General features: G+C 64.6%; 52 protein-coding genes and 3 tRNA genes (2 of these 55 only partly in view). 41 read left to right on the forward strand and 14 right to left on the reverse strand.

The window, feature by feature from the left end:
• Positions 1-313 carry the end of a phosphoenolpyruvate carboxykinase (GTP) gene (locus tag IWX64_RS06885; RefSeq protein WP_245345755.1) on the forward strand. It extends 1,553 nt beyond the left edge of the window, so 313 of the gene's 1,866 nt are visible here — the last part of the coding sequence; its start codon lies beyond the left edge, outside the window; it ends in the stop codon at positions 311-313.
• 98 nt (positions 314-411) lie between these two features.
• Here IWX64_RS06885 and IWX64_RS06890 read toward each other — a convergent pair whose 3' ends face one another.
• A complete protein-coding gene (locus IWX64_RS06890; protein WP_196866415.1) occupies positions 412-1,818 on the reverse strand; it encodes a phosphomannomutase/phosphoglucomutase in 1,407 nt (468 codons plus the stop codon).
• A gap of 121 nt (positions 1,819-1,939) precedes the next feature.
• Here IWX64_RS06890 and IWX64_RS06895 point away from each other — a divergent pair, with 121 nt between their 5' ends.
• Positions 1,940-4,054: a RecQ family ATP-dependent DNA helicase gene (locus IWX64_RS06895; protein ID WP_196866416.1), complete on the forward strand. Its 2,115-nt coding sequence runs from the start codon at positions 1,940-1,942 to the stop codon at positions 4,052-4,054.
• A 59-nt stretch (positions 4,055-4,113) separates the two neighbouring features.
• Here the strand turns inward: IWX64_RS06895 and IWX64_RS06900 are convergent.
• Positions 4,114-4,201: transfer RNA gene (locus IWX64_RS06900), tRNA-Ser, on the reverse strand.
• Between the two features lie 64 nt (positions 4,202-4,265).
• Entirely contained in the window at positions 4,266-6,356 is a 2,091-nt protein-coding gene (locus IWX64_RS06905) for a prolyl oligopeptidase family serine peptidase (RefSeq protein WP_196866417.1), read from the reverse strand.
• A 95-nt stretch (positions 6,357-6,451) separates the two neighbouring features.
• Here IWX64_RS06905 and IWX64_RS06910 point away from each other — a divergent pair, with 95 nt between their 5' ends.
• Positions 6,452-8,395 carry an FAD/NAD(P)-binding protein gene (locus IWX64_RS06910; protein ID WP_196866418.1) on the forward strand — a complete coding sequence of 648 codons (1,944 nt, stop codon included), beginning with the start codon at positions 6,452-6,454 and terminating at the stop codon, positions 8,393-8,395.
• Positions 8,396-8,516: 121 nt separating this feature from the next.
• Here the strand turns inward: IWX64_RS06910 and IWX64_RS16980 are convergent, their stop codons facing one another.
• Positions 8,517-13,460 carry an ExeM/NucH family extracellular endonuclease gene (locus tag IWX64_RS16980; RefSeq protein ID WP_245345754.1) on the reverse strand — a complete coding sequence of 1,648 codons (4,944 nt, stop codon included), beginning with the start codon at positions 13,458-13,460 and terminating at the stop codon, positions 8,517-8,519.
• A gap of 240 nt (positions 13,461-13,700) precedes the next feature.
• Positions 13,701-13,788: transfer RNA gene (locus tag IWX64_RS06930), tRNA-Ser, on the reverse strand.
• A gap of 62 nt (positions 13,789-13,850) precedes the next feature.
• Here IWX64_RS06930 and IWX64_RS06935 point away from each other — a divergent pair.
• A complete protein-coding gene (locus IWX64_RS06935; protein ID WP_196866419.1) occupies positions 13,851-14,834 on the forward strand; it encodes an NAD(P)H-quinone oxidoreductase in 984 nt (327 codons plus the stop codon).
• A 294-nt stretch (positions 14,835-15,128) separates the two neighbouring features.
• Here the strand turns inward: IWX64_RS06935 and IWX64_RS06940 are convergent, their stop codons facing one another.
• The gene (locus tag IWX64_RS06940; RefSeq protein ID WP_196866420.1) at positions 15,129-15,851 is read right to left on the reverse strand and encodes an ANTAR domain-containing protein; all 723 of its coding nucleotides are present in this window, start codon (positions 15,849-15,851) and stop codon (positions 15,129-15,131) included.
• Positions 15,852-16,276: 425 nt separating this feature from the next.
• Here IWX64_RS06940 and IWX64_RS06945 point away from each other — a divergent pair, with 425 nt between their 5' ends.
• The 3 genes from IWX64_RS06945 to IWX64_RS06955 all read left to right on the forward strand — a co-directional run bounded on the left by IWX64_RS06945 (position 16,277) and on the right by IWX64_RS06955 (position 18,092).
• A complete protein-coding gene (locus IWX64_RS06945) occupies positions 16,277-16,522 on the forward strand; it encodes a hypothetical protein (protein WP_196866421.1) in 246 nt (81 codons plus the stop codon).
• A gap of 184 nt (positions 16,523-16,706) precedes the next feature.
• Positions 16,707-17,159, forward strand: a complete 453-nt coding sequence (locus IWX64_RS06950) for a hypothetical protein (protein ID WP_196866422.1) — start codon at positions 16,707-16,709, stop codon at positions 17,157-17,159.
• A 93-nt stretch (positions 17,160-17,252) separates the two neighbouring features.
• The gene (locus IWX64_RS06955; protein ID WP_196866423.1) at positions 17,253-18,092 is read left to right on the forward strand and encodes an aldo/keto reductase; all 840 of its coding nucleotides are present in this window, start codon (positions 17,253-17,255) and stop codon (positions 18,090-18,092) included.
• Between the two features lie 106 nt (positions 18,093-18,198).
• Here IWX64_RS06955 and IWX64_RS06960 read toward each other — a convergent pair whose 3' ends face one another.
• The 4 genes from IWX64_RS06960 to IWX64_RS06975 are packed head-to-tail and all read right to left on the reverse strand — an operon-like array spanning position 18,199 to position 21,365.
• The gene (locus IWX64_RS06960) at positions 18,199-18,585 is read right to left on the reverse strand and encodes a flagellar assembly protein FliW (protein ID WP_196866424.1); all 387 of its coding nucleotides are present in this window, start codon (positions 18,583-18,585) and stop codon (positions 18,199-18,201) included.
• The gene (gene flgL / locus IWX64_RS06965) at positions 18,582-19,457 is read right to left on the reverse strand and encodes a flagellar hook-associated protein FlgL (RefSeq protein WP_196866425.1); all 876 of its coding nucleotides are present in this window, start codon (positions 19,455-19,457) and stop codon (positions 18,582-18,584) included. Before flgL ends, IWX64_RS06960 begins: the two co-directional genes overlap by 4 nt.
• 3 nt (positions 19,458-19,460) lie before the next feature.
• On the reverse strand, positions 19,461-20,870 hold the full coding sequence (gene flgK, locus IWX64_RS06970; RefSeq protein WP_196866426.1) for a flagellar hook-associated protein FlgK: 1,410 nt from the start codon (positions 20,868-20,870) through the stop codon (positions 19,461-19,463).
• Positions 20,871-20,879: 9 nt separating this feature from the next.
• Positions 20,880-21,365, reverse strand: a complete 486-nt coding sequence (locus IWX64_RS06975; RefSeq protein ID WP_196866427.1) for a flagellar protein FlgN — start codon at positions 21,363-21,365, stop codon at positions 20,880-20,882.
• Positions 21,366-21,544: 179 nt separating this feature from the next.
• Between IWX64_RS06975 and IWX64_RS06980 the strand changes: the two genes are divergently transcribed.
• The 31 genes from IWX64_RS06980 (at position 21,545) to csrA (ending at position 47,904) form a co-directional block, all read left to right on the forward strand.
• A complete protein-coding gene (locus IWX64_RS06980; protein ID WP_196866428.1) occupies positions 21,545-22,363 on the forward strand; it encodes a sigma-70 family RNA polymerase sigma factor in 819 nt (272 codons plus the stop codon).
• Between the two features lie 125 nt (positions 22,364-22,488).
• Positions 22,489-23,694, forward strand: a complete 1,206-nt coding sequence (locus tag IWX64_RS06985; protein ID WP_196866429.1) for a flagellin N-terminal helical domain-containing protein — start codon at positions 22,489-22,491, stop codon at positions 23,692-23,694.
• A 156-nt stretch (positions 23,695-23,850) separates the two neighbouring features.
• On the forward strand, positions 23,851-25,239 hold the full coding sequence (fliD, locus tag IWX64_RS06990) for a flagellar filament capping protein FliD (protein WP_196866430.1): 1,389 nt from the start codon (positions 23,851-23,853) through the stop codon (positions 25,237-25,239).
• Positions 25,236-25,664: a flagellar export chaperone FliS gene (fliS, locus tag IWX64_RS06995; protein ID WP_196866431.1), complete on the forward strand. Its 429-nt coding sequence runs from the start codon at positions 25,236-25,238 to the stop codon at positions 25,662-25,664. The genes fliD and fliS overlap by 4 nt, the downstream gene beginning before the upstream one ends.
• A complete protein-coding gene (locus IWX64_RS07000) occupies positions 25,657-25,965 on the forward strand; it encodes a hypothetical protein (protein ID WP_196866432.1) in 309 nt (102 codons plus the stop codon). The genes fliS and IWX64_RS07000 overlap by 8 nt, the downstream gene beginning before the upstream one ends.
• A gap of 136 nt (positions 25,966-26,101) precedes the next feature.
• On the forward strand, positions 26,102-26,443 hold the full coding sequence (locus IWX64_RS07005; protein WP_196866477.1) for a flagellar basal body rod protein FlgB: 342 nt from the start codon (positions 26,102-26,104) through the stop codon (positions 26,441-26,443).
• Entirely contained in the window at positions 26,443-26,835 is a 393-nt protein-coding gene (locus tag IWX64_RS07010) for a flagellar basal body rod protein FlgC (protein ID WP_196866433.1), read from the forward strand. Before IWX64_RS07005 ends, IWX64_RS07010 begins: the two co-directional genes overlap by 1 nt.
• The gene (fliE, locus tag IWX64_RS07015; protein WP_196866434.1) at positions 26,835-27,149 is read left to right on the forward strand and encodes a flagellar hook-basal body complex protein FliE; all 315 of its coding nucleotides are present in this window, start codon (positions 26,835-26,837) and stop codon (positions 27,147-27,149) included. Before IWX64_RS07010 ends, fliE begins: the two co-directional genes overlap by 1 nt.
• On the forward strand, positions 27,149-28,774 hold the full coding sequence (gene fliF, locus IWX64_RS07020; RefSeq protein WP_196866435.1) for a flagellar basal-body MS-ring/collar protein FliF: 1,626 nt from the start codon (positions 27,149-27,151) through the stop codon (positions 28,772-28,774). Before fliE ends, fliF begins: the two co-directional genes overlap by 1 nt.
• The gene (fliG, locus tag IWX64_RS07025; RefSeq protein ID WP_196866436.1) at positions 28,771-29,811 is read left to right on the forward strand and encodes a flagellar motor switch protein FliG; all 1,041 of its coding nucleotides are present in this window, start codon (positions 28,771-28,773) and stop codon (positions 29,809-29,811) included. The genes fliF and fliG overlap by 4 nt, the downstream gene beginning before the upstream one ends.
• Positions 29,801-30,400 carry a FliH/SctL family protein gene (locus tag IWX64_RS07030; RefSeq protein WP_196866437.1) on the forward strand — a complete coding sequence of 200 codons (600 nt, stop codon included), beginning with the start codon at positions 29,801-29,803 and terminating at the stop codon, positions 30,398-30,400. The genes fliG and IWX64_RS07030 overlap by 11 nt, the downstream gene beginning before the upstream one ends.
• Positions 30,397-31,722: a FliI/YscN family ATPase gene (locus tag IWX64_RS07035; RefSeq protein WP_442859036.1), complete on the forward strand. Its 1,326-nt coding sequence runs from the start codon at positions 30,397-30,399 to the stop codon at positions 31,720-31,722. The genes IWX64_RS07030 and IWX64_RS07035 overlap by 4 nt, the downstream gene beginning before the upstream one ends.
• A complete protein-coding gene (locus IWX64_RS07040; RefSeq protein ID WP_196866438.1) occupies positions 31,719-32,150 on the forward strand; it encodes a flagellar FliJ family protein in 432 nt (143 codons plus the stop codon). Before IWX64_RS07035 ends, IWX64_RS07040 begins: the two co-directional genes overlap by 4 nt.
• A complete protein-coding gene (locus tag IWX64_RS07045) occupies positions 32,147-32,950 on the forward strand; it encodes a C40 family peptidase (RefSeq protein ID WP_196866439.1) in 804 nt (267 codons plus the stop codon). The genes IWX64_RS07040 and IWX64_RS07045 overlap by 4 nt, the downstream gene beginning before the upstream one ends.
• On the forward strand, positions 32,947-34,350 hold the full coding sequence (locus tag IWX64_RS16985) for a flagellar hook-length control protein FliK (RefSeq protein ID WP_334683191.1): 1,404 nt from the start codon (positions 32,947-32,949) through the stop codon (positions 34,348-34,350). Before IWX64_RS07045 ends, IWX64_RS16985 begins: the two co-directional genes overlap by 4 nt.
• 58 nt (positions 34,351-34,408) lie before the next feature.
• On the forward strand, positions 34,409-34,837 hold the full coding sequence (locus tag IWX64_RS16990) for a flagellar hook assembly protein FlgD (protein ID WP_334683192.1): 429 nt from the start codon (positions 34,409-34,411) through the stop codon (positions 34,835-34,837).
• Between the two features lie 27 nt (positions 34,838-34,864).
• Positions 34,865-36,049, forward strand: a complete 1,185-nt coding sequence (locus IWX64_RS07055) for a flagellar hook protein FlgE (protein ID WP_196866441.1) — start codon at positions 34,865-34,867, stop codon at positions 36,047-36,049.
• A gap of 123 nt (positions 36,050-36,172) precedes the next feature.
• Positions 36,173-36,430 carry a flagellar FlbD family protein gene (locus tag IWX64_RS07060; RefSeq protein ID WP_196866442.1) on the forward strand — a complete coding sequence of 86 codons (258 nt, stop codon included), beginning with the start codon at positions 36,173-36,175 and terminating at the stop codon, positions 36,428-36,430.
• 3 nt (positions 36,431-36,433) lie between these two features.
• Positions 36,434-37,225 carry a motility protein A gene (locus IWX64_RS07065; protein ID WP_196866443.1) on the forward strand — a complete coding sequence of 264 codons (792 nt, stop codon included), beginning with the start codon at positions 36,434-36,436 and terminating at the stop codon, positions 37,223-37,225.
• Positions 37,222-38,013 (forward strand): OmpA/MotB family protein, encoded by a 792-nt coding sequence (locus IWX64_RS07070; protein ID WP_196866444.1) that lies wholly within the window; start codon positions 37,222-37,224, stop codon positions 38,011-38,013. Before IWX64_RS07065 ends, IWX64_RS07070 begins: the two co-directional genes overlap by 4 nt.
• 143 nt (positions 38,014-38,156) lie before the next feature.
• Positions 38,157-39,044, forward strand: coding sequence for a hypothetical protein (locus tag IWX64_RS07075; RefSeq protein WP_196866445.1), 888 nt, complete (start codon positions 38,157-38,159; stop codon positions 39,042-39,044).
• Positions 39,045-39,244: 200 nt separating this feature from the next.
• On the forward strand, positions 39,245-40,153 hold the full coding sequence (locus tag IWX64_RS07080; RefSeq protein ID WP_334683193.1) for a flagellar motor switch protein FliM: 909 nt from the start codon (positions 39,245-39,247) through the stop codon (positions 40,151-40,153).
• Positions 40,150-40,854 carry a flagellar motor switch protein FliN gene (fliN, locus tag IWX64_RS07085; protein ID WP_196866446.1) on the forward strand — a complete coding sequence of 235 codons (705 nt, stop codon included), beginning with the start codon at positions 40,150-40,152 and terminating at the stop codon, positions 40,852-40,854. Before IWX64_RS07080 ends, fliN begins: the two co-directional genes overlap by 4 nt.
• Entirely contained in the window at positions 40,855-41,481 is a 627-nt protein-coding gene (locus IWX64_RS07090) for a FliO/MopB family protein (RefSeq protein WP_196866447.1), read from the forward strand.
• Positions 41,478-42,368, forward strand: coding sequence for a flagellar type III secretion system pore protein FliP (fliP, locus tag IWX64_RS07095; RefSeq protein WP_442859037.1), 891 nt, complete (start codon positions 41,478-41,480; stop codon positions 42,366-42,368). Before IWX64_RS07090 ends, fliP begins: the two co-directional genes overlap by 4 nt.
• Entirely contained in the window at positions 42,365-42,640 is a 276-nt protein-coding gene (fliQ, locus tag IWX64_RS07100) for a flagellar biosynthesis protein FliQ (protein ID WP_196866448.1), read from the forward strand. Before fliP ends, fliQ begins: the two co-directional genes overlap by 4 nt.
• Before the next feature lies 1 nt (position 42,641).
• Positions 42,642-43,400 carry a flagellar biosynthetic protein FliR gene (locus IWX64_RS07105; protein WP_334683194.1) on the forward strand — a complete coding sequence of 253 codons (759 nt, stop codon included), beginning with the start codon at positions 42,642-42,644 and terminating at the stop codon, positions 43,398-43,400.
• On the forward strand, positions 43,400-44,506 hold the full coding sequence (locus IWX64_RS07110) for an EscU/YscU/HrcU family type III secretion system export apparatus switch protein (RefSeq protein ID WP_196866449.1): 1,107 nt from the start codon (positions 43,400-43,402) through the stop codon (positions 44,504-44,506). Before IWX64_RS07105 ends, IWX64_RS07110 begins: the two co-directional genes overlap by 1 nt.
• On the forward strand, positions 44,506-46,557 hold the full coding sequence (locus IWX64_RS07115) for a flagellar biosynthesis protein FlhA (RefSeq protein WP_196866450.1): 2,052 nt from the start codon (positions 44,506-44,508) through the stop codon (positions 46,555-46,557). The genes IWX64_RS07110 and IWX64_RS07115 overlap by 1 nt, the downstream gene beginning before the upstream one ends.
• A complete protein-coding gene (locus IWX64_RS07120) occupies positions 46,532-47,581 on the forward strand; it encodes a hypothetical protein (RefSeq protein ID WP_196866451.1) in 1,050 nt (349 codons plus the stop codon). The genes IWX64_RS07115 and IWX64_RS07120 overlap by 26 nt, the downstream gene beginning before the upstream one ends.
• A 23-nt stretch (positions 47,582-47,604) precedes the next feature.
• A complete protein-coding gene (gene csrA, locus IWX64_RS07125; protein ID WP_196866452.1) occupies positions 47,605-47,904 on the forward strand; it encodes a carbon storage regulator CsrA in 300 nt (99 codons plus the stop codon).
• A gap of 99 nt (positions 47,905-48,003) precedes the next feature.
• Here csrA and IWX64_RS07130 read toward each other — a convergent pair whose 3' ends face one another.
• Positions 48,004-49,584 carry an alpha/beta hydrolase domain-containing protein gene (locus IWX64_RS07130; RefSeq protein ID WP_196866453.1) on the reverse strand — a complete coding sequence of 527 codons (1,581 nt, stop codon included), beginning with the start codon at positions 49,582-49,584 and terminating at the stop codon, positions 48,004-48,006.
• A 363-nt stretch (positions 49,585-49,947) separates the two neighbouring features.
• Here IWX64_RS07130 and IWX64_RS07135 point away from each other — a divergent pair, with 363 nt between their 5' ends.
• The 3 genes from IWX64_RS07135 to IWX64_RS07145 all read left to right on the forward strand — a co-directional run bounded on the left by IWX64_RS07135 (position 49,948) and on the right by IWX64_RS07145 (position 52,164).
• Positions 49,948-50,115 carry a hypothetical protein gene (locus IWX64_RS07135; protein ID WP_196866454.1) on the forward strand — a complete coding sequence of 56 codons (168 nt, stop codon included), beginning with the start codon at positions 49,948-49,950 and terminating at the stop codon, positions 50,113-50,115.
• Between the two features lie 266 nt (positions 50,116-50,381).
• Complete coding sequence (locus tag IWX64_RS07140) at positions 50,382-51,218, forward strand: TIR domain-containing protein (RefSeq protein ID WP_196866455.1); 837 nt, start codon at positions 50,382-50,384, stop codon at positions 51,216-51,218.
• 22 nt (positions 51,219-51,240) lie between these two features.
• Positions 51,241-52,164 (forward strand): tyrosine-type recombinase/integrase, encoded by a 924-nt coding sequence (locus tag IWX64_RS07145; protein WP_196866456.1) that lies wholly within the window; start codon positions 51,241-51,243, stop codon positions 52,162-52,164.
• A gap of 51 nt (positions 52,165-52,215) precedes the next feature.
• Here IWX64_RS07145 and IWX64_RS07150 read toward each other — a convergent pair whose 3' ends face one another.
• The 3 genes from IWX64_RS07150 to IWX64_RS07160 all read right to left on the reverse strand — a co-directional run.
• Positions 52,216-55,200 carry a TrlF family AAA-like ATPase gene (locus IWX64_RS07150; RefSeq protein WP_442859039.1) on the reverse strand — a complete coding sequence of 995 codons (2,985 nt, stop codon included), beginning with the start codon at positions 55,198-55,200 and terminating at the stop codon, positions 52,216-52,218.
• A 629-nt stretch (positions 55,201-55,829) separates the two neighbouring features.
• Positions 55,830-55,905 (reverse strand) — tRNA-Thr (locus IWX64_RS07155).
• A 141-nt stretch (positions 55,906-56,046) separates the two neighbouring features.
• A protein-coding gene (locus IWX64_RS07160; protein ID WP_196866458.1) for an alpha/beta hydrolase crosses the window boundary here: on the reverse strand, positions 56,047-57,550 show its 3' portion. The gene runs 53 nt beyond the window's last position; 1,504 of the gene's 1,557 nt are visible here — the last part of the coding sequence; its start codon lies off the right edge, out of view — the gene reads right to left on this strand; the stop codon is at positions 56,047-56,049.

Consider the following 57,550-nt stretch of genomic DNA (forward strand, 5'->3'; position numbering starts at 1 on the left):
GACCGCTGACGGTGGATTCGCCTGGCCGGGCTTCGGCGAAAACTCCCGGGTGATGAAGTGGGTCATCGAACGCCTGGAAGGAACCGCCGACGCCGTCGAAACTCCCATCGGTTTCGTGCCTACCGGAGATTCGCTGGACCTCGCCGGTCTGGACATGACCCCGGAGGAGGTCGACGCCGCCGTGCGTGTTGACCCCGAGGAGTGGGCGACCGAACTGGCCGGTATCGAGGAGTGGTACTCCCGGTTCGGGGACTCCCTCCCCGCCGAGCTCCAGGATCAGCTGACCGGGCTCAAGGAGCGATTCGCTCACTGATTGGCTCGATCCCTCTGACTGACGGAAGGCACCCGGTGAAGAAATCTACCGGGTGCCTTCCGTTGTCCACGGGCTGCGGGGAGATGCCGCGGCGTCCCTTACTGGCGAACCTGCTCCAGCACCTGCTCGGTCAGCGTTTCCAGGACCTGTGGATCGACGGCTTCAGCGTTCAGCCGCAGGTAGGGCTCAGTGTTGGAGGCACGGAGATTGAACCACCATGATCCGTCATCCGCTGTAAACGTCAACCCGTCGAGTTCGTCCACCGTGACGCCGTCGTTCTCGAATTCCTCGCGCACCCGGGCAACAGCCGAGGGGACGTCGTCCAGCCGCGAATTGATCTCACCCGAGGCGAAGTAGGGCTCGTACTCGCGGCCCAGTTCGGACAGCGGCCCGGACTGCTCACCCAGTGCGGCCAGCACGTGCATGGCCGCCAGCATCCCGGTGTCGGCGTTCCAGAAATCCCTGAAGTAGTAGTGAGCGGAGTGCTCGCCGCCAAACACGGCACCCTCCTCGGCCATCACGGCCTTGATGAAGGAGTGCCCCACCCGGGTGCGGACGGGGCGTCCACCCAGGCGTTTTACCAGTTCGGGCACCGCGCGGGAGGTGATGAGGTTGTGGATGATGACGGGGGTATCTTCTCCGTCGGCCTGCGCGCGCACTATTTCCCGGCGGGCCACCATCGCGGTGACAGCGCTGGGTGAGACCGGGTTGCCCTGTTCGTCGATGACGAAGCAGCGGTCGGCGTCGCCGTCGAAGGCAATCCCAATATCCGCCTGGTTGCTGACCACTGCCGCCTGCAGGTCCCTGAGGTTCTCCGGTTCCAGCGGGTTGGCCGGGTGGTTCGGGAACGACCCGTCGAGCTCGAAGTACAGGGGGATGATCTCGAGGGGAAGTTGGGGCAGCAGCGTGTCGCCCAGAACGGCCGGTGTGGTGAGACCGCCCATCCCGTTGCCTGCATCCACCACCACCTTCAGCGGGCGCGACCCGGAGAGGTCAACCAGCGAGCGCAGGTACTCGGCGTAACCGCGGAGCGCGTCTCGGACGCCCATGGTGCCGGTGCGTTCCGCCGCTGGAATGGACCCGCTGTTCAGGTACTGCTCGGCGAGGGCCTGGATCTCTACCAGGCCGGTCTCCGAGGACACTGGAACGGCTCCGGCCCGGCACATCTTCATGCCGTTGTACTCGGCAGGATTGTGGCTCGCGGTGAAGGTTACGCCGGCTGCGTTGAGGGTGCCGCTGGCGTAGTACAGCTCATCGGTCGAGATCAGGTCCAACAGCACGACGTCGGCACCCCGGCCAGTGGCACCGCGCGCGAACGCCTGGCTGAACTCGGGCGACGACGGGCGCATGTCACCGCCCACCAGAACGGTCTGCCCCCCGAGGTCGAGCACGTCCACGAAGGCAGCGCCCACCGCTTCGACAATCTCGGTGGTGATGCTCTCGCCCACGATGCCGCGGACATCGTAGGCCTTGAAGGATGCTGAAAGATCGAAGGATTTGTTCACTGGGAGAGTCTAACTGTTGGCCTCCGCCAGACAAGGCGTGTGGAGGCGAAGACGGGTGCGGTATCCACAGCCGGTGACCCGCCCACCGAGGGTGTCAGTGGGGGCTGCAATACTAGGGCTCATGGTTGACACCACAACACTCCATGACCAAGCAGCCGAAATTCTACGGACCCTGGTAGGTCGGGACGACGCCGAGTTCCATGACGGCCAGTTCGAGGCGATCGAGGCTCTGGTGAACGGCGGGCGACGGGCGCTCGTGGTGCAGCGCACTGGCTGGGGCAAGTCAGCGGTGTATTTCGTCGCGAGTCTGCTGCTGCGATCGCGCGGCGCGGGGCCCACGCTTATCGTGTCGCCCCTGCTGGCGCTGATGCGCGACCAGGTCGCGGCGGCGGCGCGGGCCGGTGTCCGGGCCGAAGCGATCAATTCTGCGAACCAGACGGACTGGCAGGAGATCACCGCCAAGCTCGACGACAACACGGTCGACGTCCTGCTGGTATCACCGGAGCGCCTGAACAACCCGGCGTTCCGCGAACGACACCTTCCAGAGCTGATCCGGCGCACGGGCCTGCTGGTGATCGATGAGGCACACTGCATTTCCGATTGGGGACACGACTTCCGCCCGGATTACCGCCGGCTCCGGGACCTGATCACCCAGCTGCCGGCAGGAGTGCCGGTGCTGGCGACCACGGCAACCGCCAACTCGCGCGTGGTCAGCGATGTCGAGGAGCAGCTGGGCACCGATGGCACCGAGGTGTTCACGCTGCGCGGCACCCTGAAACGTGACTCCCTGCGGCTCGGCGTGCTGCGGTTGCCGAGCCCCCGGTCGCGGTTGGCCTGGTTGTTGACCCATATCGAGGAGCTGCCGGGAAGCGGGATCATTTACGCGCTGACGGTTGCGGCGGCCGAAGATACGGCGCACCTGTTGCGGGCAAACGGGCATCAGGTGCTCGCCTATACCGGCCGCACAGACCCGGCGGATCGCGAGTCGGCCGAGGCCGCCCTGAAAAGCAACGAGGTCAAGGCGCTGGTAGCCACCAGCGCACTGGGCATGGGCTTCGACAAACCGGATCTGGGTTTCGTGGTCCACCTCGGTGCGCCATCGTCCCCTGTCGCCTACTACCAGCAGGTGGGGCGCGCCGGACGTGGCACCCCCAACGCTGACGTTTTGCTCCTGCCGGGCACCGAGGACCGCGAGATCTGGGAGTACTTTGCCACCTCCTCGATGCCGTCCGAGGAAAAGGCAACCCGGGTGCTCGACGCGCTCGGCTCCGGAACGGTTTTGTCCACGCCGGCCCTCGAAGCGCAGGTCAACCTCAAACGCACCCCGCTGGAGCTGCTGCTCAAGGTGCTGGACGTGGATGGCGCCGTCCGGAAGGTGCAGGGCGGCTGGGAAAGCACCGGCACCCCGTGGCTGTATGACAGCGAACGGTATGGGCGGATCGCCCAGGCGCGGGTCGCCGAGCAGAAATCAATGCTGGACTACGAGAACACGACGGGCTGCCGGATGGAGTTCCTGGCCGCGGCCCTCGACGATCCGACGGCGGCGCCCTGCGGACGGTGCGACAACTGCGCCGGCCCCTGGTACTCGGATGAGGTGGCGCACGACGCGTCCGATAGCGCCCAGAAGGCGCTCAGCAAGGTTGGCGTCGAGGTGGACCCGCGTGGCCAGTGGCCCAGCGGGATGGACAAGCTGGGGGTGCAGGTCAAGGGCCGCATCCCCGCAAACCAGGCCAACGGGTCGGGAAGGGCGCTGGCACGGTTCACCGACCTTGGATGGGGGAGCCGCCTCCGCGAGATGCTCGCTGATACGACCCCCGATCAGCCCCTCGGCCCGCTGGCCGTTGAAGCCTGTGTCTCGGTGCTGGCCCAGTGGGGATGGGAAACCCGTCCGGTCGCCGTGGTCAGTGTGCCATCGCGGCGGCGCCCCCTGCTGGTGCAATCTCTGGCGGAAGGGCTGGCCGGAGTGGGCCGGATCCCGTACCTCGGCGCCCTGCAGACACCGCACGGTTGGCCCACCGGAGCTCCCGGCGGCAACAGCGCGTTCCGGCTGGCAGCGGTCTGGGATCGGTTCGCCGTCCCGGAGGAGGGCCGGGAATGGTTCGCGGCCAACCCTGGGCCGGTGCTGCTGGTGGACGATCTTGCCGACAGCCGCTGGACCATCACCGTGGCCGGCAAAGCGTTGCGGGACGCCGGTACACAGGAAGTTCTCCCGTTTGTTCTGGCGTTGAAGGCTTAGTCCTTCCCCGGACACACAAAAGCACCCCCAACCGAGGTTGGGGGTGCTTTCACTTTTCGCGGAGACGGGGGGATTTGAACCCCCGGTAGGCTTTAGGCCCACACTTCATTAGCAGTGAAGCCCATTCGGCCGCTCTGGCACGTCTCCAGCGGCTATTACTAGCCACCCAAGGCTACCTGTAAGAACCGGGCAAGAGCAAAACCACTGATGGCTACAGCCCGCCGGTCAGTGCCTTCCACAGAAACTCCTGCGACATGACGTGCATGCGGGCCGCCTGCCGGTTGTCTGACGCGCCCGCGTGGCCACCCTCCAAGGCCTCGTGGAACCACACATTGCCGATCTCCATCGCCTTCATCCGGGCGGCCATCTTTCGCGCCTGGACCGGCCCCACCCGGTCATCGCTGGTAGCGGTCCAGATCAGCGTGCGCGGGTAGCTGACCCCTGTCCGCAACTGGTGGTACGGGGAGAAGGTCTTCACGTACTCCCATTCCTCAGGCTTGTCTGGGTCACCGTACTCGGCAATCCAGGAGTAGCCGGCAGAGAGCTTCGTGTAGCGGCGCATGTCCAGCAGCGGCACCCCGCAGGAGATGGCGCCGAAGAGGTGCGGGTAGTGGGTGAGCATGTTACCCACCAGCAGTCCGCCGTTGCTGCGCCCAGTGCACCCGAGCAGCTCGGGGCGCGTCACCCCGCGGGACACCAGGTCTTCGGCGATAGCCGCGAAGTCCTCGTAGGCGCGGTGGCGGTTGGCATGCAACGCCGCCTGATGCCAGGCCGGGCCGTACTCACCGCCGCCGCGGATATTCGCCAGCACATACACGCCATTCCGGCCGCCGTCGGTAGTCCGCTCCAACCAGCCGCGGCCGATGACACCGGAGTAGGAGGGGAGCATCGCGTTCTCAAATCCTCCATAGCCGGACAGGAGGGTGGGATTCGTGCCGTCGAGCACCAGGTCCTTCGCCCCGACCTGGAAATACGGCACGCGGGTGCCGTCCTTGGACACTGCAAAGTGCTGCTCAACCGTGAACCGGTCGTCATCGAAGAACGACGGCGTGGCCTTCACCGGGGCATGCGTTCCGCCGATGGCGCCACGCAGCAGGGTCGACGGGGTGAGGAAACCGCTGATCACCAGCCAGTAGTCGTTTCCTGCGTCGTCCTCGTCATCCACGGCGAAGGCCTCCACCGAATGCAGCGGCGGGCACGCATCAAGGATTTCCGACCGCCAGTTGTCCGAGGGCTTCAGGACCCGAATCTCCGAGGACACATCGTTGAGGAGGTTGACCATGAGGTAGTCCCGTGTCCAGCTCCAGGACTGCAGTGAGGTCGTCGCATCGGGCTGGAACAGGGTGATCAGTGAGCGGTCGCCAGCCAGGAACGAGTCCAGTTCCACCCCGAGCAGGGACCCTGCGGCAAACACCGTGCCGTCTACGTCCCAGTCCGTCCGCGGCCGGAGAATCAGCCATTGCCGGTGAAACGAGACGTTCACGTCGTCGGGCACATCCAGCTGGACCCACCCGTCGGCGCCGCGCAGGTGGGTCCGGCTGGTGTAAAAGTCGATGGTGTCCACGGCGATGTCCCGCTCGTAACCGGGTGTCTGGTCCCGCACCACCAGGGCCATCATGTGGGTTTCAGGGATCTCGAAATCCAGTGCCGCGGTGGCCAGCGGCTGACCCCGGCGCACCGTGCGGACCGTCCGGGGGTAGGAACTGGTGGTGATGGACCCGGGACCGAAGTCGGTGGCGACGTGCAGTGCATCAGGTCCGGCCCAGCTGATCCGGCTCTTCGCGGCCGGGACGTCGAAACCGCCCGCCACGAAAGTCCGGGAGACGACGTCGAACTCGCGGTAGCGGCGCGCATCTCCACCGTCGGGGGAGAGCGCCACCAGGCAGCGCTGGTAGGGCGCTCCATCGACCGGGCGGAGGAACGAAGCCCCGCCCCATACCCATTCGGTGCCCTCGTCGGCGCTGAGTGCATCGAGTTCCAGGAGCACTTCCCACTCGGTGTGGGCTGCCGTGAAGCTATCCCAGGTGGTGCGGCGCCACAGTCCCTTGGGATGTTCGCGGTCCCGCCAGAAGTTGTAGTAGTGACCGCCCCGCTTGGAGACCAGCGGGATGCGCTCCGTCGAGTCGAGGACTTCCAGGACTTTGCGCTCCATGTCCTGGAAATCGTCGGTGACCAGCTGCTGCTCGGTGACAGCGTTCTCGGCTCGGACCCATTCAAGGGGTGAATCGCCGTAGATGTCTTCGAGCCAGATGAACTCGTCGTCGGAGGTCGGACCGGTTTGCTGGTCTGTGGTGGAGGTCATATTTCTATCCTATGCACGCCTCGCGCGGCCCCCGAACCGGGGGCGGCCCGGACGGGCGCCCTGCCCACCGCCGTCGGAGCGGATACCCTTGTCTGATGCAGACGGGTCGTAACCAACAGGTAGCTGTGGTGGGCGCCGGCCCCCGCGGCACCTCAGTGACGGAACGGCTGATCTCCCAGTGGAGCGCCCTTCCGGACGGTCAGCGGCAACGCCTCGACATCCACCTGATCGACCCGGAACTCCCCGGGCCCGGCCATGTGTGGCGCCCCGACCAGTCGAGACTGTTCCTGATGAACACCCCGTCGCTGTTCCCGTCGGTGGTGCCCGTGGGGCGTGCAGCTGACGGGCTCGTGCCTTCGGTGGTGGACCGATCGTTCAATGACTGGCGTACCGAGATGACCACCGCTCCGGCGCCGTCCCTCTCCTCGGGTGACCGTGAGGAACTGGCACGCCTAGGGGGCTCCGACTTTCCCAGCCGCGCGCTGTACGGCAGGTACCTGGAGTGGATCTACCAGCGGTTGGTGGCCCACTGCGGGGACGGCATCACCGTCACCCACCACGCCACCGACGCACTGAAACTGACGCGGGAGGCCACCGGGTTCCGGGTCGACCTGGCCGACGGTGCGGCCCTCGCCGCCGACGCCGTCGTGCTGTCTCTCGGCCACCTCCCAGCGCAACTCAACCCCGAACAGGACGCCCTGCGCGACGGCGCCGCCCGGCACAGCCTCAACTATTGGCCCCCCGCAGTCCCGGCCGATATCGACTGGAACAGGATTCCGGCGCGGAAACCTGTCCTGGTCAGGGGGCTGGGGCTGAACTTTTTCGACGTGATGATTCAGCTTTCCGAGGGGCGCGGCGGACACTTCGCTCCGGATGAGGCCGGCCAGCTGCAGTACCATCCCACCGGGCGGGAACCGCTTCTCATTGCGGCGTCCCGCCGGGGCGTTCCCTACCGGGCGAAGGCCCAGCTGGACAGTTACCTTCCCCGCAGTGTGTCGCTGCGGCATTGCACGGTGGCTGCCCTGCGGTCCTTCGCGGGCCAGGGTATCCGGCCGGGGTTCGACCATGACATTTGGCCATTGCTTCACCGGGACGTTTTGGGCACCTACTACGCCACCCTGGCCCGGGGCGCGGGTGACCGGCCGGCCGACCCTGACGCCTTCCTGGCGCGGCTCCACGCGGCCCTGGACGTCACCGGCCCGGGGTGGACCTCGGCACTCGAGATGCTTCTCGCCGAGGAGATGCCAGGAGCGCACCGGCTCGACGTCGAAGGGCTTGCACGCCCGTTTGCGGGCCGCCGGTTCGCTGATGCGCAGGAGTACCAGGACGCGGTGCTCGCCTTCCTCGACGCCGACGTCGACGAGTCGATCCGGGGTGAGGACAGTCCCCTGAAGATGGCAATCGGTGCGATGAATGCCGGCCGGACCGTCATCAAGACGGTTGTGGCCGACGGCGGATTGACCGACCAGGCCTGGATGTCCGAGCTCCGCGGCTGGTTTGAGCCCCTCGTGGAAGGCCTGGCCAGTGGTCCGCCGGCTGTGCGGATCGCACAGCTGGCCGCGCTGGCGCGTGCCGGCGTCGTCCGGTTCGTCGGCCCGAATCCCCAGTTCACCATCGACGGCGGGACGGGGCGGTTCGTGGCGTCCTCCCCGTGGGTCGACGGCGAGGAGGCTTCGACCAGTCATCTGGTGGATGCCATGATGCCGCCGAACCGTGCGGAGGACAGCCTGTCCCCGCTGCTGCGGCAGCTGCTGGAGGACGGGTTGGTCCGGGCCAGGGTGATGATGTCAGAGGACGGTGCGCCCGTCACCTCTCCCGGACTGGACGTGACCCTACCGCCCTACCGGGCGATCGATGGGGCCGGCAGGGCGCAGCCGAACCTGTACGTGATCGGGCTGCAGCTCGCCTCGGTCCAGTGGGGGACGGCCATCGCCGCCGAGGCGCATGCACCCGCCGACGCCGGGGGACGGACCCTGCGCGATGCCGACGGTATTGCAGCGGCGATCCTCGCCAACGGGAGGCAGCCAACAGGGAGCTAGCCATCAGGCTGTCAGCATCGGGTGGTGAGCTGACGGCTGGTTAAGCGCCAAGCGGCGGGCCCCCGAGGGGACCCGCCGCCTGACTGGCAGTTTGGTTGGTTCTGACTATCTACCGCAGGGGTTACCTGCCGCAGGATCCAAACGTGTCATCGAACCGGTTGACGAATGCTGCCATTGCGTCACGGGCTACCGGGGTAACCGGACGGTAGGTGCCGTCGCCCCAGCCCTCGGAGATCCCGGTGTCTTTCATCCAGGAAATTTCCTCTTCGAACATCTTGCCCTCGGGAACGTCCGAGAACGGAGCGCCACTGGGGTCGACGTATTCGATTGCTTCCTCGTTCAGGCAGATCTGCCCGGCGAAGCGCTTCAGGAACGCAGCCATCGCGTCCCTGTTGACCGGGGTGACCGGACGGAAGGTCCGGGTACCATCGGCTTCGGGCCAGCCGGTGGACAGGCCCGTGGAGTGCATCCACATGATCGCGTCGAAGTGCTCAACCCGATCGGCTTCATCAGCCGGGAAGGCGATGTCGCTGAACGGTGACTCCGCAGGCAGACGGTATTCCGGTTCGCCAGCAAGGCGGTACAGGAACGCGGCCATCGCGTCGCGGTTGATGTTCGACAGCGGGCGGTACGTGCGGGTGCCGTCTGCTTCGAGCCAACCGGTGGCGAGACCGTTTTCGGCCATCCACTCGATGTGGTCCTGGTGCTCGTTGCCTTCGATGTCCGTGAACTCGACGACCTCGACGCCGATGGGCAGGCGCACCATGGTGCCGGAGTCTGGCGCAGTCAGGCGGAAAGTCGCACCGAAAGCGTCGGCCGGAACGGTGAACGCAATCCGCGCGGCACCGTCGGTGACGGAGTAGGTGTCAATTTCCACTGGATCTCCGTCGCCGACCGAGTAGGACAGGACGATGCTGGTGTTGGTGGGGCTTCCCAGCGAGGTCAGGTCCAGCTTGGAGACGTCGAAGGCGACTTCCTGGCCGGGTGCCACGATCTCCGGAGCATCCTGGACTGCCACAGCGCGGCGGTCGAAGGTTGGAGAAAGTGGTGAGTTGGCCTCGATGTAGTCGAACCAGGCATCGCGGTCCACCAGACCTGAGTCCAGGGTGTCGCTGCCTTCGGTGAAGACAGGGAAGTCGTCTCCTCCCTGAGCCAGGAAGCTGAAGGTTCCGATCCGGTAGTCCCGGGCCGGATCCAGCGGCTCCCCATCGATGCTTACCGATGTGATGCGTGAACCCTGGGCGGCCGCGGGGTCGTAGGTGTAGGTGACGTTATCCGACAGTCCCAGGTGCGCGAACGCGGTGCGGGAACCACCCTCGCGGGGCCACTGCTGTTCGAGCAGTTGGGTGAACTGTTCCCCGGTCAGCGTGGTGGTCCACAGGTTGTTCAGGAATGGCAGCACCGCGTTGGCTTCAGCCACCGTGATGTCACCGTTCTCGTCGTAGTACAGCTCGGCGCGGAGGCCACCCGCGTTGGCTACGCCGATCTCGGCGCCGCCACGTTCGGCAGGTGCCAGCGAGGACAGCAGCGAATCGGCGACCAGGTTGCCGAGGGTGGACTCCGAGGTGCGGTCATCGCGTGAGTCACCGACGAACGCTGTGGTGATGTCGTCGGTGACCTTGCCGAGAACCACGCTACCGAGTTCCTTAGCGGTCTCCAGTGCCTGGTTGACGATGGTCTGGACCTCGGCGACCCGTGGGTACGTGGAGGCCAGAGCCGCGTCGTCGGCAGTGGTGCGGGGCACGTTGCGTGCCTCGTAGTCGACGACGTCACCTGTCGCGATATCGACGGTCAGTTCAACCTGACCAATGAATTCGCCGTAGGACCCGGTCTGTACGATCGGACGGGTTTCTCCGGCTTCACCCGGCACTGGCGCATCCGATGCGTAGAACGAGTGGGTGTGACCGTTGAAGATCGCGTCGACGAGGGGAGTGGTCTCGTTGACGATCGCCTCGAATTCGCTGCCCGGGATGATTTCCGGGAGCACTGTCGAATCTTCGCTGGAGCCATCAGCACCAGCGTGGAACTCGGCGATGATGACGTCGGCGAGGCCGCCGTCCTCAATCTCCTGTGCTACCCGGTTCACTGCTTCCACGGGGTCCCCAAAGTCGAGGTCCGAGATGCCGCCCGGGCTGACCAGAGTGGGAGTCTCGACGGTGACCGCTCCGATGATTGCAACATCGATGCCATCAACGGTGAAGATGTCGTACTCGTCCATCGCTGGATCTTCGGTGCCCTTGGTGTAGACGTTGGCGCCAAGGTAGGAGAAATCAGCGAGGGGTTCCACGCGGTCCGTGAGGTCGGCGAAGCCGCCGTCGAACTCGTGGTTTCCGACGGCTGAGGTGCTCAGTTCCAGTGCATTCAGTACGTCGATCGTGGGCACGTCGCCCTGCGATGAGGACGCGTAGAGTGACGCTCCGATGTTGTCGCCAGCAGAGATGAACAGGGTGTTCTCCTCGCCTGCGGCTTCACGCAGCTGCTCCACTGTTCCAGCGAACTTCACCGTGTTGGCGTTGATTCGTCCGTGGAAGTCATTGATGTTCAGCAGGTTGATCTCAGCCGTGGTGCTCGGCTCGGTCACCTCGGCGTCGAGATCCAGACCAACAATCACGGGGTCGTGGTCGCTGGCACGGTACTGGTCCGGGGTGTAGTAGTTCACCGGGGTGTAGTTGAACCGGCTGTACTCAAGCGCCAGCGATTCCACTGCGTTGATGTTCCAGATGTCCACGCCGGTCACGGTTGCATCCGCCTCGGGTGAGGCGAGGATGTGGTCGAGCGACCCGGACTGTCCGCCGAAGACGTACGAGTACTTTCCGGTCTCCAGTCCCTGGTTGATGTATCCGGCCTCGTAGAACACCTGCATGGGGTCTTCTGCGGAGTAGGAGTTGAAGTCGCCCGTGAGGAAGACGTTCTCGGTGCCGGCCTCATCCTGCATGGTGTCGGCGAACGCCACCAGAGCGGTTGCCTGCTCCACACGGTCAGCGTTGGAAGCGCCCTGGCCGTCACCCTGGTCAGCGTTTTCGCCTGAACCGGAACCCTTGGACTTGAAGTGGTTCACGATGGTGAGGAACTTGGTCGACTCGTCGCCGTCCGCGGCCTGGAAGACCTGGGCCAGCGGCTTGCGGGCGTTCGAGAACGCAATGTCGTCGTCAAGGATGACCGACTCGCCGACGGTTTCCACGGCTGCGGTCTTGTAGATGAATGCGTTGCGGATCACGTCTTCGTTGGCCGGAAGGTCAGCGGGGGACCGAACGTAGTCCCAGACGCCGGGCTCAGCCTCGTTCAGTGCGGCGGTCAGGGTAGCGAGGGCTTCGTCGCGGTCCTTGCCGAAGGCTGCTGAGTTCTCGATTTCTTCCAGCGACACCATGTCGGCGTCGAGGTTCGTCAGGGCATCAACGATCTTCGCTTCCTGACGCTCAAGGCTCTCAATGTTGGCCGCGCCGCGTGCGTCACAACCGCCACGGACAGTGATGGGGTTGCCTGCGCGGTCGTTGAAGTAGGTGCAGCCCTGGAGCTCAGCTCCGGTGGTACTGAAGTAATTCAACACGTTGAACGAGGCGATCTTGATGTCGCCGCCCACATCAACGGGGGTGGCTGGACGCTCTCCCGCGAACGTTACAGGCTGGACCGTTTCGGCGTTCTCAGCGGTCAACTGGGTCACCGGCTGGAACCGCCACACGCCGAAGTCGAAGTCGACAATGACGTCGGAGGTGAATGTCGCCGTGCCGTTGACCCGGACCGGATTATCGAGCGACAGGTAGGGCAGGGCCAGGTCCCTGTTCTGCACATAGTCCACTGTGGCGCCGTCGTCGAGCGTAACTCCGAGGGCGCTGTTGGTGGCCTGCACCGCGAGGTTCTCGGGGGTACCCGGAGGTGCAACCTCGGTGGGCTGGACCAGGGCGTCAGGCCCGGAAGCCAGATCGATTTCGCCGTAGCGGTTCAGGTCATAGTTGTCGGAGACGGTGAACTCGCCGTCGGGCCTGATCAGCATGCTTTCCAGCAGCTCACGCTCTTCGGCGGTTTCAGGCCACGCGGTGACGAGGGACTTGACCTCTTCGGCCGGCTCGGTGAGGACGCTCGCGGCTCCCGCGATTACCTCAATCTGGGTGACCCCGAAGTTCTCCGAAACCTCACCGGTAACCTCTACGTGGTCACCTATCTCCATCTCATTGACGGTTCCCGGGGAATAGATGAAGATGCCATCTGAGGCGGTGCGCCCGGCCGAGGCGGTCACGCCGGTGCCCTCGGTCTGGATCACGTAGCCGTCGATGCCCCCCGTGGGGTAGGCAGCGGTGACGACGCCCCGCGTAGTGAGGGTGTCACCCACAAACGGTGACGTGTCAGTGGTGCCCTGGATCTCGGCAATCGGGACTACCTCACCCGCGGTGGGGGGTTCCGGCTCGGGCTCCGGTTCAAACGTGCCGGTCTCGCCGTCGGCGTTCGTCGGAGTCACAGCTTCATTCAGGGTGAAATCGGCCGAGTTGTCGTTGGTGTCAACGAAGTCAGTCCGGTTCAGGGACCGCGGATCGGAGTTGGTGTCCGGCTTGGGTGCGACAGCCGTTTCGAAGGTGTTGGAGGACCCATACCCCAACAGGTCTTCGACAGCCGGGTTGTCGGTTACCGAGCCAACTGCCAACGGGTCGACTGCCGTCGAACCGTTGGACAGGATCAGGGTTCCGCCGCCCCCGGCGAAACTTGCTCCGATGGTGGCATCCGTTGCAGGAAGTGCGACTCCATTGTCAGCATTGCTGGAGCCACCAATCAGGTAGTAGCCATTTGCCGGGATGATTCCGCTGAGCGATGACACCCCCGTTGGTGCGCCGGTGCTCCCCGATGCGCGGTACTGCAGCGACCAGCCGCTGATGTCGACCGGTTCGTTGGTGGTGTTGCGCAGTTCGACAAACTTGTTCAGATACGGGGCGTTGGCGCTGCCGCCATTGACGTACGCCTCATTGATGACGACGCCGTTTGGTGCCGCATAGGCGGGTAGTGCTGCGATCGGCGAGGCAAGAAGCCCGACCGTGATCACGGCACCAAGCCCGCCCTTCCATGACGAATGTTTCATCCGGTGGTTCTCCTTGGCTTTTGGCTGCTGACAGCCGCGAGTGAGTCCGCAAAAAGACAGCATCTTCGAACGGTTATTGGCCCGAGATCTGGACAATTGTGATCCAGATAACCAAATGGGTCAGGTTCGAGCCAATCAGACAATAGTGAACGAGAGATTACGGAAAGTGAAGGGCCAAGGCGATTGTGGTTAACAAAAAGTTGGCCCCGGCAACTACCGGGACCAACTTTTTGTTACGGGCGGAAGGTAAGAGATTCGAACTCTTGGTACGGGGTTACCGCACACTGGTTTTCAAGACCAGCTCCATCGGCCGCTCGGACAACCTTCCCAAGTGAGTAGTGTTTCACGTAGTTTCCAGTTCAGCCAAAAACCATTCCCCCGGAGGACCCTTTGAGAGCAGTAGTCATCACTGAACCAGGTGGGCCGGAGGTGCTCTCCGTGTCCCAGGTGGCGGCACCCCCTACGGAGCAGGGCGAGGTGCTGATCGACGTCGTCGCCGCCGGATTGAACCGGGCCGATGTCCAGCAGCGTCAGGGCCACTATCCTCCGCCGGCGGGTGCGCCGGAGTATCCGGGTCTGGAGGTCTCCGGGAGGGTTGCTGATCCCGGTGCGTCGGGATTTGCCGTCGGGGACGAAGTGGTGGCGTTGCTGGCCGGCGGAGGCTATGCGGAGCAGGTAGCGGTACCGGCAGGCCAGGTGCTGCCTGTTCCCGCGGGCGTGGACCTGGTGGCGGCTGCGGCACTGCCGGAGGTGGTAGCCACTGTCTATTCGAACCTGTTCCTCACGGCACAGCTGCAGCCGGGGGAGCGGGTGCTCATCCATGGGGGCTCCGGCGGGATCGGGACCATGGCTATCCAGTTGGCGCTCGCGTTTGGAGCCATCCCCATCGTCACCGGAGGGTCAGCGGGGAAGCTTGAGGTCGCCCGCAGCCTTGGCGCCGCGACCTGCATCAATTACCGGGAGCAGGACTTTGTGGCCGAGGTGGCCGCCGTCACCGGAGGCAAGGGGGTCGATGTGATTCTCGACGTCGTCGGCGCCAAATACCTGGCGCGGAACGTCGAGTCCCTCGCGACTGGTGGGCGCCTGGTGGTGATTGGGCTGCAGGGCGGAGCGAAGGCCGAACTGAATCTTGGCGCCCTGATGACCAAGCGCGCCTTGGTGGCGGGCACCACCCTCCGGGGCCGTCCCGTGGCCGAGAAAGCATCCATCATGGCTGCAGTGCGGGATCACGTTTGGCCTCTGATCGCATCCGGGTCGGTTGCAGGGATGGTGGACCGGACCTTCCCGCTGGACGACGTCGTGGCGGCGCACCAGTACTTCGATTCCGGCGAGCACACGGGGAAGATCCTGCTCACCATCGATCCTGCCCATTGACCAGCGGCCGCCAGTGGGATAGTCCAGACAATCCCACTGACGGCGCTGATCTGGTGGGAAATCATCCTTCATTTGCGGTGTGTCCGACATACCTTTCGGCGCAGAAAAGTTGCCGCCTGGCAGGATGCCAACCCCGAGGGGCGCTGCTGCTAGACGGCCTCTTGACCACAACTGCCCGCCCACTGGTGAGTCTGCTGAGCATGAACGTTGATGCTCAGCAAACCGCACCGGTGGGTGGGCGGTTGTGCCTGGACTTCAGCCGTCCCTGACCAGCAGGATCCCTGAGCGGGTCGGTTACCTGTCGAAGTGCGTGGTGGTGGGAGCCTGGTTTGCCGACGCCACGACGGCGCTGGCGACGTCGCGCAGTTTAATGTTGCGGGCGCTGGAGGCGGTCTTCAGGATTTCGACGGCCTCGTTCTGGGAGCACCGGTTCTGGGCCATGATGATGCCAGCTGCCAGGTCGATGACGGTGCGTGACTGCATCGCCGCTTCCAGATGCTTGCTGGCATCGCTGAGCTGGGCCATCCGCACCGCCAGGCGCAAGGACTTGGAGGCCTCCAGGGCGAACGTCTCGGCGGCCGCGACGGCGTCGTCGTCAAACGCGTTCGCTTCGGTGGAGTAGAAGTCGAGTCCGGCGCGGGACTCACCAACCAGCGGCACGGGAATTCCCAATGCAGAGCGGAGGCCGTGTTCGGCCACAGCGTCCCGGTAATGAGGGAAGCGGGTGTCATGAGGGATGTCCGGAACATGAACAACCACGTTTTCCCGCGCTGCCCGCAGGCAGGGTCCATCATCGAAGGCGTACTGGATTTCGTCGGTCCGCTGGGCCAGCTCGCTGCTGCTGGCAACGGTTCCCATCGTGCGGGGCCGGAGCAGGGTCAGCCCACACAGGACCTCGCCGGAGGCTTTCGATGTGAGGGTGGCGGCGGCCAGCTGCGTCAGCCCCGTGAGGAAGGTGCTCACGTCGTCGGTGTCCATCACCATGTCCAGCAGGACGTTGTGAACGTCCGGTTCCATGGGGGGACTTTCGACATGATGCTCTCCGTTCCGGGCGCCGTCCAGAGACTCCCTACCTGACGAACTCAACTGTAATCGTTGAGAGCGAAGTGTTGGTCATAGCTGCCCCCGAAGGCTGTGGATACGATGGCTGAAGGTAGGTCCGGATGGGATATGGTCATAGTCAGGTTGAGCAGACAGCCACGGGAACTTCTCCTCAGTAAGCAGGATTTTAATGGCGACAGTGCTGCACGGATTGCCCCTCTGGGCCCCGGTCAAGACATCCCTTTCTCTCCGCACGGCGGATATCCTTCACGCGCACATCCCGCTGGCTATTTCGCGCCTGTAGACGCCCTACCCTGCGTCCGGCCAACTGGTGTCCCACCCGCTTGGCCCTGCTGTTGAGTCAGCACCTCCCAGCACTAAGTCATTTGGAAGGACCCCTCATGAACGACATCACCCGCCTCGCTCCCGATGAGCCGTTTCCGGAAGACCTGACCCAGCTCCAGAACGTTGAAGTTGAGGTCCTTAACAGCAGGATTCATCGGGAACTTGATGCCGAGTACGTGCGCTATGGTCTTCCGGATCCGGAAACGGAGGGACGCCTTGAGGAGCTCACCGAGGAACTCGACCGCCGCGAGCACGAGAACTACCGGGCCGATCTGGCTCCGACGGAGCGTGCCGGCGAGTAGTCGCAGCCGGACGGCAGGGGGCCCGGGGGATAGGCTGGAGGATTCCCCGGGCCCGCGGGCCTGCCCCTCATGAGACGATAATCCCATGAGTGAACAGCAGGGATTCGACCATCTGGACACCATGCCGACGCCTTCCGTCGCACCGGCATGTCCACCTGCCCAGCGTTCGCACGCCTAAGCGGCCATGGGATTTTTCACTGCTGCCCGTCAAGGACGCAAGGACGACGCGGAACTGGGTACCGGCGTCTGGCGTCGCGCGCACGACCGTTTTCGGCGAGGCCTGGACCGTTACCACCAGATCCTGGAGGGGGTGGCCGACGACGACGTCTACAACCAGCTCGCCCGGCTCGCCAACGACCTGGGACCGCTGCTCGAGCGGGTACGGGTGGTCTGCGTCACCGCTCAGGCGTCCTCCCCAAGCGAGGGGCTGGATATTCCCGGAGCCCTCACGCCCGTGCACCGCGCATTGTCGCGGGCCGGCAACGCCCTGGCCACCACTGCGGAGGCGGCAGCCATGGCACGGCTCGACGGCGAACGGTGGGGGCTCGCGTCAGCCGGCGTGGAGAACGTCAGACGCCGGGCCGAGCTGGTGGAAGAAGACATCGCCGATGCTGAGCGCCAGTTGGCCAGCAGCTAGCCCCGTGGATCAGAAGTAGGCTGACGAAATATTTGGGCGCGGGCGGCGGTTCACTTAACCACACAGTATTTATTCGCATCGCGAAAGGCATACATGACTACCTCACCGAACCTTTCCTTCCACAACGGCGTCACCATCCCCCAGCTGGGTTACGGGGTGTGGCAGGTTGACGACAACACCGCCGAAGACGTCGTGGGGCGGGCCTTCAAGGCTGGCTATCGCCACATCGACACGGCTGCCGCCTACCAGAACGAGGCAGGTGTAGGCCGGGCGATCGCCAATTCTGGCCTCGACCGAAGCGAACTCTTCATCACCACGAAGCTGTGGAACGCCGACCAGGGCTACGAAAGCACCCTGAAGGCCTTCGACACCTCGATGGAGAAGCTCGGCCTGGAAAAGCTGGATCTGTACCTGATCCACTGGCTGCAGCCCAAGCAGGGCAAGTACCTTGATACCTGGAAAGCTCTCATCGAGCTGCAGAAGCAGGGCCGCGTAACCTCGATCGGTGTCTCGAACTTCACCGTTGAGGCACTGCAGGAGATCATCGACGCAACAGGCGTGGTCCCGGTCATCAACCAGGTGGAAACCCACCCGTTCTTCAACCAGGCCGAGCTGCGGGCGTTCCACGAGGACAAGGGCATCCTGCACGAGTCCTGGTCGCCCCTGGGGTCAGGTAAGGGGCTCCTCGAGGACCCCACCCTGGTGGAGATCGCTGCCAAGCATGACGCCACACCGGCGCAGGTTGTTCTGGCCTGGCACCTTGCGCTTGGCAACGTCGTAATCCCGAAGTCGGTCACCGAATCACGGATCGTCGAGAACTGGGACGCACTGGACGTCACGCTCGACGCGGGCGACCTCGACGCCATCACCGCACTCGACAAGGGTGCTGACGGCCGGATTGGCGCGGACCCGGCAACTGCCGACTTCGCCTAATCACAGCAACGGCGGTACTCAGAACAACCGGGTGGGAAAGTCTCCACCCGGTTGTTCTGCTTAAGTCATCGGATCAGCCGCGACCACCGGGGGCGGGCGGTGCCTGCTACTGCCCGGCGTAGTCGGCCAACTCGGCCCGGACCGGCCAGCCGCCTCGCTCAAGAATCACCTGGGTGCACCGCCCGGTGTCCGGGTTGACCACGATCGGAGCCATCAGGTTCACGGTGGTGCCGCCGTCGCCGGGGTTCGCGACCACCAGGAATGTCGCTTCCCGCTCTTCTTGCAGGTTGAGGGCATCAGTGTGCGAGGCGGGGATCGCCGGACGGTAGTCCGGCAGATACACGGCCGTATCGAGCACGTACAACCTCAGCGACGCGTTATGGTTCGCCTGCAACGCGTACAGCCCGTCCGCTCCGTCGATCTTGTCCAGCGAGAAATCCACCAGCGGGTCCAACCCGGGCGGCGGTGAAGTGAAGGTCAGTGCTGCACTCACCTCAGGAAATCCATCAGGGTGGGCTGCAGGACCCGGGCTGTGACAGCAAGCGCCGACTGGTAGGTGACCTCCTGCAGCTTCATCTCCAGGATGACTGCTGCCAGGTCAACATCCTCCACCCGGGCGCGTTGCGCCCCAAGGGACACTGACTTTTCCACATTGACCTCCTGGGAGCGCAGGATCTGGGCGTGGCGGGTACCCGCTTCGGCCTGATGGGAGCGGATCGCCGTGAGTCGGGTGTCCAGTGCCCCCAGATGACGGGATACCTCGGCTCCCGACCGCAGATCAGCTTCAATCGTATCGAGCAGCTTGAACACCGAGGCGCCACCGGTGCCGAAGATTGCTGCACCATCCGCATCCACGCGCACCGTCACGCTGGCGTCGATCCGGCGCTCTACCGCACTTCCACCCGTGTGGTTCAGATTGTCGGTGAAGGCCACCCCGGCATCGGAGTTACCCGCGAAAATTGTCCGCCCCTGATGCTTGGTGTTGGCCTGTGCCAGCAGTTGATCCCTCAGAGCGGAGACCTCAATGGCGAGTGCCTCCCGGCCTGAGGCCGACAGCGATCCGTTGGACCCCTGCACGGTGAGGTCGCGGACCTTGTTCAGGCTGGCACTTGCGGCTGTCAGGGAGGCATCGACGGCGGTGAGCCAGCCGTCACCGTCGGCAATGTTCCTGCCGTACTGGTCGACGGCGCGAAGCTCCGCGCGTACCCGGAGGGACTCGGCTGCCGCGGCAGGGTTGTCCGAGGCGCGGGTAAAGGACTTCTGCCCCGAGGCCTTGTCCTGTAGCTCGGCCATCCGGGCGAGGTTGGTCTGCAGGTTGCGCTGGGCAGTCTGCATCATGGTCTGGTTGGTGACACGGTTGATCATTGGTTACCTTCCCACTACGCCGGTGCGGTTGATCAGGGTATCGAGCATTTCGTCAATCGCCGTGATGACCCGTGCCGCACCCTGGTAGGCATGCTGGTAGGCGAGGAGGCTCAGGTTTTCCTCATCCATATCCACGGATGCGTTGGCCTGTTGGCGGCCAATGGACGACGACGACGCCAGATCGGCGAGCACCGACGTCTGCAGCGCCGCTTTGGTCTCCACGCCGAGCTGCGTCACGAACCCGGCCCAGACGGCGTCGGGAGCTTCGGCACCAGCACCCAGCTGGGAGATCGCGTCGGCGTTCGCGCCGTTGAGCCCCCCGGCGCCCGGCGTCCCTGCGGCAACGCCGGAGGAGTCCACTGGAACCACTGTGAGGTTCAGCGCCGCTGGATCTCCGGTCACCCTGAAGAAGTCCAGACCCGTGGTACCGTCCACGGTGGCACCCTGGGAATGGACCGCGTTCACCTTGGCTGCCAGGTCTGCGGCAAAGTCGTTGTAGAAGGTGGCCGCCTCGGCGAGAGCGCCGCCGCTGCCGGCGGGAGCCAGGGCGGTAAGGGCGCCGGCAATCTCTCCACCGTCGAGGCCCGCGGGGGAGCCGGGCCGGTGGCTGAATTCCACCCGCACCGTGTCGGGGCTCGCCAGGTCCAGCCGGGCTGGACCGGACACCGCCAGGGTCCTCACGGTGTCCCCGGAGACCAACGGGTTGCCGCTGATCAGGACATCGACGGTGCCGTCACCTTGCTGGCGCATGCTGGCCCCGGTGAGCGCCGAAATGCCGGCGACGAGGGTGTTGCGCTGGTCGATGAGCTCGTTGGCGGAGCCACCCGATGCGAGGACCTTCCGCACCTGGTTGTTCAGCTCAGCGACCTGGGTAGCAGCTGTATTCACTTCGGCGACCAGGGTGGTGGCGTCCTGCCGCAGCTGTGACCACTGCCGCTCGACAGCCTGATAACCCTGGCCCAGTCGGGACGCCAGTGCGGACGCTTCGTGCAGCAGAACAGCTGTCGGGGCTCCGGCTCCGGCGTCGTTGGACAGACCCTGCCAGGCGGACCAGAAGCCCTGCAACCGGGCAGAGAGACCGTTGTCCCCTGGCTCCAGCAGTGATCCCTCAAGGGTGGAGAGCGTTGCAGCCTGCACCGACGAGAATCCGGATCCGGCGACAGCGACGCGCACCTGCGCATCAAGATGGGCGTCACCGAGCCGCGCGATGCCGTTCACCACCACTCCCTGGCCGGCACGGACACCGGTCGAGAACAGCCCAGCGGCCGGCGCTCCGACCGAACTGGTCGCAATGCGCTGGCGGGTGTACCCGTCGGTGTTGGCGTTGGAAATGTTCTGGCCGACCACGTCGAGGCCGCGGCGTGCGGCGGTCAGGCCGGTGAAGGCGGTGTTCAGGCCGCTAAAGGTGCTCATCGGGCTGCCTCACAGGTCCTTGTCGAAGAGGTGGGCGTTATCGGACGGCGTATTGGAGCTGCCACGTGAGTCGTAGAGTCCGGCGTCCGGGTTGAGTCTGGACAGCGTCTCCTGGGTGGATCGTGCTGCGGCTCGCAGGAACTGCTGGTTGGCGTCGCGCAAGGTACGAATTTCGACGGTCAGCTCGGTCATTGCCGTGAGGTGGGAGGTAAAGATGTCGCCCCAGGGCCCGTCGGGTGCCTGGGCGGCGAGTTCGCGGAGAGTCGCCTCCGGCTTGGTTCCCCACTCACCGGCAAGCGAAGCCACCTCGACGGTTCGGGCCAGGCCCGCTGCGCGGAGACGTTCCAGTACCGACTCGACTTCGCGGGTAGCGTGCTGCAGCCACCGGGTCTTACCAGTTGTCAGAAGTAATTGTTCTTCTTCCAACTTAAAGACCAACAACTCCAGCAATTCGCGTTCTTGCCAGAGCAGTGCGGACAATTCGTGAGCTCCCACACTGCCGCCTTTCCATCCGAATCACGCGTCCAGCGTGGTCGCTGTTAACTATCGGCATTGCCAAACGCAATGTTAGTGGTATCTTTCATCTGTAACCGTCAGCGCGCGGGTAACAGGTTTCATTGCCCCAGTCAAAGCGCGCTGGCGACTCTCGCACGTCAAGAGTTGGGGAACTCGCCATGAATCGGTCTGACCGAAATAAGATTGTCGTCGACAATTTACCACTTGTAGGCTATCTCGTTTCGGAGTTGTGTGCTAAAGCAACTCACCTATCCAGGGACGATTTGGCATCGGTCGGAGCTATTGCCCTGATCACCTCAGCGGAATCCTTTGATCCGTCACTGGGTGTGCCTTTTGGCGCCTACGCGCGACGCCGGATCACCGGTGCCTTCGCCGACGAGCTGCGCTCGATCGACTGGGCGCCGCGGTCGGCACGCCGTCGGATGAAAGAGACCCTCGCGGTGCAGGAGACGCTGACCGCGTCCCTCGCGCGGACTCCCACCGTGGACGAAATTGCGTCCGTCCTCGGAGTGGAACGCAGCGTCGCCGACGCCGCGCTGAGCGACGCCTCACGCACCGTATCTGCCCTGGACGACACGATGGTTGACCTGCTGGTCGCCAACAGTTCCTCACCGGAGGCTACCCTGCTGGCGTCCGAGCGCCTGGTCTACCTGCGGGCAGCGGTGGCTTCCCTGCCGGAACGGATGCGCTGGGTGATTGAGCAGATCTACTTCGAGGATCGCTCAGTGAAGGAAATTGCCGAGGAACTGGGCTCCACCCATTCGGCAGTCTCTCAGCAGCGCTCCGAGGCGGTGCGGCTCTTGCAGGACGGATTGGGTACCCACTACTCAGACGAGCCCGCCGTACGCCACATACCCCGATCGCGGATCTCACCCAACCGTCGGACCGCTTATCTGGCAACGCTCGCGGACCATACGGCCGGCGGGATTACCCGTGCGCCGCACCTGACAGCAGTAGCGAATTCCGCCGCTTCCTAGGAACTCAGGAAATCTTCAACTTTTCTCAAAGTTTTCGCTAACGACCCGATCACTTCTTCCGATAGCTAAGGTTGCCAGCCCATGGATGGGCCGGCGCTTTATACCCACTCACGGAGGAATACATCATGGGTTTTCAGATCAACACCAACGTCTCGGCAATGAATGCTTACCGCAACCTGTCGATGACTCAGAATGACATGTCCAAGTCGCTGGAGAAGCTGTCCAGCGGCCTGCGCATCAACCGGGCAGCGGACGACGCCGCCGGGTTGGCTCTCGCTGAAGGCCTGAAGTCGCAGGTGGGCGGCCTGACCGTTGCTTCCCGCAACGCTCAGGACGGCATCGGCGTGGTTCAGACCGCTGAAGGTGCGCTGACCGAGGTCCACTCGATCCTGCAGCGGATGCGTGACCTGGCTGTTCAGGCCGGCAACGACTCGAACAACGTAGAGTCTCGTAAGGCAATCAAAACCGAGGTCGACGGTCTGACCGCCGAGCTTGGCCGTATCGCTGAGAACACCAACTTCAACGGCAACAAGCTTCTCAACGGAGACATTACGTCGATGAGCTTCCAGGTTGGAGCGGAGGGTGATGCGAACAGTCAGATTGCTGTGAGCCTGTCTGGGGCGAACGTGAAATCAGTGTCAAGCATGCTTTCCGGTGGCGATCTCTCGACCACCGGCACCACCTTTGGTATCGCTTCCCCAGCTGGCCTCGGAGATGGGGCTACTGCCATCACGGCTGAGTTCACAACAGTCAAGGATGGGGTGTCGACAACCGTCACGACTGGTGATCTTCGCGCAAAGGACCCAGACGGCGCTGTAGTTGCGGCACCTTTTGACAGTATTGAGGACTACGCATCGGCTCTGCGGTCAGATGCGGACTTCTCAAAGAACTTCAATGTAGCGGTTGATAAGGACGCGAACGGTGCGGGAATCGGTATTAGCGTAACGGCTAAGGACGGCGGTCTGGTTGACGGAGCAAGCGCAGGTGCCGGTATTGACGTCGGCACCGAAGGCGCGCCGGTACCGGGAGGCGTCAGGTTCGACACCGCTGAAAACGCCCAGGCTTCCATCAACCTGATCGACGCACAGATCAAGAGCATCTCCTCGGCCCGCTCCGAACTGGGTGCCGTGCAGAACCGTTTCGAATCCACGATCAAGAACGTCAACGTCTCGATCGAAAACCTCTCTGCGGCCGAGTCCCGCATCCGCGACACCGACATGGCGAAGGAAATGGCCGACTACACCCGGTCCAGCATCCTCTCCCAGGCCGGTACCGCGATGCTGGCCCAGGCCAACCAGATGAACCAGGGTGTCCTGCAGCTGCTCGGCTAGTCCGCAGCGCTAAAGGCTAAAGGTGCGCGGCGGTGAGAGGGAACGACTTGGACCTCACACCCTCCCACCGCCCCGCATTCCTTTGCCTACGCCCGAATCACCACGCAGAGACCACAGAAACCATCACCCACTGCACGTCCAAGGGAGGACTAGACCATGGCACTTGGCATTGACGGCCTCGCCAGCGGCCTGGACACCACCACCCTGATCAACCAGCTCATGCAGCTGGAGGCCCGGCCCCAGGTTCTCCTGAAGAACAAGGTCAGCGAGTCGCAGACGCTGGTCACAGCCCTGCAGCAGCTGAACACCCGGGTGGCAACACTTGGCTCCGCCGCGGAGAAGGCGGCCCTTCCCGCAGCATTCAACGTTTTCAAAGCCACCAGCAGCTCCACGGACGTCACGACGACGGCGGGCAGCGCGGCGAGTGCCGGATCCATGGACATCACGGTGGACCGGCTCGCGCAGAACCAGGTCTCCGTCACCGCGGCGATGACAGCCTGGCCGGATTCCCCACCGGTCATCACTGTCACCGGCGCAGACGGCACGGCCACGGAGATCACCGCTGCCACCAGTTCGTTGGACGCCATGGTCGCTGCCATTAACTCCTCGGAGTCGGGGGTTACCGCCCTGAAAGTCGCGTCAGGGGTAAACGCCGACAACGAGCCGCAGTACCGGCTCCAGCTTTCCTCGGCCACCGCCGGCGCCAGCGGCGCGTTCACAGCGCACCGGGGCACAGCCGCCGACACCGCAGCGGGCACCGCCACTAATCTGCTCACCGAGACTGGCGCGGCAGAGGTCAGGGCGGCACAGGACGCACAGGTCACCCTCTGGGCGGGGACGGCTGCGGCGCAGGCCGTGACGTCGTCGTCGAACACGTTCAGCAACCTCCTGCCGGGCGTGGACGTGACGGCGGCCAAGGTCTCGACTGACCCGGTCACCATCACGGTTGGCAGGGACCAGGCGGCTACCACCAAAACCGCCAAGGACCTGGTGGATTCGCTGGCGGGAGTGCTGGGCTATATCGCCACCAACTCGTCGGTGACCACCTCCGAAGCCACCGGCAGTTCGGTGGCCCGGGCGGGCCTGTTTACCGGTGACAGCGGGGTCCGCGGTATCTCCGCGCGAATCCTGTCGGCGGCGACCGCGCCTGTTGACGGACGGTCACCGTCGGAGTTCGGCATCACCCTGACCCGCAGTGGAAGCGTCGAGTTCGACGCCGACAAGTTTGGGAAGGCACTGGCCGAGAATCCTGCGGCGGTACAGCGCATGCTGTCGGAGATTTCGTCGCGGGTGGCCGGTGTCGCGAAGGAAACCTCGGACAAGTTCGACGGCGCCATCACCCTGCGGATCCAGGGCCAGCAGTCCGAGGTCAAGGAACTGAACACCCAGGTCGCTGAATGGGACCGCCGGCTGGAGACCCGACGGTCAACCCTCGAACGCACCTACACCAACCTTGAGGTACAGCTATCCCAGTTGCAGTCACAGGGCGACTGGCTGACCTCACAACTTGCAAACCTGCCACGGATGGAGAGCTCGAGAAAGTGATTACCCTAACCAGTGCTTCGGCGCAACGGGCAGCCTACAACCGGGACGCCGTCCTGTCGGCGTCGCCCGCCCGGCTCCTGACCATGCTCTATGACCGCCTCATGCTGGACCTGGCCCGGACCGAAACGGCCCAACTGGAGCAGGACTGGTCGGTCGCGTCGGAGAACCTGATCCACGCGCAGGCGATCATTACCGAGCTCAACCTTTCCCTCGACACCGGTAAATGGGACGGGGCCCACGGGCTGAAGTCCCTGTATTCCTACGTCATGACCACCCTCGTTGAAGCGAATATCAGCCGCAATGTTTCCCGGACCCGGGAGTGCATCACGCTGCTGGAGCCGGTCCGGCAGGCCTGGCACGAGGCCGCGGCGCAGTTGCCGGTGCCCGCACCGGCCGCCGGGACGGGAACACTCGGCTTTGCCTGACCTCACCCACGGCCAGTGGGTGGCTGTCCTTGACACGCTGGAGCGGGGGATCGCCACGGCGGCGAACGCCCAGCACGACGACGTCGTTGACGCCTCACCCGGGTGGCACCCGCCAGCGGACCCGGGGCCTCTCCCGTCGGACCTCGTCGAGCGGGCCCTGCACATCCAGGCGGCACAACGCAGCATTGCCGGCCAACTGAGATCCGCGGTCCGCGACAACCGGCAACACCACGCCCTGCTGGGCGCCGTGAACGCGTCCACCGCGCGGCCCGGTGCCGTCTACCTCGACGTTGCCGGCTGACCCGGGAAAACTTTAACCCCGTTCCCCTAACCAACCGGATTTGTCCTGCCGATAGTGGGCAGTGAGCATGGATCGCTCACCTCACAGGCCATGGACCGGCCGCATTCACCTCAGCAGTATGAAGAGGGTTTCCGCCGTGTTCGATTCCGTGACCTCGGTTGCACTGGGCAGCGCTTTGGATGGGCTGTCGCTGCGACAGCGCGTGACCGCCAACAACATCGCCAACGTCAACACCCCCGGCTACCACGCCCAGCGGGTGAGCTTCGAGGATGCGTTGCAGCGATCAGTGGCTAATGGAGACGGGCGCGTCATCAGCTCCACCGACCGGTCCCTCGAACCCACCCGCCTGAACGGCAGCAACGTCAATCTGGATACCGAAACGCTGTCCAACATCGACACCGTTCTCAGGTACCAGTTCGCTGCCCGCGCCGTCGAGGGCCAGTTCACCAGCGTGCGCACCGCGATGAGGAGCAACTGATGACCTTCGACGCCATCGGAATCGCCGGCACTGGTCTCACCGTGCACCGTAAATGGCTGGATACCGTCGCCGACAACATGGCCAACGCCAACACCGTGACCGCTACCGACGGTGCCGCCTTCCAGCAGCGCTATGTCACCGCCCAGGAAGGCCAGGGGGTCAGCGGCGTGTATGTGGCGGGGGCACAGTTCGGTGACGCCGAAGGCCGGGTGGTCCACGAACCGAACCACCCCCTCGCCGACGCCGACGGCAACGTCAGGTATCCGGACATTGACATGGGGGCCCAGATGGGGCACCTCATCCTCGCCCAGCGCGGCTACCAGGCGAATGCCGCCGTCGTCGACCGTGCCAAGGCCACCTACGAAGCTGCCCTCCAGATCGGACGCTCCTGATGCCCATTTCCGCCCTTCCCTCAGTGGGCTCCGTCCAGCAGGTCACCGGCACCGGCTACCTGCCCCAGACCCAGGCGGTCGCATCCGGCCAGGGCGCCGGATTCACCACCGCGCTCACTGGCGCGGTGGAGAACCTCCAGTCCCTCCAGTCGACGTCGAGCGCCCTCGCCGTCCAGGCCGTCACCGGTGATCTGAGCGACATCCACAATGCGACCCTCGCATCCACCCGAGCCCAGGTGACGCTTGAACTCGTCGCGGCGGTCCGCAACAAGGGCGTCGACGCCTTCAACGAGATCATGAGGATGCAGGCCTGATGCCCCAGTCATTCAGTTCAGTCATTACCCGCCTGGGTGATGCGGTGAAAGCGTTCACCATCGCCCAGCGCACCATCGCGATCATTGGTGTGGCGGTCCTCGCCCTCGGCATCGCGGCACTCGTCACGTGGTCCATGAAGCCCAGCTACACGCCACTCTTCTCCGGCCTGAACGGGGAGGACGCGTCGATCATTGTCGAGCAGCTGCGCACCGACAACATCCCGTACGAGATCTCCGCAGGCGGGGGGACCATTCTGGTCCCCGAGGAGAGCGTGTACGACCAGCGGCTGAAGGCAGCGGCGGCCGGGCTGCCGTCGTCGTCCACCGCCGGCTATTCACTCCTCGACGACATGGGGGTCACCTCCTCCGAGTTCCAGGAGTCAGTGACCTACAAGCGTGCCCTCGAGGGCGAGCTCGCGGCCACCGTTTCCGCACTGAGTGGCGTGAAGAACGCCTCGGTCCGGCTGGCCATCCCCGAGGAGTCGGTTTTCGTTTCCGAGGCGGGCACCCCCACCGCGTCCGTGTTCATCGAGACGGACAGTGGAGTTTCGCTGTCCTCCGAGCAGGTCCAGGCGGTCGCCCACCTCACCTCGGCCTCCATTGACGGAATGCTTCCCGAAAACGTCGCAGTAATCGACGCCGATGGCAATGTGCTCTCCGCCGTGGGTGTCGGAGCCACGGGCAGCGTCAACCAGCAGTCCTCCGACTACGAGGAGACCGTCCGGGCCTCGGTGCAGAGCATGCTCGACCGGGTGGTCGGCCCGGGTAACGCGTCGGTGGTGGTGGCCGCCGACATGAACACCGAGTTCGCGGAACGGGTGGAGGAATCCTTCACCACGCCCGACGGCGGCCCCGCCCTCAACGAATCAACCACCACCGAAGAGTACGAAGGTGCGGGTGGAGGCGCCGCAGGAGTGCTTGGGCCCGACAACATTGCCGGTCCCGACGACGCCGGGGGCGACGGCAATTTCAATTCGGAGACCACCACCCGCAACAACGCGGTCAACAAGATCACCGAATCCACTACCATTCCGGCTGGCGCCATCAACCGCCAGACCGTCTCAGTGGCCCTTGACGAGGAGGCTGCCGGCGCTCTCGATCTGGCCGGTCTGACCGGTCTGGTCACCGCTGCGGCAGGGATCAACGAGGACCGGGGCGACCTGGTCACCGTCGAAGTGCTGCCGTTCAACAACGCTGGTGCTGCCGAGGCCGCGGAAGCGCTCGCAGCGGCTGATGAAGCTGCGGCGGCAGAGGCGCGGGCGCAGTTGATGATGCAGATCGGCACTATTGCGGCCCTGATGCTGTTGGCCATCATCATCGCCCTCGTGGTGTACGCACGGAAGTCCCGCCGGCAGCGGCGCGAACCCATTGACCTGGGTGAACTCCAGGAGGTCATCCCGGCCATCGGAGGACCGGTGGCACCGGCGATCGCCGATCTGGGTCCCACCCGGATGGTGGAACCCGCCCCCGAGACCACGTCCATTGACCTGGGCGCCATCGCCGAGTTGCGCCACGACGACGCGATGAGCCGGAAACGAGCCGACATCGAGGCCATGGCCGCCAGGGATCCGGCGAAGATCGCCGAACACCTGCGGAGCCTCATGGATGACAGGCAGCCAGTATGAGCGAGCTCGTCGCCACCCCCGCCCACGCCTCAGCCGAGGTACTGACCGGAACGCAGAAGGCCGCCATGGTGCTGATGCAGCTTGATCCGGATCACGCTGCGATAGTGCTCCGCCAGTTCTCGGACAGCGAAGCTGAGGAAATCGTCTCCGAGATTGTCCGGTTGCGCCGGGTCGACGCAACAGTGGCCGATGAGGCACTGTCTGAATTCCACGAACTCAGCACCAGCGGACGACGCCGGCCGCGCGGTGGCCGCGACGTCGCCGCTGGCCTGCTCGAGGCTTCGTTTGGGGCCGATAGGGCGGCTGGCGTGATGGATCGGCTGGCCTCCTCGATGGCCGGAAAGGCCTTCGAGTTCCTCGACACGGTGGACCCCCGGCAGATTCAGACCCTGCTCGACGGGGAACTCCCGCAGACGGTGGCGCTGGTCCTGGCACACCTGCGCCCGGAACACGCCTCGGCGGTGGTGTCGGTCCTCGACGATCCGCTGCGGACCGACGTCGCGCAGTGCATCGCCACGATGGGCACTGCCACCCCCGAAGCGGTGGGAGTGGTTGCCGACACCCTCAAGATACGCTCCGGCTCGATTGGCGCCCCCCACCAGGCCATCGCGGTGATCGGCGGGATCCAGCCCCTCGTTGACATCATCAACCGGGCCGATGTCTCCACCGAGCGTGCCCTTCTAGCCGGGCTCGACGACCGGGATCCGGAGCTAGCCGATGAGGTCCGTGCACGGATGCTCACCTTCGCGGATATCGTGAACCTCGACCGGAAGGACGTGCAGCAGGTGCTGCGCGGCCTGGACTCAGCAGTCCTCGCCTGCGCCATGAAGGGCGCCTCCACCCAGGTCATCGACATGATCCGCAGCAACGTGTCCGAACGAAACCGCGAGATCCTGGACGACGAAATCAAGGCCGCGGGACCGGTGCGCATCTCACTGGTCGAGGAGGCGCGAGCCCTGGTGGTCCGGGCCATTCGCGACCTGGAAGCGCAGGGCACCATCACCATCCAGCGCGACGAGGACGAGTATGTCTACTGACGCACCCGTGTTCGCGCACGCTTTCCCGTCCCTCGCCCTGCCGACGGACGGCAAGGCGGACCGCAGCCATGCCCAGGGCCACGCGGCCGGGTATGCCGCGGGAATGCGTGCCGCCGTGGCCGAGGTGAGCCGGGCCGCGGCCGCCCAGGAGGCCGAGCTGGTCGCCTTCCAACAGCGCCAACTGGCCCGTACCGATCAGGCAGTGCGAAGCCTGGAGGCCGCCGCGCAAGCACTCACCGCACGGGTGGTACTGGTCGACGGCGCCTCCCAGCAGTTGGTGCAGGCGGCCGCCCTGGACCTGGCCGAGGCGATCGTCGGCGCCCAGTTGCGCTCCGACGACCCCGCACGGCTCGCGCTGAAGCGGGCGCTCCGAGACGTGGACCCCGACGACGTTCGACGGGTGCGGCTGTCGCCAGCCGACTGGGCCAGTCTCGACGAGCAGACCCGAACCTCCACCGGCGTCACCCTGGTGGCAGACCCGACGCTGGCGACCGGTGACGCGATGGTTGATCTGGCCGACGGCTACCTCGACGCCCGGATCGGAACCGCCCTGGTACGAGCCCGGCAGGCATTGCAGGACCCCGCGTGAGCGCCGTCATCACCGAGCCGGCCGATCGTCTGAGGGCTGCCGTGTCAGCGGCTCGCCCGGTCCGGCTGGGAATGGTCTCCTCAGTGGTGGGACTCGGCGTCGAAGTAGCAGGCCTGGACTGTGGGATCGGGGACCTGGTCACCATCGGCGAGAACCCCGGGGTCGACGCCGAAGTGGTGGCCGCCTCCCGTACGTCTGTGCACTGCATGCCGCTGGGCCGGCTGGTCGGGGTGAACGCTGGAACCCCGGTCAGCTCGGCCGGAAAACCACTGCTGGTACCCACCGGCGCCGGGCTCCTGGGACGGGTCCTCGACGGTCTGGGCCGGCCGATCGACAACCTGGGCCCGCTGCAGTCCGCCCGGATGGTCCCCCTGGACCATCCGACACCTTCCTCCATGAGTCGTACCCGGATCACCGAGCCGCTGCAGCTGGGCGTGCGGGTAATGGATAGCCTGACCACGGTCGGCAAGGGCCAACGCATGGGCCTGTTCGCTGGCAGCGGCGTCGGAAAGTCCTCGTTGCTCTCAATGATCGCCCGGGGAACGGACGCCGCCGTCTCGGTGATCGCACTTGTCGGGGAGCGAGGCCGCGAGGTCAGGGAGTTCCTGGAGGATGATCTCGGACCGGAGGGCCTGAAACGGTCAATCGTGGTGGTCTCCACCTCCGACGAACCCGCGCTGATGCGACTGCGCGCTGCCTTCGTCGCCACCCGGATCGCCGAGGCATTCCGGGACGAGGGTACCGACGTGATGCTGATGATGGACTCCCTCACCCGCGTCGCGATGGCCCAGCGGGAGATCGGACTGTCGGTCGGGGAGCCCCCCGCTACCCGCGGGTACCCGCCGTCGACCTTTTCCCTGCTTGCCCAACTCCTGGAACGCGCCGGCACCGGCGAGCGCGGCTCGGTGACCGGCATGTACACCGTGCTGGTGGACGGTGATGACCACAACGAGCCGATCGCCGACTCGGCCCGGTCCTTCCTTGACGGCCATGTGGTCCTGGACCGGAAGCTCGCTGTCGCCGGCCATTTCCCGTCAGTGGATGCGCTGGCTTCCATCTCCCGGGTTGCCTCACGGGTCAACACCGCCGAACACAGCAGGGCCGCAGCGTTCCTGCGAAAGGTCCTCTCGGCACGCCGGGCAGTCCAGGACCTGCTGGATGTGGACGCCTATCAGGCCGGTTCCAATCCGCTGGTCGATGCGGCCATCCAGCACGAAACCGCCATCAACGCCTTCCTTCAACAGTCCATGAGCCAGCAGACGCCCATCGAGCAGACCTGGGTGCAGCTCGACAAGCTGGTCCGATTGCTGGGGGCACCATGATGGCCCGGACCTTCCCGCTCGCCGGGCTGCTCCGGCTCCGCCGGATCCACCAGGACCAGGCGAAAGGTCAGCTCGCCGCGGCGAACGCGGCGGTGCGGGCACGCGCCAAGGACCGGGGAACAGCACTGACGTCCCTCGACCGGTCGGTCAGCCGGGTCGACTCCGCGCAGGCGCTCTCAGCTGTCGCGGCTGCCCGTGCGTCCTCGCGCAGCATGCTGCACGAGCTCGAAGCACTCGAGACAGGCAGCCGGATGGACCTGGAACGTGCACAGGCGAACTTCGGTGCTGCCCGGGCACGGACCATCAGCCTGGAGAAACTCGAGGAAAAACACGCCGCCGCGGTGCAGGCGGAGGATCTCAAAGCCGAGCAACAGGTGCTCGATGAAATTGCCGCCAACGCCCGGCGCCTGAGGGGAAACCAGACATGACACTCGTTGACACAGTGGGTCGGATCCAGCAGATCCAGTCCACCCTGACCCGGCTTTCCACACCTGTCACGGCTCCCGCTACCGCCTCCGCGCCGGCGACCACGTCGACGTCGTCGTCCTCGTCGGCATCCGCCGGGTCGGAAGGGCCAACCCGTGCGTTTGCGGACGCCCTGGCGGCTGCGGCGGCCGGCAACGCACCGGCCTCCTCCGTCCCCGCCTCCTCCGTCCCCGCCTCCTCCGTCCCCGCCACCACCCTCCCCGCCACCCCCGTCCCCGCCAGCATTGCAGCGGTCGCGCCCGCCGCGCCATTGGCTACCGGAGAGGCAACCAGCTCCGACGTCGTTGCCGCCGCCAACCGGTACGTTGGCGTGCCCTACGTCTGGGGCGGCACTGACCCCGCCGTCGGTATGGACTGCTCAGGCTTCACGCAGCGGGTGTACCGGGACCTCGGCATCGAACTGCCCCGCGTGACCTGGGACCAGATGAAGATGGGCACCGAGGTGGCATCCCTCGCGGAAGCACAGCCGGGTGACCTGCTGTTCAGCCTGGACGGGGGACACGTGTCCATCTACCTCGGAAACAACAAGGTCATTGACGCACCGCAACCTGGCCAGAACATCGCGGTCCGCGACGCCTGGGAAAACGACGGCAACCTGGACTCCATCCGTCGGATCGTGCCCACGGACTCCGCGGCGCCGGGAACGCCGGCCCCCGCTGACGGTGCCGCCGCCAACAGTGCCGCGCTCGCGGACCTGGTCGCTGCGGCCCAGGCCGCCTTCGTGTCGGGGCGGTCCGGGTGAGTGCGCTCGCCACCGTCGGCGGTCCGGCGCCCAAGGGTGCGCCGTCGACGACGGCCAAGTCAGCGTCCGACGGCGGGGCAGCCTTTGGTCCCGCGCTCACACTGGCCCGCGAGCTGCTGGACCCGCCAACCGTGCGATCCGGGGCAGGATCGCGTGCCACCCCCGGCCCGTCTCTTCCCGTCGATCCGTCGGCGACAGGGGCCGCAGCGGGAGAAGCTGCGGGGGCGGCCTTTGCAGCCCTGCCGGGGTCAGCCCCTGGATCCTCGCCTGCCCCCACGCCCGTCGGCATGCCCGCCCTAGGTCCGGGAGCCACCCTGCACGCGGCTGACCCGGCGACCCAGGCGGAAACCGGCACCATCCCTACCGGGTCCACCCTCGCCCAGGGTCTGCCGGAGGACCGTGCCACCTTCCTGAGCCGCGCGACTCAGGGTACGCGGGTTGAGGCGTCGGCTGCGCATGTGCCGACGGCACTGCCACCCGCCGGTGGGGCGCACTTTCTGCCACCAGTAGTGGCTGCGCCGGCGGCTACAGGATCGGGAGACACGCCAGCGGCCGGGTCCCCGACCCAGTCAACCCAGATCCAGCCAGCCCAAACCCAGCCAGCCCAAACCCAGTCAGTCCAGCCCACACCGGTGGCCGGGTCCCAGACCCAGCTCTCACCCGGCGCTGATGCGCTGGGTGCGGTTCCACCGGCTGTTGCAGCACCGGCCGCACCAGGACCGGCCGGTGCCCCGCTGGGCGTACCGGGGGCTGGTCTGCAGGGGGTGCCACCGGTCCCGGCCGCGCTGAGTCCTGGGTCAACCGCCTCGTCAGCCCCGGCTGCCGAGCCGTCAGCCACTGTGCAACCCGCCGTCCCCGCAGCGCAGTTGCCGGCGCAGCACTCCCCGGCGCTCCAGGTTCCGGTTCCGGCGGCCTCTGCCCCACCCGCACCACCGCCTCCGGTCCCGCTGGCTACCCAGCTGTACAAGCCAGTGTTCAGCCTGGCCAACGCATCCAAGGGGGAGCACCTGATCACCGTTCGGGTGGCACCGGATGAGTTGGGGCCGGTCACTGTCCGGGCTGTGGTCACCGCCGAGGGCATGCGCGTTGAGCTGTTCGCCCCCACTGAAGCCGCACGGGACGCACTCCGCGGAATGCTGCCGGATCTGCGCCGCGACCTTGCCACCCCCGGTCTGCACGCCAGCCTGGATGTCTCCACCAAGGATCAGCCAGGGGGCGGGGATTCTGCCCGCGGTCACGCGGACGGCCAGGGGCCCGCCAGACAGGACCACGGCAGACCGGATCGCACCCGGGAGCCCCCGCTCCCGGCTGGTAGCCCCACCGGCGACCCCGAGTCCGGGGAAGCCGGTCCCCCCGGCGGAACGCCCTGGAACCGTTCGACCCTGGACCTGCTCGCCTAGACACCCGCCCGCACTAAGACCTTCAGATACCCGCTCCGCCAACCAAAGGACCCACCCCGTGCCAATTGAAGCGGTCGAAGCCGCACTCCCCTCCTTCCAGGGTGACCAGGTTCAGCGTGCCCCCAAGCAGGCCATGGACAGCGAGGTCTTCATGTCGCTCCTGGTCAGCCAGCTGCAAAACCAGGACCCCAGTTCGCCCATGGACACCAACCAGATGATCTCCCAGACCACCCAGCTGGCCATGATGGAGAAAATCACCGAAATGACCGGCACCATCGAGGAGAACTTCTTTCTGGAGATGCGCACGTCCGCCGCTACGCTGATCGGCAAAGAGGTCAACTACACCGACGACGCTGGTGCGACCGTCTCCGGGCTGGCCAGCGCCGTTTCCTTCGCTGGCCCGGTGCCGACCGTCACGATTGGGACCGCGTCCATCCCGCTCGACCAGATTTCCGGGGTTGTCACCCCGGCAACCGCAACCTTCTGACCCACCCTCCCCTCGAAAGGCCCTCTCATGCTGCGTTCGCTCTACTCCGGAATCTCCGGCCTCCGCTCCCACCAGACCATGCTCGATGTCACCGGCAACAACATCGCCAACGTCAACACCACCGGGTTCAAGGCGTCCTCCGCCCAGTTCCAGGACACCCTCTCGCAGCTCACCCAGGGCGCCGGCGGACCCCAGCAGGCTGTGGGCGGCACCAACCCCGCGCAGATCGGCCTCGGAGTGCAGGTGGCTGGAATCTCCACCAACTTCGCCCAGGGATCGGCGCAGGCCACCGGGCGGGCCACCGACATGATGGTCGCCGGCGAGGGATTCTTCGTCACCCAGTCCGGTGGCGAAACCAACTACACCCGTGCCGGTTCCTTCGACTTCGACGCCAACGGCCGGTTGGTCTCACCTGACGGGGCCATCGTGCAGGGCTGGGGCGCGGTCAACGGTCAGGTTGCCGGAGGCGGCATCGGTGACATCACCGTGCCGCGCGAGGCCATTTCCGCTCCGGTACGGACGACGACGGCGAGCGCCACCGGCAACCTTCCTTCCGACGCCGTCGACGGCACCGAGGTTATCCAGGATGTGTCGGTCTTCAACGCGGCGGGCGAGGAACGCACCCTGTCGCTCACCTTCACCAAGAACGGTGACGCGTGGAACGTCGTCGGGCAGGACGAGGGCGAAGCCGGGGTCCCGGCGACCGGAAACGGCACCCTGACTTTTGACGCCAACGGCAATGTGACCGGTGGGGGAGCGCTGCAGGTCGGGGGCATCACCGTGGACCTGGCAGCGGTCACGGGCGTGGCTGAACTGTCGACCATTTCCCTCGCGGAGCAGAACGGCCGGTCCGCTGGCACCCTCGAATCGTTCAGCCTCTCGCCCGACGGCACGCTGGTCGGCTCCTTCACCAACGGAGGTCGGGAGCCCCTCGGCCGGATTGCCCTTGCCAACTTCGTGAACCCGGGCGGACTGGAGAAGACCGGCGGATCTTCCTACCGCGCCACCGTGAACTCCGGTGACCCAGCGGTAGGTGCCCCCGGCACCGATGGCCTCGGAGCAGTGGCCGGAGGGATGCTCGAAATGTCCAACGTCGACCTCTCCCAGGAATTCACCAACCTGATCGTCGCCCAGCGTGGGTTCCAGGCCAACGCCCGCATCATCACCACCTCGGACGAGGTGCTCCAGGAACTGTCCAACCTCAAGCGCTAATTCTTCGCCCCCACTGAGCTGAAATAGCACTATCGACGGCCCCGAACCCTTACGAAAGGGCCGGGGCCGTCGATATGTAATACAAACGGCCGGTGACGGCCCCAAACCTTGAGGAACCGGCCGATGATCGTCGTCACGCACCTGAATGGGTCGCAGTTCGCGATCAACCCCGATCTGATCGAGAAGATCCAGGCCAACCCGGACACCACCTTATCCATGGTGGACGGGTCCTTCGTGATTGTGCGTGAGCCGCTCGAAGACCTGATCGAGATCATCCGCGGGTACCGCGCCTCTGTACTACGCCTGGCCAGGGAGCTGCCGGATCCCCCGCAGCCGGTAGCCAAGCTCGCCGCCGTCCCTGCTCACCCAACAGGAAAATAACACATGGATCCGGCAACAATCATCGGCATTCTGCTCGCGTTTGGCTCCCTCTACGCGATGATCTTCCTGGAGGGCGCTCACGTCCAGTCGGTCCTGCTGCCGGCCCCCATGATCCTGGTGTTCGGTGCCACCATTGCGATCGGCCTGGCCTCGTTCACTATGAAGGACACCATCTCGTCGTTCAAAGCCGTCGGCCCCGCCATCAAAGGCAGCAAGATCAACCTTGAGGAGACTGTCCAGGAGCTGGTTGGCTTCGCCGAGACAGCCCGGTCCGAAGGTCTGCTCTCCCTGGAGCAAAAAGCCAACGAGGCCAAGGACCCCTTCCTGAAGAAGGCACTGCAGAACATCGCGGACGGCACCGACGGAGATGACCTCCGGACCATGATGGAAGACGAGATTGCCACCAAGAACAAGACAGGCCGGGGCAACTCGAAGTTCTTCGCCGCCCTGGGCGGATACGCCCCGACAGTCGGCATCGTCGGCACCGTGGTGTCCCTGACCCATGTCCTGGAGAACCTCAACAAACCGGACGAACTCGGCCACATGATCGCGGCCGCTTTCGTCGCAACTCTCTGGGGCCTCCTGTCTTCGAACTTCATCTGGCTGCCGATCAGCAGCCGCATCGGTCGCCTGAACGAACTGGAGGTCGACAAGATGAACCTTCAGCTCGAAGGAATCATGGCCATCCAGGAAGGTGCTCAGCCAATGCTGCTCACTGAACGCCTTACCGCCATGGTTCCCCCGGGCAAGGCGGCCAAGGGCAGTAAAGAGAAGGCCGAGAACAAAGCAGCATGAGCAGGCCCCGCAGGAAGGCCGAGCCGCCTGAAGAGTTCCACGTCGACGAACGCTGGGCCGTCTCCTACGGCGACATGGTCACCGTCTTGATGTGTCTGTTCATCGTGCTCTTCGCCATGTCCACCGTGGACCAGGCAAAGTACGAGCAGCTGCGCAATTCACTGGCCACTGGTTTCGGGCAGGTCGAGGTTGGGTCAATCGACACTGCCGAGGGGGTAGTCGTCCCAGCAGAGCTGGTCAACCAGGACCTGGAGGGCTTCTCCGACCTCGAACTGGCATCCCAGGAGGTCGACGACCTGCGCGAGATCCAGCGCAGGATCGATGAGGGTCTGCGGGAAGACCAGCTGCAGGAATCGGTGCGGTTTGAACTGGATGAGCGGGGCCTGACCATCCGGTTGATCAGCTCCGAGACGTTCTTCCTACCGGACCGGGCTGAACTCACCGAGCGGACCGGCCAGGTCCTCGACTCGATTGGCCCGGTGCTGGCCAGCATTGACCGTGGTGTCTCCGTGGAGGGTCACACCGCCAAGCTGCCCGAAACATTCCTCGCCCCGCGCGACTGGGAGCTGTCCACTGAACGGTCGGTGAACGTGCTGCGGCACCTTATCGAGAAGGGCGGAGTCCCCGGACCGAGCATTGCCGCTGTGGGCTACGGCGAATCCCGTCCACTCGCCCCGGGTGTCACCGAGGAGGAGCTGAAGCTGAACCGGCGGGTCGACATCGTGGTGCTCTCGGATGAGTCCGAGGCCGTCCGGGAGATGATCCCCGAGGTCACGGCCGGCACCTGAGCCGTTGCCGCGGCGCCACCCGGGGTCCCGTGGAGCCAGAAACGGCCCCGCGGTCAAGGTCCGCCGCTTGCAACCGGCGGATCTTGCCGCAGGGGCCGTTTCTGCGCTGGGGCACAGACTTACGCTGGAGCTACGCTGACACAATGGAACCGATCACCACCCCCGGTCATGGGGCATGGCTGGAAGAACTGATCGACCCCGCCTGGCGCGACATGCACGGGGTGGTGCCCCGGGGATTCCAAGCCTATGCGCGGATCTTCCACCCGGTCACCCGGGACCGACCCACCGACACGAAGTCGTGGCACCTTTCCCCAGCGGACTCGTTCGTCGATTTCGACTCCGAGGAGGTGCGGTGGGCGGAATTGGCCCGAGCCTTCGGGACGGTGATGCACCCACTAGCCCAATTCCACCGGCTGCTTGGCCGCAGCATCGAAGCGCATGGTCAGGAATTTCTCGACTCTGACGGGTGGCGGTACACCGAACCGGAGGAGGGGAACCTCGACATCGGGGTCCTGGCCGCAACCGCCGTGCAGCTGTGTCGGCACACGACCACCCCCGGGTCCGGGATTGCAGCCATCTGGGAGGGATGGGGCGGGCTGACCAGCCCTGATGGTTACACGGCTCTCACCATTGAGTCGTTTGGCGATGAACCGGCTGACGTCGTCGCAAGCGCTCAGGACCCATCGGCCGCGCTGCTCCCCACCGATGTGGTGAACGGTCCGATGCTTGACCTGCCACACCGTTCCTACTTCCTTTTTGTTGTCCCACCGGTGACCTTCACCGATCCGGCCTGGGCCAACCTCGCGCCGTGGCACCACGCCGCCTGGTCTCCCCAATCGCCGAGCATTATCTGGCCAGAGGACCGGGCCTGGGTGGTGGTGTCCGAGATCGACTTCGACTCAACGGTCATTGCCGGCAGCCACTCACTCATCAACGACCTGGTCGCAGATCCCGGGATCGAGGCGCTGCGGCTTCGGGAGGGTTCGGACCTGAGCTGGGACGCCGACGTCGAGAATCGGGCCACGTCCTAGGCCCATCGGCAGGCCCTCCGAGACCAAAAACGGCCCCGCGGTCAAGGTCCGCCGCGTGCAACCGGCGGATCTTGCCGCAGGGGCCGTTTCTGCGCTGATCCGGTCAAACCCACCAGGCCGGGCCCACCCCTGGCCGAAGGTTCCCGAGTCGTCACCACCTTTTCCTAACGGGGGGTCAACGGCTGCCGATAGTTGCAGCTGTGACGGTCCAGGAACACCTTGTAATTGGCGTGCCCGCAGCGGCGGGACGCCAGGTGGATGTCTATGACTTCCGCCGCCCCACCACGCTGGCCCGTGAGCATTCCCGGGTGCTCGAACTGGCTTTCGAGACCTTCGCGCGGCAGTGGGCCACCCAGCTGACCGCGAAGGTGCGGGTCATCTGCCAGGTCACGTCCGAGCACGTGATGATGCAGTCCTACAACGAGTACGCGGCCTCTCTCCCGCACACCACCGCAATGGTGCTCTGCTCGATCGAGGATCTCGTGGCGAAGGCCGTCATCCAGTTCCCGACGTCGGCGGCCCTGTACTGGATCGACCACATGCTGGGCGGTCACGGCACCTCCGCTGCGCAGGATCGCAAGTTCACGCAGATTGAACAGTCGCTGGTTCACCGGCTCATGGATGACGGGCTGGAGGGGCTGCACTACTCGTTGGGGTCGCTGCTCACCAGGCACATGACCGTTGACGCCATCCACTACAACTCTCAGTTCGCCCAGGCAGCGCCCACCGCCGACCTGATGATCGTGGCGGGCTTCGAAATCCGGGTCGGGGAGAGTAGCTGCCGGGCCACGGTGGCCATCCCCGCAGACCTTCTCATTCCCCAGCTCGGAGAGGCGAACCCCGCCTCGACCAGCGACAACGCCAGCGAGCTGATCCAGGCCCAGCTGGCCAACGTGCCGGTTGAGGTGGCGCTGCAGCTTGCTCCCGTCACGGTCAAGCCCGGCAGGATCCTGGATCTTGCCGTGGGAGATGTTCTGCCCCTGCCCCACCCGCAACACCGGCCGCTGAACGTCATGGTCAATGGCAACTGGCTGGCCCACGCAGCGGCAGGGGTCAACGGCTCACGCCTGGCCTGCGTCGTTGTGAACACCGAGGAGAAATCATCATGATCACCACCAACCCTTCCCAGGCCGCAGCCGATGCGCTCGCCGAACTGCTGCCGACCTCGGTGCCGGTCCGGGCAGTCAAGAGCAGCGTCCACCAGATGCCAGCGGGCGTTGCCGGCGCGGCAACCTCAGGGTCCTTTGTCGGCGCGACGTCGGCCGACGTCGCACTGGTCCTTCCTGCCGGCAGCGTCCCGGTTGAGGCCGCAGGGACCGACTCGCCGCTGGTGTCCGCGGCCGACGTCCTCCGCCCCGCCCTTGAGGCGGCGACAGCGGTCCTCGGCGCCGGCGTCCTCGGCGACACCCGCACCACCGATGCGACGGCGCTGTTCGCCGACCCTGAGGCCACCGTCTTCGAGCTCACCGCGAACGGCCGCCCGCAGGGCTGGTTCGCGATCCGGGTCCGGACCGGCGCCGCCAGGTCCGCCGGCGGTCCCTTTGCGGGCAGCACCGCAGCCGGAAAGCTGGGGCGGATCAACAACGTCGAAATGTCCATGACGGTCGAGATCGGCCGCACCCGGATGTCAGTCCGCGACGTCCTGGACCTCGAGCCCGGCGGCGTGATCGAGCTGGACCGTTCTGCCGGCGCTCCCGCCGACGTGCTCCTCAACGGCCGCCTCATTGCCCACGGCGAAGTGGTGGTCGTCGACCAGGATTACGCAGTCCGGATCACCCGGATTCTCGACGTCGCTGAGGGATCCTTCTAGATGGACGCTGTGGTCCTCGGGCTGAGGGTGCTGCTGTCCCTCACCGTTGTGCTTGGACTGCTCTGGTACCTGCACCGGAAGGTATCCCGGTACAACCGGACCGGGAACAAGGCTGATCCAGTGACCGTCGTGACCCGGCAGGGCATCAGCCCCAAGGCCTCCGTCGTGATGATCGAGGCTGACGGCAAGCGTTTCCTGCTCGGCGTGACCGACCAGTCGGTGAACGTCCTGCACACCAGCGCGGCACCGGGGCTCGTCTCCGTGCCCCCGCTGGCCGCTACCGAGAACAACGACGACGACCGCGCCCACCGCGGCGACCGGCAGCCGGGCGACAGCGCCGACGTCGGCGGCACCACCTTCGCCCGTGTGCTGAGCCTCGCGACAGCCAGCGGCGACACGGTTACCTCCCGGCGTCGTGCCGGCACCCGCCCGATCACTGAAATGAGCGCCCAGGGCCGGGCCCCGACCACCCGCGCCGACCTGAAACGGTCCGGCCGACGGGCCGCCCGGCCGGTCGCCACCCACACTCCCACGCCCCGACCGGCGTCGCCGCTGGCCGGTTCCATCCTGTCGCCTGAAACCTGGAAGCAAACCGCCGCCGCGCTCCGGCAGGGACGGACCGGGTGAACCACGCCGTCCCCACCGGACGGTCTCCCCACCGCACCGCTGCAGGCGTTCCGGCGTGTCTCCGATCCGGCGCCGCACGCGCCGCCGTCGTCGTCGCGCTCACGGCCCTGCTGGTCGTCCTGATCCCGTTGCTGACCTCGATCGCGGCGTACGCCACCCCCATCGACCCGCTGCCGCCCGTTGACCCGGTGGACCCCGTGGCACCTGAGGACTCCGACGGCCTGTCGGTGGAGATCAACGGGGTCAATGGCGGACCCAGCGGAGCGATCGTCACCCTGCTGGGAATTACCCTGCTCTCGGTGGCACCGGCCCTGCTGCTGATGATGACCTCGTTCACCAAGATCTTCGTGGTGCTCGCCATGACCCGCAACGCGCTGTCCCTGCCGTCCATCCCACCCAACCAGGTGCTGGCCGGCCTGGCGCTGTTCCTGTCGCTGTTCATCATGGCCCCGGTGCTGACCGAGATCAACAACCTCGCCGTCCAGCCATTCCTCAACGGCGACCTGCTGCTCGGCGAGGCGGCCGACGTCGGTTCGGACCCCCTGCGCACGTTCATGCTCGGCAACACCCGCGAGGAGGACCTGGCCCTGATGACCCGCGCCGCGGGCCAGGAGAACCCCGACGACCCGACGGCTGTGCCGCTGTCCACACTCATCCCGGCCTTCATGATCTCGGAGCTGCGCGCCGCGTTCATTATCGGGTTCGTGATCTTCGTGCCGTTCCTGGTCATCGACCTGGTGGTCTCCGCGGCCCTGATGTCCATGGGCATGATGATGCTCCCGCCGGTGATGATCTCCCTCCCGTTCAAGATCCTGCTGTTCGTCCTCGTCGACGGGTGGGGGCTGATCATCACCTCGCTGATCGGCAGTTACCAGGTGGTCGGATGAACACCAGCGCCGTCCTCGACATCGGGCTCCAGGCGATCTGGATCGCAGCCAAGCTTTCCGCCCCCATCCTGATCACCGCACTGGTGGTCGGCTTCGCCATCTCGCTGCTCCAGTCGATCACCCAGATTCAGGAGGTCACCCTCTCTTTCGTGCCGAAGGCAGCGGCGGTGGCCGTCGCCCTGCTGGTGTGCGGGCACTGGATGATCTCGGAGATGGTCTCCTTCACCCAGGAGATGTTCGAAAAGATCCCCGGCCTCCTGATGGGCGGCTGACGTGGAAGTGGTCCTGGACCAGGGCCGCATCGAAGCGACAATGCTCGCCGGGGTGCGGATCATCGCGTTCCTCGTGGTCGCCCCACCGTTTTCCTACAACGGCATCCCGGCACGCATCAAGGCCATGCTCGCGATCGGACTGGCCCTGGCAGTGTCCTCGCAGGTCGCGGACGGCTATGAGTCCCCGGGGACCGCCGGCTACATCACTGCGCTCATCCTCGAACTGGTGGTCGGCGCCGCCCTGGGTTTCCTGGTGCTCGTGGTGTTCTCGGCAATCCAGGCAGCGGGCAGCCTCATCGACCTGTTCGGCGGATTTTCGCTGGCCCAGGGGTTCGACCCGCAGTCGATGGTGAACGGAGCCCAGTTCACCCGGCTTTTCCAGATGACCGCCCTCGCCCTCCTGTTCGCCTCCGACGGTTACCAGCTGATCATCGCCGGGCTCGCCCGCACCTTCAGCGCGCTGCCAATCGGTGGGGGAATCGACCTGTCGTCCCCCGTGGAGGCCATCACCGGGTCAGTCACCAACATGTTCCTCGCCGCCGTGCAGATCGCCGGCCCGCTGATCGTCATCCTGTTCCTGGCCGACGTCGGGCTGGGGCTCCTGACCCGGGTGGCGCCCGCACTCAACGCCTTTGCCCTCGGTTTCCCGCTGAAGATTCTGGTCACCCTCCTGCTCGCGGCAACGTTGTTCGTGGCACTGCCCCGGATTGTCTCGACCCTGGTCGATAACGCGGTGCGCCTTGTGATGGGGGTGGGGTAATGGCCGACAGCGCCGAGGAAAAAACCGAGGATGCCACCCCGAAGCGGATGAAGGAGGTCCGGTCCAAGGGCCAGCTGTCCAAGTCGGAGGACTTCACCGCCTGGATCGGGGTGGGGGCAGCAGCGGTCATGATCCCGTCCACCATCGCGCGGGCCGCCGATGCCGGCACGGACCAGGTGTTCACCTTCCGGACCATCATTGCCAACCCCGAACCCGCCCTGGCAGTCCAGGCAATGGTTGACGGTCTGGGCTCCCTCGCCGACATCCTCATCCCCTTCTTCACCGTCGTGGTGGTGGCAGTGCTGGGGACCGCCGCACTGCAGGGCGGCATCAACTTCAAAAAGTTCCGCGGGAAGTTCGAACAGTTCAACCTGCTGGCCGGCGTGAAAAGGACCTTCGGAGGCCAGGCCCTCTGGCAGGGGGTCAAGGCGCTGCTGAAGACAGCGGTGGTCGGTACGGTCCTGTGGCTGGTGGTGCAGTCTTTGCTGCCCGTGCTGATGTCCTCGGGTGGGATGCCGGTCTCCGCGCTCCTCGCCGCGGGGTCAGGGGGTGCGGTCACGCTCCTCCAGTCCGCCGTCGTCGCCGGCCTGGCACTGGCGGCGCTGGACGTTCTCGTGGTGCAGCGGCGGAACCGGAAAAAGACCCGGATGACCAAGAAAGAGGTCAGGGACGAGAACAAGAGCGCCGAGGGCGACCCGCTGATCAAGTCCCAGCGGCGTTCCCGCCAGCTGGCCATGAGCCGGAACCGGATGATCGCCGCCGTCGGTGATTCCGACGTCGTGCTGGTCAACCCCACCCACTTTGCGGTGGCCCTCAAATACGAGCCGGGGAAGTCGGCGCCCCGCGTCGTCGCGAAGGGAGCGGGGCTCATTGCAGCAAGGATCCGCGAGGAAGCCGAAACCCGCCGCGTGCCCCTGGTCAAGGACGTGCCCCTGACCCGGGCCCTGCACGCAGCCTGCGAGCTGGGGCAGGAGATCCCCGCCGACCACTACAACGCCGTCGCCCGCGTCCTCGCCTTTGTCATGTCCCTGAAAACCCGTGGCTCCATCAGGGGCCACCACACACTGCCACCCGTAGCCACTTCCACCTCCAGCGGAGCTTACTGATGAACCGGTCACTGTCGAAACTCTTTGTGCCCATCGGGGTGGTCGGCATCATCATGCTGCTGGTGGTGCCGATCCCCGCCCCGATGCTCGATGTGCTGATCATCGTCAACATCCTGCTCGCCCTGGTGATCCTGCTGACCACCATGTTTGTGCGGAAGCCGCTGGACTTCTCCGTGTTCCCGTCGCTGCTGCTCGTCGCCACACTGTTCCGGTTGGGCCTGAACGTCGCATCCACCCGCCTGGTGCTCGGTGACGGGTACGCCGGGCAGGTAATCGAGGCGTTCGGTCACGTGGCGGTAGGCGGTTCCCTGATCATCGGCGCGGTGATCTTCCTGATCCTGATTGTCATCCAGTTCGTGGTGGTCACCAAGGGTGCCGAGCGGGTGGCAGAGGTGGGTGCCCGGTTCACGCTCGACGCGATGCCCGGCAAGCAAATGGCCATCGACGCGGACCTGAACGCCGGATTGATCACTGACATCCAGGCACGGGAGCGCCGCGCCGAGGTCTCGGCCGAGGCCGACTTCTACGGTGCGATGGACGGCGCCTCCAAGTTCGTCAAGGGCGACGCGATCGCCGGGCTGATTATCATCATCATCAACGTCATCGGCGGCATCGCAATCGGCATGCTCCAGCGGGGCATGTCCATCGGCGACGCCGTCAACACCTACAGCCTCCTCACCATCGGCGATGGCCTGGTCACCCAGATCCCTGCCCTGCTGATGGCAGTCTCCACCGGCATGATCGTCACCCGGTCCAACGCCGAGTCCGATATGGGCTCCACCGCCTCCGCCCAGCTCGGCCAGTCACGCACCGCCCTGCGGATCGCGGGTGGTGCAGCGGTGGTGATGGCGCTGATCCCCGGGATGCCGGTGATGCCGTTCGTGCTGGTGGGCGCCGGACTGATTTTCATCGCCCAACGCATCAAGAAGGACGACGACGCCAAACGGGAGAGCGACGACGCCGCCGCAGCAGCGCTCGCGGCACCCAGCGGGACCGACACCACCGAAGAACTCATCGAACAGATGCGCGTCCACGCCCTGGAGATCCTCCTCGCCCCGGACCTGGTGGACGTGGTGACCGGGTCCTCGGACGACCTGCTGGGCCGCGTCAGGGCACTCCGCCGGAAGATCGCACTGGACCTGGGCGTCGTGGTCCCACCCGTCCGCACCCGGGACAGCCTTGACCTGCCGCCCGCCACCTATGTCATCCGGATTGCCGGCGTCGAGGCTGGGCGGGGCGAGGCTCCCCGGGGGAAGGTGCTCGCGCTGGGAGACAACCTTGCCTCCCTGCCCGGCACCACCACCGTGGAGCCGGTCTTTGGGCTGGCCGGCAAATGGATTCCCGCCGAGTTGCGGCACAACGCGGAAATGACCGGCGCCACGGTGATCGACCGGGTGTCCGTGCTGGTCACACACCTGTCCTCGATCATCACGGGGAACGCCGCGCGGCTGTTGACCCGCGAGGACGTGCGGGTGCTGACCGACGGGGTCCGCGAGGTCAGCCCCTCCGCAGTTGAGGAACTCATCCCGGGAATGCTCTCCCTCGCCGAGGTGCAGCGGGTACTCCAGGGTCTCCTCGCCGAGCAGATCCCCATCAACGACCTCCCACGGATCTACGAATCCCTCACCCTCCGGGCCAAGGTATCGCCCGAACCCGAGGGCCTGATCGAAGCGGCCCGCCACGCCCTCGGTCCTGCGCTGACCGCCCAGTACCAGGACGGGAACCTGCTGCGGGTCATCATGATCGACCCGCTGCTGGAACAGTCGATGCTCGAGGGGCTGCGACCCTCCGACCAGGGCAGCCAGATCCTGCTGGACGCGGCCCGCACCGAAGCGGTACTCGCCTCGGTCAAGGACGCTGTGGCCTCAGCCGAAGCCAACGGTCACTCGGCCGTACTGGTGTGCGCTCCGGCGTTACGCCCCGCGATCCGCCGGATGGTCTCCGCGCCGTCGGGCGGATTGCCGGTCCTCTCCTACCAGGAGGTCACCAGCGCCAACGTGAATATCGAGACAGTGGGTGTGGTGCGTGGAAACGCAACGATTTCGTCTTAGCGGACCGTCCCTGGAAGCACTGCGCTCGCAGGCATTCGCCGAGCACGGCCCGCAGGCGCGCATTACGGCTGCCGAACTGGTCACCATCGGCGGAATCCGCGGCGTCTTCGCCCAGCGGCACTACGAGGTGACGGTCGAGGTGCCCACGGTCGTCCCAGCTCCGCCTCGCACCGGCCGGCGGAGCGCCAGCCGTCCCGCTCCCGCAGCACGCCGGGAATCTGGGATCGCAGCCCTGCTGGCCGAGGCGGACGACGCCGAAGCGTCCCTGCACGGTGTCCAGGTGCCGGAACCACTGGTGTCGACCGACAGCAACCTTTTTGCCGCACTGATGGACGATCTCATCTTCAACACGGATGCGGCGACGAAGGTCGGGGTCAAGCAGCCCGCGGCTGTCCCCGTGCCGTCGCCGGCGACCCGTCCGGGGGACCTGACGGTCATCATTGGTCTGGATGGTGATCCCCTGGGGGTGGCCCACTCGATGGCGGAGGAACTGGTTGCAGACCGTCACCGCCGGTCTGCGGTGCGGGCAATGGGCGGCCCGGCGGCCGGGTCTGGCGTAAGCGGGACGGGAAATGGCGTCAGTGGGCCCGGCGGGTTTGAGTCTCGTGGCCGCCGCGCCGCGGGGGTCCGCGAAGCCGACGACGACGCTTTCGGGGGTTCCCGCGGCGGTCGGGTGACTGACCGGATGGCAGCTGCGGCGTTGCGAGCGGCGGGAGTGGAGGGCGGCTTCCCGGTGTTTGTCGCCGTCGGGCTGGAAGCGGTTGGTCAGGGAACGGTCGGGAAAAACGCTGCAAGTCTGGCCACCGTTGCCGCGCTGGGTGCCGATCAGGTGTGGATTGTGGTGGACGCCGGACGCAAGCCACTGGACACGGCGGCCTGGGCGACCGAGGTGACTGAGGATGTCAGCGTGACGGCCATGGCGGTGGTAGGTACCTCGGCGACCTCGTCTCCGGAGAGCGTCAACACGCTCGGCATTCCGGTGGGCTGGGTGGACGGGCGGCGCGCCACCTCGCCGGTGCTGTGATCGTGCTGGGATAGAGTACGAGGGTGCTAGTGCTAACACGCAAAATAGGGGAGCAGATCCTGATCGGGGACGACATTGTTGTCACCGTGCTCGATTCGCGCGGTGAGGGAATCCGGATCGGCATCGATGCGCCACGGGGAGTGAAGATCCAGCGGGAGGAAGTACTGCGCGCCGTCGTCGAGGCCAACCTCGCCGCCGCCCAGCCCGATCCCGAGGCCGAAGCACGGATCAAGGCCCTGCTGAGGATGCCTGTTGCACCCGCCGCGCCGAAGGATGCTGAGCCAACCGGGACTGAGCCGAAGAAGCCGGGCGAGTCCGCCTAGCTAGTTTGCCGGGACCCCCAATCCCGCGAAGTGCCCTTGTGGGTGCCTTTGCGTGGAGTTTCACCGGAATACACGCAAAAGCACTCACCTACCCGTGTGCTAAGGAATATCGGCCCGTGCGGCCTCCTGATGGAGTGCCCGAGCGTCCTCGCTCGTGAGGAAGCTCTGATCCTCGAGGTCCCTCACATTTTTCTTTACCGCTTTCACATAAGACCCGTGGTTTGGGTACAGGCTGTCAATGGTCTCATCGTCGAACGGTCGTTCGTATCCCGCGATGAAACAGAAGGAGGCACCTGTCGCGGTCCCGTACCAAGTGCTCGTTGGGACATCCAGGTAGGGGGAACGCAGCCCACCCTGCACGTTGCCGAATTCATCGAGCACCGGGGCGCCGTTCTCCACCAGAATCGGTTCTGCCCGGGGTGGAGCAATGTTTTCCCGGACCCACAGGTCCAGGTTCTGCAGGGCAGCATTGAAGAAAATCGAGCTGGGGAAACGACTGCGTGGTCCTTCGTTGCAATTCATCGGAGGTACTGTCCGCCCGGCGGCCACGATGTCTTCGGGGGCCGCTGAGAAATACAGCTCGTCAGGAGTGGCATGACCAGCTCCAGCCATCTCATAGTGGCGGTAGCGGTCGCCGGGAACGTCGCTGTCTGCGCGCCGCGAGCCGATGCCACGAAGGTAGTCGGACTGGGACATCAGGCGGATGATCGGCACGCCGACGTCTTGGAACTGGCGGCGGGGGTCATCGGCGCCGGGTGCACTTTCGCATTGGTTCATTGGGTAGGCTCCGGCGAAGGCGCCACCTGCCACGCCAACAATGTAGCCGTCATAGATTGGTGCTCCGTCCGATTCAATGACGTGAGGCTGCACCCCATTGATGTAGTTCGCGAGGTAGCCACCGGTTTGTGAGTAACCGAGTCCGTATGCCTTCTCCACGAGGGCCGTTCCACCCCCGTAGGTCAGCGGATTCGAGGAGGAGTCGCTTTTCAGCCATGTGCCGACCTGGCTGTAGATATCCCAGATCAACCCGTTCTCCGTGGTTCTGGAGCTATCTGCTGCCACCGTCATGCAATTTTGAGGATCATCCAACGAAAGTGGATTCGCGTAGGACAGAGAGCCGTAACGCTCGGCGTCGAAGTTTTTCAGAGCGTCCACGGAAATTGGTTTGGCAGTAATTCCTACCCAGGCATCCCCGTTGTTGACAATCTGCTCGTGGGCAACGGCCCACCCAATGTTGAGGTCGAACAGGTTTGAGGGATTGAGCATTTCGACGACGACGTTGCCGCTGAAGTGCTGGCCTTTGGCGGGTTTCCGGACCAGAACCCGGGTGGTGTAGGGAGCGTCTTCCGTACGGATGATGGCTGGCCCCGGAGCCGGCCAAGAATAGACGTTGGCACTACCGCTTGCCAGGTATTCCTCTTCCACATAGCCCTGCTTTGACAGGTCTTCCGGGATCAATTGATGGTCTGCTGCACCAAAAGGGTATGACTCGTCGGTCGCGGAGAGCTGAGTTATTTCGGGGATGGGCGTCAGACGTTCAACCGCTGGCTGGGACGCCGCCCGATCCTCCTGATTGGCGCTTTCACCGCCCTTCGCCTGGGCCGGAAAGCTTCCTGCTCCCACCACCCCGATTGTCAGTGTTAGGGAAAGCGCCACTGACACGCCGGTAAACTTTTTCACGAATACTCCTTTGTGTTCGTTCAGTTTCGATGTCTGTCAGAGCGGATGTGCAAGCAGACCATCTAAACCTAGGACTATTCACTGGGGCGGAGCTAGCCTATTGGACATGTGTGCACCGTCACTTACAGCGATGATGCGACGTTCTGGAACCCATTTGTCGCCGTCTGATCTAGCGCTGTCTCCGCCAGGATGGACGCCGCGTTGATTGGGGGGGCAGTTCCGTCGGTAGTTCAAAGTCGGTCGCATTAGGCGCCCCTCCCGGCTGGCGCACCCGTCACTCTGACTGTCTTCTCCGCTGCACCCGAAGCCGCTGAAGCCCCTCCCGCCAAGATGTCCACCCAAGGGTCTTGCGACGAGATAAGCGTGCTCCTGGCCAAGTATGACGGGATCAACGAAGAGTTCCGGGCGGCAATGCTCGACCTAGTGCATCAGGCATCACCCACCGTGGCCGACGCGATCGAAGCTATCGCCACCGCCGGGCTGGACACCGGCCCCATCAAAGAGCTACGTCGGATCTGCGAAGCAGCGTAAGCTGCCAGGGGCGGGCACGGTGCCTCCCCGGTACATTTACCCCCCCACTCTCACAAGACCCAGCCCTAGCACCTTCCCCTGCCCCATTCGTAGGCACTCACAGGGGGAGCCCGCTGCCGAGGCCACGCCACCTGCTCAGAAAAATTCTGAAACCCGTACGCGGTGAAAGCTCCTAACTACCTACGGGGAATGGTTACGAAGGAAAGGGTCTCCCCCCACTCTTTCTTTCAAAGCGGGGCCAGATCAGCACCAGTAGGATCGCCTGTATGAAAGTCTTCCTTAGCTGGTCTAAACCGCTCAGCCGCGTCGTAGCTGAACAGTTCGCTCAATGGCTCCCGATAGTCATTCAAGAATGCTCCAACCCGTTCATCTCCACTGACATAGAAAAGGGCGAACCTTGGTTTGAGACAATAACCTCGAATCTTAAAGAGACCGATCTAGGCCTTGTATTCATTACCGCCGAGAACAAAGATGCGACCTGGCTGAATTTTGAGGCGGGGGCGATGCTGAACAAGTTCGGGAAGAGTGGTGTGTGCCCGGTTCTCGTTGGACTCAAGAAGGAAAACTACGACGGTCCGATGAAGAACCTCCAACTCGTGGAGGTCGAAGATAGAGACGACATGTTCAGGCTCCTTCAAACCGTGAATGCTCGCTGTGATAAGCGCCTTGAGGTGGCTGTACTCAAGCGTGCTTTTCAGAGTTTTTGGAGTGAACTTGAAGCGGGAGTGCAGAAGGCGAGTACCACCCTCAGCGAACGCGACGAGGGAAAGCTTGGCCGCGGCCCGGATGAAAAGATCGACGAGATCCTCAATCTTGTCCGAGGTTTGTCGAGCCTGGAGCAAGCCAGATCCGACTTTGCTGTGCCTGTCGACCTTGTGCCGTCTCAGCCACCAAAGGAGATAAGAACGAGTCGGTATCAGCAGTTGCTGGACGCTGCAGAGGCCAAGAGGCTGGGAGAGGCCCTGGTCGTCAGGCGTGCGCGCGACGGTAGCTACGGGGTGGTAACTGCCCATGATCCTAGGTCGGGTTCGTCAAGTGTCGAGGCTAGATTCCCTGACGGAATCGAGATGCTCGATGAAGGTGAGTACATAGTACCCACATGATAATTTCGGTTATCATGTGGGTATGGAACTTGAGAGCCTGACCACTGGACCCGTTGGTAACGCGTCACGGCACGAGCTGACGATCGCGGCGTGGAAGCTGGCACAGCGTGGATCACCCCACACGCTGCGTGCTTACGCACGGATCATGGAGGGCTACTGTGCGTGGCTGGATAGCCACGGGGTGGACCTGTTGAGCGTGCGGCGGGTGCATGTAGATGGGTACCGTCATGCGCTGGCCGGTAAACCGGCCACCGTGGCGCAGAAGCTTGCGGCTGTGTCGAGCTTCTACCGCTACGCGGTATCCGCGGAGCTGGTGACGGCTAACCCGGTCGAGCTGGTGGAGCGTCCTAAGGTGGACGCGGATCACTCCAGCACCCAAGGGCTGAGCAAGGATCAGGCGCGCGCTTTGTTGAGCGCGGCCCAGGCTGATAGTCCCCGCTCCTATGCCTTGGTGAGTCTGTTGCTGTTCACCGGGATCAGGCTCAGTGAGGCGCTGGGTGCCAGCACCACGGATTACGGGCACGACACCGGACACCGGACGCTAAGCATCCAACGCAAGGGCGGCACACAGGCCAGGGTTGCCGTTCCGGCACCGGCTGTGGAAGCTCTCAATGCCTATCTCGACACCACGGGGCAGGAGCTGGTCACGGCGGCGAGCGTAGTACTGCCGCTGTTCACCACGGTTACCGGTAAGCCGTGGTCAGCATCCGAGGCTTTCCGCACAGTGCAACGTCTGGCACCCAAGGCGGGAATCGAGGGAGAGATTAGCCCTCACAGCTTGCGGCACGCGTTCGCCACTATCGCCCTAGACTCAGGGACCGCTCTGCATGATCTGCAGGACAGCATGGGTCATGCTGACCCGCGCACCACGCGCCGGTATGACCGGGCGCGTCGTAGCCTCAATAAATCAGCTGGCTACGACGTGGCAAAAGCGCTCGCTGAATAGAAGTAGCAGTGTCTGAATACAAATCGATTGGCTCGTTTCCGGGCTGCTGCCCTACAAGGAAACACGGAGTCTCCGCGCTCGCTCTTGGAATGCTGTCTCGCCGCCCTCAAGTATTTCGCATACTTCGTATCGAATCGCTGGATCGTCCAGTCCACCGCTCAAGTAATTGATCTCGGGGAGCAATCCGGGCCGGTGGGGACCGCTGGTCGCGACAATCACTTGGTCTGCGTCGGTGTTCACAATCAGATTTGCGTTATGCGTCACGAGGATGATCTGTCGTCTTAGCTTTGCTTGACGAAAACGGTCTACCAGTTCAGTGAAAATCGATTTCGGATCGAGGTTCTCTTCAGGCTGGTCAATGATCAACGGCCTAAGATCGTCTTGATCGAGAGACAAATACAGCAAGAGGAGAACAATTCCGCGGGTGCCTGGTGACAGCTGCCCAACGTCGGCTCCGTCGTACAGAACCCCATAGGATAGCTTTATGTGCCCTGAGCCGTAGAGCCAATCCGCGACCCTCTGTTCCCAAGCCAGGTACGCATCCGAGTCGTCGCGATCGACCGGAGCATGAGAAGTCAGCGCATTTTCGTGATTCGCCAGGAAAATGCTCATGGCGGCAGCAACGTCCTCGCTTGAGCCGGCCTCCCACGCAGGCACCAGTTCAAGGGAAACATTTTCCAGCAGGGCCCCTTTACCTCGGAATGGTCCAACCTTGCGCAAGTCGAGCAGGTCTTCACCTTGTTTGGCCCAAGCCTCTTGATCTACCAAACGACGTACCGAGAAGCTCAACTTCCCAAGGGTCCCGTCTTCGCTACTTAGACGCGATTCCAATGGCGCGTAGAGCGCAACCAATTCCTGTTCTTCTGCAATCAACGCCTCAAAGATTTCCCCGTAGCACTTTTGGCGAGCGGTCCGCTCAGCGGTAATCCTCGCTGGAGCGCCAGTTGCGTACTCGATATCTCGGTCCAACTTCGCCACTTCTGCCTCAAGCCGCGTGATCTTATCTTTTAGCCGTTCAAGGACCTGCTTCCTTGCGTCGTCCATGCCGATGAGGTCAGTGAGATGACGAATTTCCTCCCGGAGGGACGTTAAAGTTCGGTCAGCCATCGGTGCCTCTGAGGGAATGCATGGCAGGACTCCAGGCATTGGCGAGGCGTCCGATGTCTGAGCGTCATCGGGTGACGGCTTCCCGACAACCGCGTCAATTCTCTCTACAAGCTCACTGATTTGCGCGACAAGCAGCGAGTCCACATCTCCGACGAACACTAGTCCAAAACGATCCCAGTCTTCCGAAGCAAGATCAGCTTTCTTATGCCGCTCCCGGAGAGATTCGACGATTTCGGGCAAGCGCGTTTGCCGCATGTCATTGACCTCCGCCTGCAAATCGGTCAATGCCTGCAACGTTCGGCGCATCTCGTTTACAGATTGAGCGGAGGCAGCCTCAGCGAGATTCAGATCTTTCAGGCGTTGCGAGCGATCCTCATCTTCTCCCGTCAACATTGCAGCTCTGGTTTCGTGATCTACGGTCAGAGCCGCCGCCTTCTCGGTGCGGTCACGGGTCAACTTCGAAAGTTGTATGGATTTTTCGACGTCGGCGTTTATTCTCTCGGTCATCTGCCGAAGACGAATCTCTTTCTGACGCCGAATTTCACGCGCCCCCGCAGTTCTGAGGTCGAGCAGCTCGTCGAAAGAGGTTGCACCGGAGCGATCCTCCACAGGAAACGCTTGAAAAACCACGCGCTCGATTTCGCTAAGAAGTTCACCGCTGACTCCGTCCGCCGAGCATAGCTCCTCAACAAAGTGCTGTGACAGGTATTGAACTCTCGCTGGCCGATCGCCCGTGGGATCTGAATCCCCGCCTAATCGTCGAGATGTTGTGTCCCCTCCTCCCCAGCTCAGTGTTGCTGATGCATCTCCCAACCGTGGGCGGGCTCTGTCTAGGAAGGATCTGCCAGAAAGCTGAGAAGGGGAGGCATATCCACCTGCCGCGAGCATGTCAGCTAGGGCCGTCTTGCCGGACCCGCGCGCTCCGATGATGCCGACCAAACCAGGGTTAACTTGAATCTCGGAATCGAGCATCCATGGAGCGTTTGAAACCGTTAGATGTTGAATAGTCTGTGACTCAAACCCTGCCATGGGTGGAGTTGCACCGACGAAAGCACGACTTCCGGGCTCGAGACATGCTTGCTGTAGAGCCTCGAATGTAAGACCACCCTTAATCCAGGTACGCCGGTCAAGATCGGGCTGGCCCACTTTCTCGAGCTTATGCGCGTCACTCCCGTGTAAGCATGGCTTCGGGCCGCCCCACTCCGCACTTAACTCGTCGATGGAAACTGCCCCATTTCCGAGCCAGAAATTTCGCTGGCTCTCCTGTGAGGCGAAAATTATATGAGCAAATCGTTCAAGCTCTTTGCGTACAGTTGCCAAAGAAGCTTCTTGAAGTCCTGCAGTGCCGTCTTTATTGCTTCCTGCCACAGCGATGAGCGCGTTCTTTTGTATCCAAGCGCTTTTCTTCCACTCGGATTTCAGCTGATCAAAGTTGACCTTAAATTGGTTTGTACCTGCCCTAAGCGCTGTCTTGTCATCTTGGATAGTCCTATCGTGATGCCGGCCCAGGCTCATGAGGTCATCCGGCTCGCAGCGGAAATTCTCGCCGTATGCCTCAAAGGTGAGCGCCTTGAGAAACCTTCGAAGTTGTGCCACATGATCTGCGTCTTTAGGTGACACGATGAGGTGAAAGTTCACAGGGATGTTTTTGCCTGTGCCTACTCCGTACCTCATCTCAACATTGGGAAAGATCAGGTCTACATTAGGCAAACGGCCATTTTCGGTCTTGTTACGGAGAACTTCCTCGTAGGTATCGACACTGTAATAGTCCGTTATTCCGAGGGCGCGGATCGGAGGTTCGGAAGCCTCGAGCCGATCAAAATAATCAGGCCATGCGTCCGGGCCGTATTCGTCATTCAGCATGGTCCCGGGTGCGTGTATATGCGGCTCCCACCGATTCCACAGTGATCCAGCCAAATTCCTCGCCATGAGCTCCCCAATCTCAGTTGTGCCCACACGGGTACAACGTAGCCTCGAGCGATATAATCGGCGCTCTTACCCGTCTGAACATTAGTACATTCGCGCAGGCTCACATCGATGACACACGCCCCTGCAGTGCACAAATCACATTTGCCGATGACGCCTTCTTCGGGTTCACGGCCAATATCGAGAAGATTTCCTGCGGTATCGTCCCGAAAGGAGAGGAACGAAATGGCACGAGGTGATACTTTCGACCAGCGGGCGAATCCGTTTATCTCCGAAGAAATTAGGCGACCGTGCTGGCCGTCCGGATTATTGGACGTCGGTTCAGTCGCTTCCCGCGCAGATCGGCCTCGGCGCGCTTGGGCAAGGAACGCTTGCAGCGACGCTGGAACTAGTGACCAATTTTTACCCTCAGTCTGCGGTCGCCATGGCGGGAGTCGGCGGGGACTCGATCTCATGCCCACGCGGCTGGATGAACTCGATCCCTGCAGATGGAGTCGGGCGCTGGCTTGAGGTGACGAAAAAGTGACGGTAAGCCCGGGAATCGCAGAGAAATGTCGGTAATGGGCACGTCGAACAGATTGTCGAGCTGTCAGACAACATCGCCCTACACCCGCGAGATCTCGGGAATGTCCTGGAGCCTCCTGCCAGAGTCGAACTGGCGACCTTCTCATTACGAGTGAGACGCTCTACCGACTGAGCTAAGGAGGCTAAAGCTTCACGGGACACGCCTCAGCGCGGCCCAATCCACAAGCGATAACTCTATAAGAGCAGGACTCGGAAGGTCAAAAGCGCACCCGGCAGGCCGACCCGACGACCGGTCAGACGCTTCCCAGTGGGCCGGGCCCCGGGCTAGCCGCAGGTGACGCCGTCGTCGGGCACCGTCCCGTCGACGAAGTACGCGTCCACCAGGTCTCCGATGCAGTCACCCGCACGGCCGTAGGCGGTGTGGCCCTCGCCCTCCCAGGTGACGTGCACGGCGGTCTCCAGCTGGTCGGCCAGGGCCAGCGACCAGTCGTACGGCGTCGCCGGGTCCCCGGTGGTCCCGATGACCACGATCGGTGCGGCATCCGGCGCCGACGCCGGTGCGGGTTCGAGCACGGGGCCATACTCCCACGCGTCACAGGTGACGCCGCCATAGGCAAGGTACGGGCCAAACGTGGGGGAGACCTCCTCGAGTTCCTCGGCATCAGCGTTGAGCTCTTCGAAGTCGCTGGTCATGGGGTAGTCGAGGCAGTTGATGGCGACGAACGCCGCGTTGCTGTTGGTGGCGTAGACGCCGTCGGGCCCGCGCTCGGCGCCCAGGTCGGCCAGCTCCAGCATGGCCGTTGGGTCGCCCTGCAGCGCCTGGTCGATCGCGGTGGACAGCAGAGGCCAGTTGTTGTTCTCGTAGAGCGGCAGGATGAAGCCGGAGAAGAAGGTGCCGATGGTGACCAGGCGTCCGTCCGACGCCGTCATGGGACTTTCCTCCACCGAACGGAACAGCTCCTGGATCACTGCGACCCCCTGGTCCACCCCGGACGGCAGGGGACACTCACTGGACAGCTGGCAGTCAGCCACAAACGTGCGCAGGGCGGCCTCGAAGCCTCGGGCCTGGCCCAGGGTAATCTCCTCGTTGCTCAGCGACGGATCCACGGCACCGTCAAGGACCAGCCGACCGGTGTTGGTGGGGAACAGCTCGGCATACGCGGTACCGAGCGCGCTGCCGTAGGAGAAGCCCAAATAGTTCAGCTGCTCATCCCCCACCACGGCCCGCAGGATGTCCAGGTCGCGGGCTGCGCTGTCGGTGTCGATGTAGCCCAGCAGCTCGCCGGTCCGTTCAGCGCACTGCGCGGCGAAGTCCTCCGCCTCGGCGGCAAGCGTCTCAAATGCCTCGGCGTCCGGGATGCCCGGCTCCAGGAACTCCAGCCGGTCCGCCTCGCGTTCCTCGTCCGTCAGGCAGTCGACGGCGCTGGACTGCCCCACCCCGCGCGGGTCGAAGCCGACGACGTCGTAGTGCTCGCGCAACCGGTCGCTGGTAATGAACGGCAGCGCATCCCTGACAATGTTGACGCCGGACCCGCCCGGGCCGCCCGGGTTCACCAGGACGGTGCCCTGTGCCTCACCCGTTGCGTCGCTACGGATGACTGCGACGTCGATCGACTCACGCGAGGGATCAGCGTAGTCCAACGGCATCTCGATCGTGGCGCAGGCGAACGCCTCTTCGCACAGCTCCCACTGAACTTCCTGGGTGTAGAACCCTTCAAGGTCCGCAGGGACCTCGCCCACCACCTCCGGGGCGGCGGACTCCACCCCGACCTCCGGCGAGTCACCTGACCCGGGCGAAAGCAGCTGGCAGCCCGAGAGCACCAGAGCG

The organism is Arthrobacter sp. CAN_A212 (genome assembly GCF_015752345.1).
GTDB lineage: Bacteria > Actinomycetota > Actinomycetes > Actinomycetales > Micrococcaceae > Arthrobacter_D.

Excerpts from the sequence above, each read along its gene's own strand:
- IWX64_RS06895 (WP_196866416.1), top strand. The coding sequence starts at position 1,940 with ATGGTTGACACCACAACACTCCATGACCAAGCAGCCGAAATTCTACGG.
- IWX64_RS06905 (WP_196866417.1), bottom strand. The coding sequence starts at position 6,356 with ATGACCTCCACCACAGACCAGCAAACCGGTCCGACCTCCGACGACGAG.
- IWX64_RS06910 (WP_196866418.1), top strand. The coding sequence starts at position 6,452 with ATGCAGACGGGTCGTAACCAACAGGTAGCTGTGGTGGGCGCCGGCCCC.
- IWX64_RS16980 (WP_245345754.1), bottom strand. The coding sequence starts at position 13,460 with ATGAAACATTCGTCATGGAAGGGCGGGCTTGGTGCCGTGATCACGGTC.
- IWX64_RS06940 (WP_196866420.1), bottom strand. The coding sequence starts at position 15,851 with ATGGAACCGGACGTTCACAACGTCCTGCTGGACATGGTGATGGACACC.
- IWX64_RS06945 (WP_196866421.1), top strand. The coding sequence starts at position 16,277 with ATGAACGACATCACCCGCCTCGCTCCCGATGAGCCGTTTCCGGAAGAC.
- IWX64_RS06950 (WP_196866422.1), top strand. The coding sequence starts at position 16,707 with ATGGGATTTTTCACTGCTGCCCGTCAAGGACGCAAGGACGACGCGGAA.
- IWX64_RS06955 (WP_196866423.1), top strand. The coding sequence starts at position 17,253 with ATGACTACCTCACCGAACCTTTCCTTCCACAACGGCGTCACCATCCCC.
- flgL (WP_196866425.1), bottom strand. The coding sequence starts at position 19,457 with ATGATCAACCGTGTCACCAACCAGACCATGATGCAGACTGCCCAGCGC.
- flgK (WP_196866426.1), bottom strand. The coding sequence starts at position 20,870 with ATGAGCACCTTTAGCGGCCTGAACACCGCCTTCACCGGCCTGACCGCC.
- IWX64_RS06980 (WP_196866428.1), top strand. The coding sequence starts at position 21,545 with ATGAATCGGTCTGACCGAAATAAGATTGTCGTCGACAATTTACCACTT.
- IWX64_RS06985 (WP_196866429.1), top strand. The coding sequence starts at position 22,489 with ATGGGTTTTCAGATCAACACCAACGTCTCGGCAATGAATGCTTACCGC.
- fliD (WP_196866430.1), top strand. The coding sequence starts at position 23,851 with ATGGCACTTGGCATTGACGGCCTCGCCAGCGGCCTGGACACCACCACC.
- IWX64_RS07010 (WP_196866433.1), top strand. The coding sequence starts at position 26,443 with ATGACCTTCGACGCCATCGGAATCGCCGGCACTGGTCTCACCGTGCAC.
- fliE (WP_196866434.1), top strand. The coding sequence starts at position 26,835 with ATGCCCATTTCCGCCCTTCCCTCAGTGGGCTCCGTCCAGCAGGTCACC.
- fliF (WP_196866435.1), top strand. The coding sequence starts at position 27,149 with ATGCCCCAGTCATTCAGTTCAGTCATTACCCGCCTGGGTGATGCGGTG.
- fliG (WP_196866436.1), top strand. The coding sequence starts at position 28,771 with ATGAGCGAGCTCGTCGCCACCCCCGCCCACGCCTCAGCCGAGGTACTG.
- IWX64_RS07030 (WP_196866437.1), top strand. The coding sequence starts at position 29,801 with ATGTCTACTGACGCACCCGTGTTCGCGCACGCTTTCCCGTCCCTCGCC.
- IWX64_RS07040 (WP_196866438.1), top strand. The coding sequence starts at position 31,719 with ATGATGGCCCGGACCTTCCCGCTCGCCGGGCTGCTCCGGCTCCGCCGG.
- IWX64_RS07045 (WP_196866439.1), top strand. The coding sequence starts at position 32,147 with ATGACACTCGTTGACACAGTGGGTCGGATCCAGCAGATCCAGTCCACC.
- IWX64_RS07055 (WP_196866441.1), top strand. The coding sequence starts at position 34,865 with ATGCTGCGTTCGCTCTACTCCGGAATCTCCGGCCTCCGCTCCCACCAG.
- IWX64_RS07060 (WP_196866442.1), top strand. The coding sequence starts at position 36,173 with ATGATCGTCGTCACGCACCTGAATGGGTCGCAGTTCGCGATCAACCCC.
- IWX64_RS07065 (WP_196866443.1), top strand. The coding sequence starts at position 36,434 with ATGGATCCGGCAACAATCATCGGCATTCTGCTCGCGTTTGGCTCCCTC.
- IWX64_RS07070 (WP_196866444.1), top strand. The coding sequence starts at position 37,222 with ATGAGCAGGCCCCGCAGGAAGGCCGAGCCGCCTGAAGAGTTCCACGTC.
- IWX64_RS07075 (WP_196866445.1), top strand. The coding sequence starts at position 38,157 with ATGGAACCGATCACCACCCCCGGTCATGGGGCATGGCTGGAAGAACTG.
- fliN (WP_196866446.1), top strand. The coding sequence starts at position 40,150 with ATGATCACCACCAACCCTTCCCAGGCCGCAGCCGATGCGCTCGCCGAA.
- IWX64_RS07090 (WP_196866447.1), top strand. The coding sequence starts at position 40,855 with ATGGACGCTGTGGTCCTCGGGCTGAGGGTGCTGCTGTCCCTCACCGTT.
- fliQ (WP_196866448.1), top strand. The coding sequence starts at position 42,365 with ATGAACACCAGCGCCGTCCTCGACATCGGGCTCCAGGCGATCTGGATC.
- IWX64_RS07110 (WP_196866449.1), top strand. The coding sequence starts at position 43,400 with ATGGCCGACAGCGCCGAGGAAAAAACCGAGGATGCCACCCCGAAGCGG.
- IWX64_RS07115 (WP_196866450.1), top strand. The coding sequence starts at position 44,506 with ATGAACCGGTCACTGTCGAAACTCTTTGTGCCCATCGGGGTGGTCGGC.
- IWX64_RS07140 (WP_196866455.1), top strand. The coding sequence starts at position 50,382 with ATGAAAGTCTTCCTTAGCTGGTCTAAACCGCTCAGCCGCGTCGTAGCT.
- IWX64_RS07145 (WP_196866456.1), top strand. The coding sequence starts at position 51,241 with ATGGAACTTGAGAGCCTGACCACTGGACCCGTTGGTAACGCGTCACGG.
- IWX64_RS07150 (WP_442859039.1), bottom strand. The coding sequence starts at position 55,200 with ATGGCGAGGAATTTGGCTGGATCACTGTGGAATCGGTGGGAGCCGCAT.